This window comes from Lachnoanaerobaculum sp. ICM7 (genome assembly GCF_000287675.1).
Taxonomy (GTDB): domain Bacteria; phylum Bacillota; class Clostridia; order Lachnospirales; family Lachnospiraceae; genus Lachnoanaerobaculum.
The window spans coordinates 230,687-279,590 of the sequence record NZ_ALJL01000023.1 but is presented as its reverse complement, the minus strand read 5'-3'; the positions used below and the strand labels follow the sequence as shown (position 1 = coordinate 279,590).

39 protein-coding genes, 1 tRNA gene, 1 rRNA gene and 1 pseudogene are annotated in these 48,904 nt (G+C 37.7%); 21 read left to right on the top strand and 21 right to left on the bottom strand.

Annotated elements, in window-relative coordinates:
- Together HMPREF1140_RS13565 and HMPREF1140_RS08330 are read left to right on the top strand one after the other, a co-directional pair.
- A 23S ribosomal RNA gene (locus tag HMPREF1140_RS13565) occupies positions 1-201 on the top strand; the annotation flags it as partial.
- 89 nt (positions 202-290) lie between these two features.
- Positions 291-363, top strand: a tRNA-Gly gene (locus tag HMPREF1140_RS08330).
- A 120-nt stretch (positions 364-483) separates the two neighbouring features.
- Here the strand turns inward: HMPREF1140_RS08330 and HMPREF1140_RS08325 are convergent.
- Positions 484-1,317 carry a hypothetical protein gene (locus tag HMPREF1140_RS08325; RefSeq protein ID WP_009663247.1) on the bottom strand — a complete coding sequence of 278 codons (834 nt, stop codon included), beginning with the start codon at positions 1,315-1,317 and terminating at the stop codon, positions 484-486.
- Between the two features lie 409 nt (positions 1,318-1,726).
- On the opposite strand from HMPREF1140_RS08325, the gene HMPREF1140_RS08320 reads away from it, so the two are divergent.
- From HMPREF1140_RS08320 to HMPREF1140_RS08300, 5 genes are all read left to right on the top strand, one after another.
- The gene (locus tag HMPREF1140_RS08320; protein WP_009663331.1) at positions 1,727-2,524 is read left to right on the top strand and encodes a class I SAM-dependent methyltransferase; all 798 of its coding nucleotides are present in this window, start codon (positions 1,727-1,729) and stop codon (positions 2,522-2,524) included.
- Positions 2,525-2,624: 100 nt separating this feature from the next.
- Complete coding sequence (locus tag HMPREF1140_RS08315; RefSeq protein ID WP_009663373.1) at positions 2,625-5,021, top strand: clostripain-related cysteine peptidase; 2,397 nt, start codon at positions 2,625-2,627, stop codon at positions 5,019-5,021.
- A 138-nt stretch (positions 5,022-5,159) separates the two neighbouring features.
- Positions 5,160-5,534 (top strand): choline-binding protein A, encoded by a 375-nt coding sequence (locus tag HMPREF1140_RS13840; protein WP_007595134.1) that lies wholly within the window; start codon positions 5,160-5,162, stop codon positions 5,532-5,534.
- Positions 5,535-5,679: 145 nt separating this feature from the next.
- Positions 5,680-6,081, top strand: coding sequence for an NfeD family protein (locus tag HMPREF1140_RS08305; RefSeq protein WP_009663250.1), 402 nt, complete (start codon positions 5,680-5,682; stop codon positions 6,079-6,081).
- 23 nt (positions 6,082-6,104) lie between these two features.
- Positions 6,105-7,016 carry an SPFH domain-containing protein gene (locus HMPREF1140_RS08300; RefSeq protein ID WP_009663181.1) on the top strand — a complete coding sequence of 304 codons (912 nt, stop codon included), beginning with the start codon at positions 6,105-6,107 and terminating at the stop codon, positions 7,014-7,016.
- A gap of 52 nt (positions 7,017-7,068) precedes the next feature.
- Here HMPREF1140_RS08300 and HMPREF1140_RS08295 read toward each other — a convergent pair whose 3' ends face one another.
- From HMPREF1140_RS08295 to secA, 5 genes are all read right to left on the bottom strand, one after another.
- On the bottom strand, positions 7,069-8,469 hold the full coding sequence (locus tag HMPREF1140_RS08295; RefSeq protein WP_009663255.1) for a sensor histidine kinase: 1,401 nt from the start codon (positions 8,467-8,469) through the stop codon (positions 7,069-7,071).
- Positions 8,466-9,173, bottom strand: coding sequence for a response regulator transcription factor (locus HMPREF1140_RS08290; RefSeq protein ID WP_007595143.1), 708 nt, complete (start codon positions 9,171-9,173; stop codon positions 8,466-8,468). Before HMPREF1140_RS08290 ends, HMPREF1140_RS08295 begins: the two co-directional genes overlap by 4 nt.
- 17 nt (positions 9,174-9,190) lie before the next feature.
- Positions 9,191-11,548 (bottom strand): endonuclease MutS2, encoded by a 2,358-nt coding sequence (locus HMPREF1140_RS08285; RefSeq protein WP_009663401.1) that lies wholly within the window; start codon positions 11,546-11,548, stop codon positions 9,191-9,193.
- Positions 11,549-11,698: 150 nt separating this feature from the next.
- Entirely contained in the window at positions 11,699-12,745 is a 1,047-nt protein-coding gene (locus tag HMPREF1140_RS08280; RefSeq protein WP_009663334.1) for a hypothetical protein, read from the bottom strand.
- Positions 12,746-12,763: 18 nt separating this feature from the next.
- Positions 12,764-15,337 (bottom strand): preprotein translocase subunit SecA, encoded by a 2,574-nt coding sequence (gene secA, locus HMPREF1140_RS08275; protein WP_009663398.1) that lies wholly within the window; start codon positions 15,335-15,337, stop codon positions 12,764-12,766.
- 288 nt (positions 15,338-15,625) lie between these two features.
- Between secA and HMPREF1140_RS08270 the strand changes: the two genes are divergently transcribed.
- The 8 genes from HMPREF1140_RS08270 (at position 15,626) to HMPREF1140_RS08235 (ending at position 26,583) form a co-directional block, all read left to right on the top strand.
- A complete protein-coding gene (locus tag HMPREF1140_RS08270; protein WP_009663274.1) occupies positions 15,626-16,984 on the top strand; it encodes an MATE family efflux transporter in 1,359 nt (452 codons plus the stop codon).
- 231 nt (positions 16,985-17,215) lie between these two features.
- The gene (locus HMPREF1140_RS08265; RefSeq protein WP_009663322.1) at positions 17,216-18,745 is read left to right on the top strand and encodes a sugar ABC transporter ATP-binding protein; all 1,530 of its coding nucleotides are present in this window, start codon (positions 17,216-17,218) and stop codon (positions 18,743-18,745) included.
- A 2-nt stretch (positions 18,746-18,747) separates the two neighbouring features.
- Positions 18,748-19,743 carry an ABC transporter permease gene (locus tag HMPREF1140_RS08260; RefSeq protein WP_009663291.1) on the top strand — a complete coding sequence of 332 codons (996 nt, stop codon included), beginning with the start codon at positions 18,748-18,750 and terminating at the stop codon, positions 19,741-19,743.
- A 74-nt stretch (positions 19,744-19,817) separates the two neighbouring features.
- Entirely contained in the window at positions 19,818-20,867 is a 1,050-nt protein-coding gene (locus HMPREF1140_RS08255; RefSeq protein ID WP_009663203.1) for a substrate-binding domain-containing protein, read from the top strand.
- A gap of 158 nt (positions 20,868-21,025) precedes the next feature.
- Positions 21,026-22,750, top strand: a complete 1,725-nt coding sequence (locus HMPREF1140_RS08250; RefSeq protein ID WP_009663159.1) for a cache domain-containing sensor histidine kinase — start codon at positions 21,026-21,028, stop codon at positions 22,748-22,750.
- Between the two features lie 18 nt (positions 22,751-22,768).
- Positions 22,769-23,479 (top strand): response regulator transcription factor, encoded by a 711-nt coding sequence (locus tag HMPREF1140_RS08245; RefSeq protein ID WP_009663352.1) that lies wholly within the window; start codon positions 22,769-22,771, stop codon positions 23,477-23,479.
- Positions 23,476-24,375, top strand: a complete 900-nt coding sequence (locus HMPREF1140_RS08240; protein ID WP_009663414.1) for a sugar ABC transporter substrate-binding protein — start codon at positions 23,476-23,478, stop codon at positions 24,373-24,375. The genes HMPREF1140_RS08245 and HMPREF1140_RS08240 overlap by 4 nt, the downstream gene beginning before the upstream one ends.
- A gap of 258 nt (positions 24,376-24,633) precedes the next feature.
- Positions 24,634-26,583, top strand: a complete 1,950-nt coding sequence (locus tag HMPREF1140_RS08235) for a PTS beta-glucoside transporter subunit IIBCA (RefSeq protein ID WP_009663226.1) — start codon at positions 24,634-24,636, stop codon at positions 26,581-26,583.
- A 274-nt stretch (positions 26,584-26,857) separates the two neighbouring features.
- Here the strand turns inward: HMPREF1140_RS08235 and HMPREF1140_RS14150 are convergent.
- Positions 26,858-27,051 (bottom strand): annotated as a pseudogene (locus HMPREF1140_RS14150) (transposase); the annotation flags it as partial.
- A gap of 551 nt (positions 27,052-27,602) precedes the next feature.
- Here HMPREF1140_RS14150 and HMPREF1140_RS13555 point away from each other — a divergent pair.
- A complete protein-coding gene (locus HMPREF1140_RS13555) occupies positions 27,603-27,758 on the top strand; it encodes a hypothetical protein (protein ID WP_009663411.1) in 156 nt (51 codons plus the stop codon).
- Between the two features lie 220 nt (positions 27,759-27,978).
- Here HMPREF1140_RS13555 and HMPREF1140_RS08230 read toward each other — a convergent pair whose 3' ends face one another.
- The 3 genes from HMPREF1140_RS08230 to HMPREF1140_RS08220 form a co-directional block, all read right to left on the bottom strand.
- Positions 27,979-28,467 carry a hypothetical protein gene (locus tag HMPREF1140_RS08230; protein ID WP_009663261.1) on the bottom strand — a complete coding sequence of 163 codons (489 nt, stop codon included), beginning with the start codon at positions 28,465-28,467 and terminating at the stop codon, positions 27,979-27,981.
- Complete coding sequence (locus HMPREF1140_RS08225; RefSeq protein ID WP_009663178.1) at positions 28,460-29,314, bottom strand: PucR family transcriptional regulator; 855 nt, start codon at positions 29,312-29,314, stop codon at positions 28,460-28,462. The genes HMPREF1140_RS08230 and HMPREF1140_RS08225 overlap by 8 nt, the downstream gene beginning before the upstream one ends.
- A gap of 94 nt (positions 29,315-29,408) precedes the next feature.
- Positions 29,409-30,521: an ABC transporter ATP-binding protein gene (locus HMPREF1140_RS08220; protein ID WP_009663370.1), complete on the bottom strand. Its 1,113-nt coding sequence runs from the start codon at positions 30,519-30,521 to the stop codon at positions 29,409-29,411.
- 245 nt (positions 30,522-30,766) lie between these two features.
- On the opposite strand from HMPREF1140_RS08220, the gene HMPREF1140_RS08215 reads away from it, so the two are divergent.
- From HMPREF1140_RS08215 to malQ, 5 genes are all read left to right on the top strand, one after another.
- Positions 30,767-32,431: a glycoside hydrolase family 13 protein gene (locus HMPREF1140_RS08215; RefSeq protein ID WP_009663301.1), complete on the top strand. Its 1,665-nt coding sequence runs from the start codon at positions 30,767-30,769 to the stop codon at positions 32,429-32,431.
- A 56-nt stretch (positions 32,432-32,487) separates the two neighbouring features.
- Complete coding sequence (locus HMPREF1140_RS08210) at positions 32,488-33,840, top strand: ABC transporter substrate-binding protein (RefSeq protein ID WP_009663246.1); 1,353 nt, start codon at positions 32,488-32,490, stop codon at positions 33,838-33,840.
- A gap of 124 nt (positions 33,841-33,964) precedes the next feature.
- Positions 33,965-35,002, top strand: coding sequence for a carbohydrate ABC transporter permease (locus tag HMPREF1140_RS08205; RefSeq protein WP_009663346.1), 1,038 nt, complete (start codon positions 33,965-33,967; stop codon positions 35,000-35,002).
- Entirely contained in the window at positions 35,002-35,862 is an 861-nt protein-coding gene (locus HMPREF1140_RS08200; protein WP_009663161.1) for a carbohydrate ABC transporter permease, read from the top strand. Before HMPREF1140_RS08205 ends, HMPREF1140_RS08200 begins: the two co-directional genes overlap by 1 nt.
- A 116-nt stretch (positions 35,863-35,978) precedes the next feature.
- Complete coding sequence (malQ, locus tag HMPREF1140_RS08195; protein ID WP_009663385.1) at positions 35,979-37,472, top strand: 4-alpha-glucanotransferase; 1,494 nt, start codon at positions 35,979-35,981, stop codon at positions 37,470-37,472.
- Between the two features lie 109 nt (positions 37,473-37,581).
- Here malQ and HMPREF1140_RS08190 read toward each other — a convergent pair whose 3' ends face one another.
- From HMPREF1140_RS08190 to HMPREF1140_RS08140, 11 genes are all read right to left on the bottom strand, one after another.
- Entirely contained in the window at positions 37,582-39,258 is a 1,677-nt protein-coding gene (locus tag HMPREF1140_RS08190) for an alpha-glucosidase (protein WP_009663204.1), read from the bottom strand.
- Positions 39,259-39,366: 108 nt separating this feature from the next.
- A complete protein-coding gene (locus tag HMPREF1140_RS08185) occupies positions 39,367-40,053 on the bottom strand; it encodes a TIGR01906 family membrane protein (RefSeq protein ID WP_009663290.1) in 687 nt (228 codons plus the stop codon).
- Positions 40,053-40,670 carry a V-type ATP synthase subunit D gene (locus HMPREF1140_RS08180; RefSeq protein WP_009663347.1) on the bottom strand — a complete coding sequence of 206 codons (618 nt, stop codon included), beginning with the start codon at positions 40,668-40,670 and terminating at the stop codon, positions 40,053-40,055. The genes HMPREF1140_RS08185 and HMPREF1140_RS08180 overlap by 1 nt, the downstream gene beginning before the upstream one ends.
- 2 nt (positions 40,671-40,672) lie before the next feature.
- Complete coding sequence (locus HMPREF1140_RS08175; RefSeq protein ID WP_009663391.1) at positions 40,673-42,100, bottom strand: V-type ATP synthase subunit B; 1,428 nt, start codon at positions 42,098-42,100, stop codon at positions 40,673-40,675.
- Between the two features lie 10 nt (positions 42,101-42,110).
- Positions 42,111-43,877, bottom strand: a complete 1,767-nt coding sequence (locus HMPREF1140_RS08170) for a V-type ATP synthase subunit A (RefSeq protein ID WP_009663263.1) — start codon at positions 43,875-43,877, stop codon at positions 42,111-42,113.
- Positions 43,877-44,458, bottom strand: a complete 582-nt coding sequence (locus HMPREF1140_RS08165; protein WP_009663222.1) for a V-type ATP synthase subunit E — start codon at positions 44,456-44,458, stop codon at positions 43,877-43,879. Before HMPREF1140_RS08165 ends, HMPREF1140_RS08170 begins: the two co-directional genes overlap by 1 nt.
- Positions 44,459-44,523: 65 nt before the next feature.
- Complete coding sequence (locus HMPREF1140_RS08160) at positions 44,524-44,832, bottom strand: V-type ATP synthase subunit F (protein ID WP_007595194.1); 309 nt, start codon at positions 44,830-44,832, stop codon at positions 44,524-44,526.
- A gap of 10 nt (positions 44,833-44,842) precedes the next feature.
- Positions 44,843-45,268: an ATP synthase subunit C gene (locus HMPREF1140_RS08155; protein ID WP_007595196.1), complete on the bottom strand. Its 426-nt coding sequence runs from the start codon at positions 45,266-45,268 to the stop codon at positions 44,843-44,845.
- 34 nt (positions 45,269-45,302) lie between these two features.
- The gene (locus tag HMPREF1140_RS08150) at positions 45,303-47,228 is read right to left on the bottom strand and encodes a V-type ATP synthase subunit I (RefSeq protein WP_009663163.1); all 1,926 of its coding nucleotides are present in this window, start codon (positions 47,226-47,228) and stop codon (positions 45,303-45,305) included.
- Positions 47,225-48,292: a V-type ATPase subunit gene (locus tag HMPREF1140_RS08145; protein WP_009663375.1), complete on the bottom strand. Its 1,068-nt coding sequence runs from the start codon at positions 48,290-48,292 to the stop codon at positions 47,225-47,227. The genes HMPREF1140_RS08150 and HMPREF1140_RS08145 overlap by 4 nt, the downstream gene beginning before the upstream one ends.
- Positions 48,293-48,294: 2 nt before the next feature.
- Complete coding sequence (locus tag HMPREF1140_RS08140) at positions 48,295-48,606, bottom strand: hypothetical protein (RefSeq protein WP_009663197.1); 312 nt, start codon at positions 48,604-48,606, stop codon at positions 48,295-48,297.
- Positions 48,607-48,904: the final 298 nt, after the last annotated feature.

Below are 48,904 nucleotides of genomic sequence, written 5' to 3'. Positions count from 1 at the left end.
TGGAGAGTAACTCCATGGCAGGGTAGCTATGTCGGGACGGGATAAACGCTGAAGGCATCTAAGCGTGAAGCCCCCCTCAAGATGGGATATCTCATGTGAAAACAGTAAGACCCCTTGAATACTACGAGGTAGATAGGGCCAAGATGTAAGTACAGTAATGTATTAAGTTGATGGTTACTAATAGGTCGAGGGTTTAACCAAAAGGATAAGGAATTTATTTTTTAAGTTTGGTACGCAGTTTTGAAGGTACATCTTTACAATTTTTAATTTTAGTGATAGAATATGTGTGTGCGCGAGTGGCTCAGTTGGTGGAGTACGACCTTGCCAAGGTCGGGGTCGCGGGTTCGAGTCCCGTCTCGCGCTCTTTTTATTTTACAAGCCTTGTTTTCAGGGCTTTTTTTAATTAATGAATACATATCATAATTTAAAAAATAAAATATGTCGGCCAATTTTATAAGCCGACATCTAACTTGTAGTATCATTTTAATAACCTCTCAGTACAGTATAATCCAGATTATATTTTTGAGCTATTTTTTCCACCGCATCTTTATTTTTTTCATAATCTACAGTATTTGGGAAATAGATATAGCCTAAATTTTTAAGTGATATATAAGCATTAAGAAAACTCTCTTTGTTTTCGTAATCATCCTTGCTTTCAAGATTATCCATATATGGAATTATAACGGTGGAATAACTGTCACAATGTGAAAATTCATCAAATACCAAGTCCTTATCATAAAAACCTACCACCTTTCCGTTAAATCTTTCTCCTGAATATCTTATAGGAATGGTATCACCGATATTATAATATTCTTTAAAGCCGTAGCCAAGCACCATGGGAAACTCACCATTATATATAAAATCCTGATCTGATAAATAATCCAGTCCAAGTTTTTGCATTGTTTTTTTATTTAGAATAAATGCATCTACCGGAGTTATATACTCAAGCTTTTCATTGACAAGCATCTTTTTATCTATTAAATCCAGTTTCTCTTTATAGCCATATGTCAAATCTTCCGGCTTATTCCACTTACCTATAAAATCTACATATGTATGTTTCATATTATAAAAATCCACAGTATCTGTTGAATTCAGTTCCGCATTAAACTTTTGTAAATTATCAATAAATAAAGGGTTTTCTCTACGTTCTGCAAGTTCATCCAAAGTATATTTACCTGTAGAATAAGAAGCATCTGAAACCTGATAAAAAAACTTTTCCCCCTGCATATCTGAAGCAGTAACTTTACTTCCTGAACATCCTTGTAAGGACAGTAATAAAACCGAAAGCAGTAACGGTATCTTTTTTAGTTTATACATATCTTCCTCCCAAAATAAATATTGCAAATATATTTGTTGAATATGATTTTATCACAAATAAATAATAGGTCAATTACCAAACATAATATTGGTAAATGTAAATAAAAATATGCTCATTTAATTAAATAATATTCATGTACTAAGAAAAAAACAATTTTTATAATCTCTTGTATGTGTGAAAATAATAAAAAAATTCAAAAAATTTAACGGTTTAAAGATGTAAAGTAAAAGGCGAATCGGCAAATTATAAAGATGTAATTCTTTACAATTATTATAAATTTCTTAAAAAGATAAATTTATTGAGTTTTCCATAAAATAGAAGTATGATATAACCTAAGTTAGCAAGAACTAACATAATCAGATTATATATATTTTTATACCGCAGATATAGCGGTAAATGGAGGCTTTGATGAAGATAAAACTTGAAGGTGTTATGGAGACTATGCTTATAACTTTGGATGCAAGGGCAAGAGATTACAGATCTGAAAAATCTATATTAAAGGATAAAAAGTCGGCTGAAATGGTGGATATGATTGACTATGATTTTGGCTCTTTCAGTAATGAAAAAGTGAATCTTTTAGGTATTATTGCGAGAGCCAAGGTTATGGATGATGAGGTGAAAAAGTTTATAGACAAATACCCGGATTGTCATATAGTTTCACTGGGTTCAGGGCTGGATACAAGATTTTTCCGCGTAGATAACGGTAGAATACATTGGTATGATATAGATTTTCCGGAGATAATAAGTTTAAGAAAAAAATTCTTTGAGGAAAATGACAGAGTAAAAAATATCGAAAAATCAGCCCTTGATAAGTCATGGACAAAGGAGATAGATACAAAGGGAGAGAAGCTTTTGATTATTTCAGAGGGGATGATTATGTATTTTTATCCTAAGCAGGTGAAGGAGTTTTTAAATATACTTACAGATAATTTTGAACATTTTGTACTTCATCTGGACTGTCTTTCCAAAAGACTTGTGAATAAGGCAAAAACGAACAAGGCTGTAAAACGAACCAAGTCCGAGTATCATTTTGGAGTTACAAACGGCGAAGAGATTATAGAACTTAATCCTAAACTGAAGCAAATCGGATTTATAAACTTTACAAAACAAATAGCAAAGCAGATGAAATGGTATGGCAAAATCTTTCTTCCAATCATATATCTTATGAATAACAGGCTTGTAATATGCAAATATGATGCAAAATAATAACTGTTTGTAATGATTTATTGCGGTATGCTGAGATTATTGTTAGAATAAACTATGCTTAAAGTATTGTCGGCATAAATAACAAACAGGAGGAGAGTAGATGGGTAGACCGTTATCACATGGAAGAGAGGTTACCGGAACAGGTAGAAGTGTTTTGGGTAGAGGATCGTTTGTGGGAGGTTCCGGTGGAGGAAACAGGAATTCATCCGGAAGAGGTGGAGGCGGAGGACGTTCGCCGTTCAGCTTATTGATAGTTGTAGTTTTTGTAATAATAAGTATTGTCACAGGTAATAAAAGCAATATATTAAGTTCAATACTCGGAGGATTAAGCAGTAGTACAAATAGTACAAATAGTACAAGTACAGGAACAACACCGATGATCAGTATCCCGACTTTGCCTTCATCAATCGGAAGCACAGCGGCATCAAGTATAAGCGGCGTAGGAAGTGCATGGAGCGGAGTTACCGATAACAGAGGACAACTGGATACCTCAGTGCATGAAAGTGCCAGAGAGAAGTTTTACAGGCCTACAGGCGGTGACAGTGTAACCGTGATGGTATATATGTGCGGTACCGACTTGGAGACTAAGCACGGAATGGCTACGAAAGATCTCATTGAGATGACAAAGGCCAATATTTCAAGCAATGTTAATCTGCTTGTATATACAGGAGGAACAAATACCTGGCAAAACTCGGTAGTATCATCATCAAACAATGAAATCTATCAGATAGCGGACGGAAAAATGAATAAGCTTGCAGATGACAATTCAAATCCTTCAATGACAGATCCCAATACATTGGTTAGATTTATTGACTATTGTAAGAATAATTTTCCGGCTAACAGATATCAGCTTATTTTCTGGGATCACGGCGGCGGTTCTGTAACAGGTTATGGATATGATGAAAAAAATCCGAACTCGGGATCAATGAATCTTGCAAAAATAAAAGCTGCTGTTGCGCAAACCGGTATAAAGTATGACTTCATAGGATTTGATGCCTGTCTGATGGCTACTACAGAGACGGCACTTGCACTTTCAGAATATGCAGATTATTTGATTGCATCCGAGGAGACGGAGCCGGGAACAGGATGGTATTATACCAATTGGCTGAGCAATCTTAGTAGTAATACCGCAATTTCCACTCTTGATCTTGGAAAGAAGATAGTGGATGATTTTATAGATGAGAGTAACAGAAGTGCAAGAGGGCAGTCTACAACTCTTTCTTTGGTGGATTTGGCCGAGCTTAAGGCTACAGTTCCAAGCAGCCTTTCAAGCTTTGCAAGGGACACCGCTTCATATATAGAGAATAATGAGTACAGCAAAGTATCTTACGCGAGAACGGCAAGCAGAGAGTTTGCAAAATCTTCAAATATAGATCAGGTAGACTTGGTAAATCTTGTGTATAATCTAGAGCAGAATGAAAACGACCCTACAATACAGTCAATACTTGGTGCGGTAAAATATAACAGGACATCTTCAAATATGACAAACTCATATGGGCTTTCAATCTATTTCCCATACAAGAAATTGTCAAAGGTTGACAGAATGGTTCAGACCTATGGTGACATCGGTATGGATAGCGAATATACCAAAATGATACAGCAGTTTGCCACATTACAGGCGAGTGGACAGATTGCAGGCGGAGGAGAAACAACCCCTGCAAATACATTAACAGGAAACTATCAAGGAAACAGTTCAGGTTCATTTTCAGCTGCAGATATTGACAGTTTGATAGCAAGTCTTATATCAGGAAGCTTATCATCAGAGAGCCTTGCAAATATAGGGCTTGATACTTCAAGTATAGGCTTTTTGCAAAACAGAAATATGTCTGATGAAACAATCAGAAACTATGTTTTATCAAACAGACTAGATGCTTCAAAGCTTCAATGGACAGATCAGTATTCCACACCTAAGATTCATTTATCCGAGGATGAGTGGAATATGGTATCAAGTATAGAAGAGAATATGCTTTTGGATATGGGAAGCGGATATATTGATATGGGACTTGACAATTTCTTTGAGTTTGATGAAAACGGAGATATGCTTGCAGATACTCAAAGAGCATGGATTGCTATAGATCAGCAATATGTTGCATACTATCATCTGTCAACTACAAAAAACGGAGATGAGACGGTTACTATAGGACGTGTACCTGTTATTTTAAACGGTGAGAGAGCCAATCTGATAATTATATTTGACGGCGAGCATCCTAACGGATATCTGGCAGGAGCAAATACAGATTATAAAGATACACAAACAGAAACCATCGCAAAGAATATAACGGATATAGTTGAGGGAGACAGAATACAGTTTATATATGCTTATTACGGATATGACGGTACATATCTTGATGATTATAAACTGGATGATGAGTATGTGGTTGGAAAGACTGCTCCTAAGGTATCTTATGTTCTTGTGAAGGATGACAATCAAATCACTTACAAATTCACAGATATATACAATAACAGCTATTGGACTCCGGCTTTAAAGAGTAAATAGATATTCTTATACATAATGTATGTAATTAGCAAATATTTTGTAAACACAATGTAAGATATAAAATACAAAATTGGTTTATACTATATAAAGACAGTTAATCTGTCAGATTAACGATGGTATAGGAGAGAAGGAGGAATGATGAAAAAAGGTTTAATCAAATCAGCAGCAATTTTATTTGCAGCATTCAGTCTTGGCGGTGCGGTAGTTCCCCCGGTGACAGCGCAGGCAGCAGTTTTAGAGCGTATGCCGGCAGACAGAGGTGAGTGGCGTAGAGACGAGCACGGATGGTACTATATGTTGAATGTTAATGCAGGTACTTCATATGTAGCAGACAGCTGGATCAAGGACAACGGTAAGTGGTATTACTTTGATCACTGGGGCTATATGTACAGAAACGCTTGGATCAACTACCAGGGAAGTTCTTACTATGTAGGTGCTGACGGAGCAATGTGGTACAATGCAAGAACTCCTGACGGATACTGGGTAGACAGCAACGGCAAGTGGGTTAGATAATCTATATTATAAAATAAGAGCCTCAAGGATATCCTTGAGGTTTTTATTAGCATATAAGTATAATTTGTGCTATAATAAAGGTGATAATATAGTGTTATATTTCTAAAAGCTTTGGTAGAACTACTTATAAGCGGAAGGAGGAAATATGTTTTATTGGGGAGTTTTATTTGCTATATTTGCCATTGGAGAAATTATAATTCCCGGACTGGTTTCAGTGTGGCTGGCTATTGCGGCACTTATTATGATGCCGATATCTTTATTTGTTAAATCAATTGAGATACAGGTTATCATATTCTGTGTACTGTCATTGATCTTTATAGCTTTCTTTAGAAGTATTTTCAAATCCTTTATGAAGGGTAAGGAGAGTATGGATACTGAGAAGGTAAAGATAGTGAAGCTTACATCTGTTGAAGATAATAATTATATTTATGATGTAAGATTTAAAGGCGGTATATGGACAGCAATTGCAAATTTGGAATTGAAGCCCGGAGATATTGCCAACATTGATAAATTTGAAGGCAATAAGATAATTATCGGCAGAAATTAATTTATTTAAAGGAGACATAACAAATGGTAGGCATTGGAATTATTGTTGTTTTATTGGCTATTATATTCGTGATTACGGTAAAGGCAATAAAGATAGTACCTGAGTCAAAAGTATATGTAGTTGAGAGACTTGGAAAGTATTCACAAGGACTTCGTTCAGGATTACATTTTATCAACCCTTTCTTTGATAAAATATCAAAGGTTATTTCATTAAAAGAGCAGGTAGTGGATTTCCCACCACAGCCGGTTATTACAAAGGATAATGCTACTATGCAGATAGATACGATAGTGTATTTCCAGATAACCGATCCTAAGCTTTATACTTACGGTGTTGAGAGACCTATATCAGCTATAGAGAACCTTACAGCGACTACTCTTAGAAATATCATAGGTGATATGACTGTAGACCAGACTCTTACATCAAGAGATACCATAAATACAGCTATGAGATCTGAGCTTGATGAGGCTACAGATCCATGGGGTATCAAGGTAAATCGTGTGGAGTTAAAGAGTATTTTGCCACCTGAGGATATCAGAGTTGCAATGGAGAAGGAAATGAAGGCTGAGCGTGAGAAGAGAGCAAATATTCTTGAGGCTCAGGCTAAGAAGGAAAGTGCGATTCTTGTAGCAGAGGGTAGTAAGCAGGCTGCAATACTTAATGCGGAAGCCGAAAAGGAAACAGCTATAAAGAGAGCTGAAGGACAGGCACAGGCAATACTTGCAATCCAGAGGGCTCAGGCAGAGTCTTTAAGAGTGCTTTCAGAGGCGGATCCAAGCCAGAAGGTACTTACACTTAAGGGACTTGAGGCATTCCAGAAGGTAGCTGACGGAAAATCAACAAAGATTATTATTCCTACAGAGCTTAGCGGACTTGCTTCATTAGCTACAAGCTTTGCCGAGTTAAATCAAAAAGTTGAATTGAAAAAAGAACAGTAATACAAGAAAGGGGCTTTTGTTTATGCACAAAAGTCCCTTTTTAAAAATTATATTAAGTTTCTTTGCTTGCAGGTAAAGAGAAGATAAATTCGGTACCGACACCAACGGTACTTATAACATCTATATTCTCTCCATGAGTCTGTAATATTTCTTTTACTATTGCAAGTCCAAGCCCTGTACCCTTTTTATCCTTACCTCTGGAGAGGTCTGATTTATAGAATCTGTCAAAGACCTTGGACTGTTCATTCTTTGCAATACCTATTCCGGTGTCCTTAACTGAAATAAAAATTTTCTCCTTTTTTAAACTGGTCTGTACAATGATAGAAGAGTTTTGAGAGGAAAATTTTATAGCATTATCAATAAGATTATAAAGTACCTGCTGTATCTTTGCATAGTCACCGATAACATATTGGGAGACATTGGAAAATATCAGCTCTATTGTAATATTCTTACTGTTACACTGTACTTCAAAGCTGCCTGCGGTATCTCTGATCATCTTGTTTATATCAAAGCTTGTTTTATTAAGCTTTACACTTTCAATCGAATCCAGTGAAAGAATACTTTCCGTAAGCTTTGTAAGTCTGTTTGTCTCATCAATAACTCTTGTAAGGTATTTTTCCTGCATCTCGGGAGGAATAGTACCGTCCAAAATAGCCTCAAGATAACCCTTTATAGATGTTAAAGGTGAGCGAAAATCATGAGATACATTTGAAATAAACTTTTTTTGATAATTTTCGGTATCATCAAGTTTATCGGACATATAGTTTAGCGTTGCCGCAAGGTAACCCATCTCGTCATTTGAATGTACTTTTATTTCATATTTTAAATCCCCTTCGGCATAGGCTTTGGCACCATTTGTTATTTTCCTAAGCGGAGAGTAAACAATACGCTGAAATACTATTAAAATAATCAGTGAAAGTAAAAATACTATCAGAGAGGTCATATATACTATATTCAAAATATGGTACTGGCTCTTTGTAACATTTACCATAGGCAGGTGGATGACCACATAGCCGTAGGTACGAAAGTTACCTGTAATAGGTGCGGAAACGCTAAGATAATCCTCATCAAATGAGTTAAAGTAATTTCCGACCATATAGGACTTGTTACCGGTAGCGGTAGGGTCAAAATCCGAGATAATATCCGATACTCTTTTATTTTCGGCATCCACTATTATCTTGCCGTTTCTGTCCATTACCCATATCTTTGCATTCAGGAAAGTCGCTACGGCTTTTAACTGCGGATAGCTTTCCGCCAGCGAGATATTTTGCCCCTCATATACTGTAGAGTAGGTAGAGGCGATAAGATTAGCCTCATCATAAAGCGTCTGACTTCTGGAATCAACCAGATATGAATAGGTCAAATGGCTGGAAATAGTTGCTATTGCCACAAAACCCGCTATACCGAAAACTATATAAGCTAAAATAAATTTCAGATATAGAGAGAGTTTCATTTTTTAACCTCAAATTTATATCCGATACCCCATACGGTGGATATTGACCAGAACTTATTGTCATGTATTTTTTCACGCAATCTCTTAATATGCACATCTACAGTTCTGGTATCACCTATATACTCATATCCCCAGATATTATCAAGCAACTGTTCTCTTGTAAACACCTGATTGGGATGAGAGGAGAGGAAGTATAAAAGCTCCAGCTCCTTTGGCGGCATTTCAACATTCTTTCCAAGGTATGTTACCGCATAATTTGTCATATTCACGTTTAAGTCGGGATATTCCACATATTCTCCACCTGTATGTACCTCAGGCAATGAGATTGTACTGTTGTTGTATCGCCTTATTACAGCCTTTACTCTGGCGATAAGTTCTTTTGAGTCAAAAGGTTTGATCATATAGTCGTCGGCACCAAGTTCCAGACCGAGAACTTTATCAAATACTTCACCTTTGGCTGAGAGCATTATTATAGGGGTACCGGACTTTGCTCTTATCTCCCTGCAAACCTGATAGCCGTCAATACCCGGCAGCATAAGGTCAAGAAGAACCAAATGAGGTTTGAATTCGTCAAAATCCGAAAGGGCAGATTCGCCGTCACCCACTATTTTTGTTTCGTAACATTCCTTCATCAAATATAATGAAATAAGTTCCGCTATATTCTCATCATCATCTACAATTAAAATTCTTTGTTTTTCTGCCATTTTTCACCTATATTATATTATTTAAAACGTACGATAGTTACAGCATTACCGCCTTCATTAAAATCTGCAAGAGAATAGCTCTTGATAAAGGTCTGCCTCTTCAGATAGGCATGTATACCCTTTTGCAATGCACCTGTACCTCTTCCGTGAATAATTCTTACTCCCGGAAGATGGGCAAGCAGAGCATCATCCAAATATTTATCAAGCTCGGAGCATGCCTCATCCACATTTTTTCCTATTACATTTATCTCTGTGGATATTGTAGCGGATTTTACCATTGAAGAGCTTCTTGTTCTTGTCTTATTCTCAGGTTTAGTGCTTGGCTCTTCAACCAAAGCTACATCAGATATATTTACCTGAGATCTGAGTATACCCATCTGTACAAAGAAGTTACCGCTTTGATTTGGAAGAGAAGATACTATACCGTCAAGATTGAGACTTATAACATGTACACTGTCACCAAGTTTAAGTTCCTTCGGCTTTTTGGCCTTTACAGTATTTTGTTTTATCTCGGTAGCCTTGGTGTTTTTATTTATAGATTCTCGAAGTCTTGTTCTTTGCTCTTCAAGAGCCGAGCCGAGGCCTGCACCCGATGCTATTTTGTTGATATTTTTAATAGTGTCGTCAGCGGTTTCCTTTGCTTCCTCCAAGATTTTTCTGGCAGCCTCTTTTGCTTCTTCCAAAATCTTTTCTTTTCTTGCGGCAAGATTTTCTTCCTGCTTATTATAATGCCTTTTCAAGCTTTCAATTTCTCTTTTATATTTTTGAATGGATAATTTATCCTTCTCTATTGTCTGTCTGTCATTTTCAAGCCTTGTGAGCAGATCCTCAAAGTCCTTTGCATCCTTTTCAAGGTGAGTATCCGCCTCTGAAATTATATAATCCGGAAGTCCAAGCTTTCCGGCTATGGCAAAGGCATTTGACTTACCGGGTACGCCTATAAGGATTCTGTAAGTAGGAGAGAGTGTGGCAACATCAAATTCACATGAGGCATTTTCAACACCCGGTTCATTCAGTGCAAACACTTTAAGCTCACTGTAGTGAGTAGTAGCAATACACCTGCTTTGCATTCTGTGAAGGAATGAGAGTATTGATATGGCAAGTGCCGCACCTTCTGTAGGGTCGGTACCTGCACATAGCTCATCAAAAAGACAGAGTGAATTGGCATCCGCATGATTTAAAATATAAACAATATTTTTCATATGTCCTGAGAAGGTGGAGAGGGATTGCTCTATACTCTGCTCATCGCCTATATCAGCAAACACGTCACTAAATACTGAAAGTTCACTTCCTTCAAAAGCAGGTATATGAAGTCCCGACTGTCCCATAAGAGTGAACAGGCCCACTGTTTTTAGAGATACCGTTTTACCGCCGGTATTAGGTCCTGTGATAATCAGTAAATCATAATGCTCACCTAATGATATATTGATAGGTACCACTTTTTTTGCATCAAGCAAAGGATGTCTGCCTTCTTTTATATTTATATAATGCTTTGAGTTAAACTTGGGCTCACTTGCATTCATCTTCTTTGAAAGATTTGCCTTGGCATATACAAAGTCAAGGAAGATGAGAGTTTTTGCATTTTCTCTGAGGCTTTCAATATATTGTGCAGCCAACAGACTCAAGTTTTCAAGTATTTTTTCTATCTCTTTCTTCTCGTCCATGGCTAAAGACTTCAGCTCATTGTTCATTCGGATTACAGCTATCGGCTCAATAAACACGGTGGAACCGGTAGATGACTGGTCATGTACAACACCTGAAACCTTGTTTTTATACTCACTTTTTATAGGAAGACAGTAAGCACCGTCTCTTTGAGTAATTACGGCATCCATAAGATATTCTCTGTGCGCATTAAGAATATTGTTGAGTTCCGTATGCATTTTTGAGTTTATCTGCTTTATTTTTCTTCTGATATGACTAAGTTCGGGTGAGGCATTGTCTGCCATTATTTCTTCCGAAATTATACATCTTGAAAGTTCCTTTTTAAGATCTTTAATTTCATCAAGGGATCTGAAATATTCTTCAAGCACATCATAGTCCTCTTCTTCAGAGTGCAGTCCATAGGTAATAGCTTTTGAAGCCGCATTGAGGATGGAAAGAACTTTCATAAGCTCAGGTTGAGATAGTGATGATCCTATCTCAAGTCTTTTTAAAGAGTCCGATATATCCTTTACTTCCGATAAAGCAAGATTTCCTTTAAGTCTTATTCTGTCCACGGCAGCAGTGGTATAAGCCTGATTTCTTTGTATTTCCGATATATCTGTAGACGGCTGTAATTTATTACAAAGCCTTTTTGCAGGCTCGCTGCTTGCCATATCTACAAGCATATTTATTATTTTTTCATATTCAAGTATTTTTAAAGTTTTTTTATTCATAATATATCCTTAAATTTTCACTGTAAGTGAGAGATGACAGCTTTAAATATCTTTTATAATCTCAGAAACATTATATCAAAAAATATTATTTATGACAAAAAAACAGCCTTAAAATCACAAGAATTACTTATGATTTTAAGACCGGTTAAATTATCTGTGTGATTGTTTAAACTCTCGATAAGCCTGCTGTGTTTCCGGTGTGAATCCGATAAGTGCATTCGGATAATTCATACCTATATAGGTTATAAGAGATACAACCGCATCCTCAGCTTTTTTATTATTTGTCAACATAACTCTTTGTTCACGGCATCTTCCGTCTTCAAACATATTTATCTGAAGTGCATAGTCGATACCTACAGTTATAACGGCATACATCTTATGTCTTGTTATATTGTGATATAACCAAACGAGATTATTTAAATTGAACATATCAAATCCGAACTTTGTATTAAGTATCAAATGGTTCTTATATACATAAGCTCCAAGAGATTTATCCACATAGTCTGCGATATTGTCAAGTTCATTTATATTATCTCTAAGTTTTTCATCAAGTTCACAAAGTTTCTCATATGTATCGGCATTTTTAGACTTTCTTGTGAAAGCAACTATTATCATTCCGACACCGATTACCATTAAAACCAAAGTTACAGCCAAATGGAAAGCTATATTCTTTGTAAGAGAGGTCTGTGAAATATAGAAGTCGTCATAGAGTTTTCCCTCTTCTCTATTTCTGAAAGTGGAATCAGGATCTACTTTATCCGCTATAGTGGAGAGGATAGAGGTGCTGTCAGTGTGAGGCTCCACCATCAAATATCTTACAGGAAGCGGTTCATCATCAGGATGTTCTTCGCTTGCATATTTGTCAAAGAATTCCACCATTGCTTTTATCTTTGCATTGTTTGGATTTGCCTCCAAAAAATACAATCCGTCATCTCCAAATACGGTGTAGACTTCCGATTTACCGTCATCAGTTCCATATCCTGTATCAAGCATATCGTATATGGCCAGTGAATAGATACTTTCCGTGTCGTTAGAGGCTGCAGAAGTAAAGTAGTAACCGTCATTGTACATCTTTTCAGCCGAGTTAAAGGTCAGTAAAACCTCTTTGTTGTACATGGCATAGAAAATACCGCCAAGTATCAGTGCAATACCTATCAAGATATTGGCTATAAATGTTGATTTGCTTTTAAAATTCATAATAACTCCCAAAAAATTTTATAATGTCATTCCTTTTCTACCATGGCATTGTTTATATTTCTTTCCGCTTCCACATGGACATGGATCGTTAGGATAAACCTTTGCTTCGATACGAATCGGCTTCTTTACGGTACTGTCATCTTTGTTTGTACCGGTTACTTTAGCAACGGATTCTCTCTCTACCTTCTGTTCCACCTTGACATGGTAGAGAATACGCACTGTATCCTCAGCGATACCGACAGTCATCTCATCAAACATATCATAGGCGGCCATCTTGTATTCTACGAGAGGATCTCTTTGACCAAGTGCCTGCAATCCGATACCTTGACGAAGTTGTTCCATATCGTCAATATGATTCATCCACTTGTTATCGATAGCCTTTAATAAAACTACACGCTCAAGCTCACGAATCTTTTCGGCATCAGGGAATTCAGCTTCCTTGGCTTCATAAAGTTTAACAGCCTCTTCTTTCAGTTTATGAATAAGTTCATCCTTTTTCATATTGTCTACAGTACTGTAGTCAGCCGGAGTCAGAGGAATGATCGGCAATAAAATTTCATGTAACTCTGTAATATTCCACTCGGAAGAAGGTACTTCATCTGATATAGCCATATTTACAGAACGTTCTATTACATCATTTATCATACGAAGAATGGTATCGCGCATATTGTCGCCTTCAAGTACCTTGTTTCTTTCTTCATAGATAACTTCTCTTTGTTCGTTATTTACTTCATCATACTTTAAGAGGTTTTCTCTTATACCGTAGTTGTTGCTCTCGATCTTCATCTGAGCTTTCTCAATAGCTCTTGTAAGCATACTGTGCTGAATTTCTTCATTTTCAGGAACACCTATGGCATTAAAAATCTTTATAAGTCTTTCTGAAGCGAAGAGTCTCATAAGGTCATCTTCAAGTGAAATATAAAACTTTGATTCACCCGGGTCACCCTGACGACCTGAACGACCTCTAAGCTGGTTGTCGATACGTCTGCTCTCATGTCTTTCAGTACCTATAATCTTAAGACCGCCTGCTTTAACAGATTCAGGATCAAGTTTGATATCGGTACCACGACCTGCCATGTTTGTGGCTATGGTAACGGCACCATGCAAACCTGCCTTTGCTACAATCTCAGCCTCTTTTTCATGGAATTTAGCATTAAGTACTTCATGATGTATTCCCTCTTTTTTAAGCATCTTTGAGAGCATCTCGGAAGTCTCAATTGTAATGGTACCTACAAGTACAGGCTGTCCCTTAGCATGAGTTTCTTTGATATCTTCAACAACAGCATTGAACTTCTCTTTTTTAGATTTATAAACCGCATCCTCGTGGTCAATTCTTTTTATAGGCTTATTGGTAGGTATAGCGATAACATCCATACCGTAAGTATTTCTAAACTCCTTCTCCTCAGTAAGAGCGGTACCGGTCATACCTGCTTTCTTTTTGAACTTGTTGAAGAAGTTCTGGAATGTTATGGTAGCCAAAGTTCTTGACTCTCTTTGAACATTTACATGCTCCTTAGCCTCGATAGCCTGGTGTAAACCGTCTGAATATCTTCTACCCGGCATTATACGACCTGTGAACTCATCTACGATAAGAACTTCGTCCTCTTTTACAACATAATCCTTATCTCTGAACATAAGATTGTTGGCTCTGAGCGCAAGGATAATACAATGCTGTATTTCAAGGTTTTCAGGATCTGCAAGGTTTTCTATATTGAAGTATTTTTCGACCTTTTTGATACCTTCCTCTGTAAGGTTTACTACTTTATCTTTCTCATTTACGATAAAATCACCGGTCTCTTCGATTTCATCGCCCATAAGAGCACCCATCTTTGTAAACTCAGCACTTGCCTCACCTCTTTCAAGTTGCTTTGCAAGCATATCACAAATCTCATACAGCTTTGTGGATTTGCCTGACTGACCTGAAATAATAAGAGGTGTTCTGGCTTCATCTATAAGGATTGAGTCAACCTCATCGATGATGGCGTAATCAAGTGAACGCAAAACCTGATCCTTCTTATATATAGCCATGTTATCACGAAGATAGTCAAAACCAAGCTCATTGTTGGTTACATATGTGATATCACAGGCATACTGTTCCTGTCTTTGCTCTGAATTCATAGAGTTTAAGACACAGCCTACGCTAAGTCCCAAGAATCTGTGAATCTGTCCCATCTCATCGGCATCACGTTGTGCAAGATAGTCGTTAACTGTTACTATAAGTACACCTTTACCTACAAGGGCATTCAAATAAGCCGGACAGGTAGAAACAAGAGTTTTACCCTCACCGGTTCTCATCTCGGCAATACGACCCTGGTGAAGTACCATACCACCTATAAGCTGTACTCTAAAGTGCTCCATACCTGTAACTCTTACTGAAGCCTCTCTTACAGCTGCAAATGCTTCAGGCAAGATATCATCAAGTGTTTCTCCGTCTGCCAGTCTTTGTTTGAACTTTGGTGTAAGTTCTTTTAATTCCTCATCACTCATGGCCTGCATAGTGGGGCGTAAGCTTTCTATCTTATCAATAATAGGATCAATTATCTTAAGTTCTCTTTCACTATGTGTACCAAATATCTTTTCTATAAAATTCATTATGGTTTCTCCAAAAATAAATTAGACTACACTACAATAATACATCATATAAGAAGATACATCAAATAGAGATTATTGTAAAAGCGCCTATCAATCAAGTTATTTTAGCACTTAGCGAATACTTTAGCAACTTTTAGGTGAAATATTCATATTATGTTCACATATAGAGTGCGTAATGTAAAATAAAAGTAAAAAATAGAAGCTATAAAATAGGTAGAAAATAATTTTGCATAGAAAATTAAGAGGATACGTTGTACAATAATAAGACAAACATTCTTAGGAGACGATATGATAGAGGAAAAAGAAAATCGTATGGGAGTTATGCCGGTAGGTAAACTTCTTTTTTCTATGAGTACGCCAATGGTAATCTCATTCTTGGTGCAATCACTTTACAATATAGTAGACAGCATATTTGTGGCAAGATACAGCCCCGATGCACTGGCAGCGGTATCTTTGGCATATCCGATACAGATACTTATGATAGCTGTATCTGTAGGTACGGGAGTTGGAGTAAATGCATTGCTTTCAAGATTGCTTGGAGAGGGTAAAAAAGACAGGGCGAAAGTGACTGCCGATAATGCTGTATTGCTTGCAATAATAGCATCTATAGCATTTGCGATATTCGGAGCAATCGGTACAAAGGCATTTTTTGATGCACAGACAAACAGTGAGAGTATAAGAAGTCTCGGATACTCATATCTTTCAATTGTAACAATATTTTCATTCGGACTTATTCTGGAAGTTACATATGAGAGAATTTTACAGTCTACGGGAAAGACTATTTATAATATGATTACTCAGGGGATTGGGGCAATTATAAATATAATTCTGGATCCGATACTTATTTTTGGACTGCTTGGAGCACCGAAAATGGGAGTAGCAGGTGCGGCAATAGCTACTGTGGCAGGACAGATAGTTGCAATGATTTTATCATTTGTTTTTAACATGAAATACAATGAAGAGGTTGATATAAGTTTCGGAAAGCATATATTTAAACCTGATTTCATCATAATAAAGGATATTTATAAGGTAGGAATACCTTCAATAGCAATGCAGTCCATGTCAACTCTTATGATGCTTGGATTAAACAAAATACTTGTAAGATATTCGGATATGGCGGTAAATGTACTTGGAATATACTATAAGCTTCAAAGCTTTGTATTTATGCCTATATTTGGATTAAACAACGGAATGACACCGATTGTTGCATATAATTACGGAGCAAGAAACAAAGATCGAATCATGAAGGTGTTAAAATATTCGTTTTTATCATCCTTAGTAATAATGGTGATAGGAACCGCAATCTTTTGGGTATTCCCTAAAGAGCTTATGATACTTTTCAGTCCGAATGAGGAAATGCTGAGACTTGGAATACCGGCTCTTAGAATATGCAGCCTTTGTTTTATTTTGGCGGCATTTGATGTAATAGCTATTGCAAGCTTCCAGTCTCTTGGAAACGGTATGTATGCGCTCTACGCTTCATTCCTCAGACAATTGGTTTTAATACTTCCTCTTGCATATGTACTTTCAAATATGTTCGGACTTGAGGCTGTATGGTATTCCATTCCTCTTGCCGAACTTGGATGTGCATTTTTGGATATCTATTTGATGAAGAAGATATACGATAAGAAAATTGCAAATTTATAGTATAAGTTTAGATTGAATTTTTATATTTTGCCATCGGTTTTGCCGGTGGCTTTTTTGCGTCTGCAAATACGATTTAAAGCAAGGAAAATTATACAAATATCTTGGATTTTTGCAAATACTTTCCGATAAAATTCGGATATAGTAAATGATATCTGAAGGAATTCGTAAATAACAAATAGTAGTAAATATAAAGATATATACTATTTATAAGAACTGATAGTAGGAGGGAGAATGGAATCTTACTTATTGGAAATGAAAGAAATCAGCAAGTCATTCGGTGCCGTAAAGGCTCTAAAAAAGGCTTCTTTGAATCTAAAGAGCGGAGAAGTACTGGCTTTAATGGGAGAGAACGGAGCCGGAAAGTCTACTTTGATGAATGTACTTAGCGGTTCTTTACACCCGGATGAGGGTGAGATTTTACTTGAAGGTGTACAAAGAGAGATAAAAAACCCTATTCAGGCAAGGAGCCTTGGAATAGTAAAGATTCATCAGGAATTGCAGATTGTACCTGAACTTGATATTGCTGAAAATATTTTTCTGGGAAGATGGCAGACAGCAGGAATAGGATTTGTGCAAAAGAAAAAGATGCACGATATGGCTAAAGAATGCTTAAAGATGCTTGAGTGGGAGATAGACACAAAAACCAAGCTTAAGGATCTGCGTATCGGAGAGCAACAGCTTGTAGAGATTGCCAAGGCTATTTCATGTGATGCAAAGATAATAGTAATGGATGAGCCGACATCGGCACTTAGTGAACCTGAAGCGGAAAAGCTTTTCCATGTGATTGAAAAACTAAAGAAAAAAGGATGCGGAATTATTTATATTACACATCGTATGGAAGAAGTATTTAAAATTTCAGACAGACTAAGCGTAATGAGAGACGGTGAGTATATAGGTACCAAGGAGGCCGGGGAAACCAATAATGAAGAAATTATTGCAATGATGGTAGGTCGCTCTGTGGAGGATCAGTATCCGAAAAGAAATGTGGAAATAGGAGATGTGGTTCTTGAAGTAAAAAACTTGAGCTTCACTCCTCCAAAGGGAAGCTTTAAGCGTTCTCTAAAGGATATTTCATTTAAGGTAAGATCGGGTGAAGTTCTTGGAATTGCAGGTCTTGCAGGCGCGGGGCGTTCAGAAGTTTTTGAGAGTATTGTAGGAAAGTATGCAACTTGTACTACAGGAGAGATCCTTATGGATGGAAAGGCTTTGCAGATACGTTCGCCTAAAGATGCTATTGCGGCAGGAATTTCTTTTGCAACAGAGGACAGAAAAGGAACAGGACTGGTTCTTGGCAGAAGCATAGGAGATAATATTTCTCTGCCCTTGTATGACAGATACGCAAGCTTCGGATTTATGAGAGACGGTAAACAGAAAAAAGACTGGATCGAATATATGAAAAAACTTCGTGTTAAGGCTAAATCTCCGGCGGTAGCTGTAGGTTCGCTATCGGGAGGAAATCAGCAAAAAGTAATTCTTGCAAGATGGCTTTTGACAAAACCTAAGGTGCTTTTACTGGATGAGCCTACCAGAGGTATAGATGTAGGAGCAAAAGAGGAGATTTATCTTTTGATCAATGAGCTGGCGGCATCGGGACTTGCGGTAGTGGTAATATCTTCGGAACTTCCTGAAGTAATAGGAATTTGTGACCGTATCATTACTCTTTGTGAAGGCAGACTGACAGGGGAGATTTCAAAAGAAGAGGCTACTCAGGAAATATTACTGGCGGCAGCCACCAATAGAAAGGAAGTAGTGGAGGCTTAATCATGAATGCTGATAAATTAAAGATTCAAAAAATAGAAAGCTTTTTAAAACAATTTCAAAGTTATATTGCGCTGATAATTATAGTAGTGGTGGCTACACTTATAAATATTAAGGATGGAGAAAATGTATTCTTAAGTGTCCCAAACCTTATGAATGTACTTCGTGCAGTTTCTGAAACGGGTATTATAGCCATAGGTATGACAATGATACTTATCTTAGGAGACATCGATTTGTCTGTAGGCTCAATTGTGGGATTGGTTTCCACAGGCTGTGCATCACTGATGGTAAGAAACGGACTTGGGATGTTTCCGGCAGTACTTTTAAGTTTACTTATCGGTGGATTATACGGTTTATTTAACGGATTGTGTGTTACAAAGCTTAAACTTCAGGCTTTTATAGTTACACTTGCAAGTATGAATATTGCAAGAGGTTTGGCAAGATTTTGGTCAAACGGAGTCGGAATTCCTTTGGCATATGGCGAAGGAGAGGGATTTGCACCGCCTGCATTCGGATTATTACAGGAAAAGGCTTTCGGAGTAATACCCGCACCGGTAATTATATTTATAAGCTTACTTTTGATCTTCCAATGTGTGCTTTCAAAGACATCTTTCGGAAGAAAGGTTTATGCAATCGGTGGAAACAAAAATGCATCTTATCTTGCAGGTATACCTGTAGACAGAATAAAGATAATAGCATTTATACTTTGCAGTATGTTATCTGCGGTAGCGGCTATGATACATGCGGCACAGATAAGTCAGGGTGGACCTAATGAAGGTATAGGATATGAGCTCAATGCTGTAGCAGCTTGTGCAATAGGCGGCACTTCACTTGCAGGTGGAAAAGGAACAATGATAGGTACCTTGGTAGGTGCGGTGATTCTTGGATTATTGGACAATGTGCTTGGACTTAAAGGAGTCAATTCAAATCTACAGTTGATGGTAAAGGGACTTATTATAATTGTTGCGGTATTTATGCAATCGGAAAGAAAAGCTGATTAGAACTCTTTATACCGGAAATCGGTATTAAAAAATACAGTCTGATAAGGACAGACATAAATAGGAAGGAGAATCGTATGATGAAAAAAGGTTTTAAGAGAATGTTAGGACTTGGCTTAGCGGCAGTTTGTGCATTCGGATTGAGTGCTTGTGGAGGTGGAGGTCAGAGTGCTTCTACAACAGCAGCTCAGAGCGGGGAGGCAAAAAGTGAGGCCGGAGAGAGCAAGAGTGAGGCTGCAGGAACAGAAACGAAAAAGGAATTTGTAATCGGTATGTCACAGTGTAATCTGGGTGAGCCATGGCGTGTGGCAATGAATGACCAGATTAAGATGGCAGCTGAAAAGCATCCTGAATTCAAGGTTATCTATGCCGATGCGGCTCAGGATAACTCAAAGCAGATAGCAGATATTCAAAACTTTATACAGCAGAAAGTGGATCTTATTATTACCTCACCAAATGAGGCAACTCCACTTACAAATGTAGTTAAGGAAGCCTATGAAGCGGGAATTCCTGTAATACTTTTGGACCGTAAGATTGACGGAGACACATATACTCAGTTTATAGGTGCCGACAATGTAGATATGGGTAGAGTTGCAGGAGAATATGTAGCTAATACTTTACTTAAAGACGGTGGAAAAGTTTGTGAGATTAAGGGACTTGAGGGTACTTCAGGAGGAATCGACAGAGATAAGGGATTTAGAGAAGGTATTGCATCAAATCCAAAGGTTGAGATAGTTGCAGTAAACAATGCAGACTGGTTGAGAGAAAAAGCTATAACAGTAGCTGAAGAAATGTTACAGACAAATAAGGAAATCGATCTTTTCATAGCATTAAATGATCCGATGGCTGAGGGTGCTTACATTGCCGCAAAGCAGGCAGGAAGAGAGAAGGATATCATGTTTGTAGGTTTTGACGGTTTGCCGACTCCTGACGGTGGAATCAAGAGTGTTATCGATAAGAGAATCAGCATGACACAGGTATATCCTACAGGTGGTGCAGAGGCTATCCAAAGTGCATACGAGTTGCTGGTTGAAGGCAAGGAACTTGAAAAAAATATCACATTAAAATCAGAGGTGGTAGTTCCTGAAAATGCTGAAGAGCTTTTGACAAAATACGGCGGAAAATAAGAAATAATAAAAGTGAATAATGAATCCAAATAAAAAGGGGAGCAGATTTTGATTTGCTCCTCTTTTATTTGCAGTATGGGAATAACTGCTATGATCAGTGCCTAAAAATTGATATGAATTTATAGTTTATATGATACAATTATTAAAGAGGTGGAAGGATGAAAAGAGATCTTTTAATATTTCAGGGAGCCATGATTTTATTTGTGGCGGCAATGCTGACTTTGGCAGGAAATTATATTTACAAAAAAGAGATGCTTCGTTCACGAATGGGGTATATTACAGAATTACAAAGACAACTTGCTCATTCTTTTGAGGTGAAAATACAATCTGTAGATGATACTTTAAAGATTCTGGCGGAGACATCGGAAATAAAAGAATGTCTTTATACAGGAGATAAAGAAACCAAGATCTACCGTGAGCAGGCTGTACGTGATATTTTTGATGCTTATGAAAAGATTCATAGTGATTATTTAAATATGATCCTTGTATATGGGGACGGTGAAAACTATATTTCAAATGATATGTACAGACCTGTGCATGAAAGCTTCTATGGAGAGGATTGGTTTTTACAGGCTATAAAGGATGGCAGCTCTTATCGCTTTGACAGTGGGCTTAGAAATCTTCAAAGCTGGAAACATTATGACAGTGACAGTTATATTTCCATTGCAAGATCTGTACAGGAAGGTGATAAGACTCTGGGAGTATTGATGGTGGATGTTTCAGTTGGAGAATTTAAAGAGGCTTATCAGAATCTTGAAACCGATACTGAAAACTTTTTCTTTTTAATGGATGACGGTGGAGAAATCATCCTAAGCCCTGTAAACCGGATAGTATATAGAGTTGATCCGAAATGGTTTAGAGGAGATGAAGGAGTGGTAGTCTCTTCAATTGGAGATAAAAACTATAAATTTGTTTTTAATCGTTTTCGTGATAAAAAGCTTTTGATAGTAGGGGCATATGATGTGGAAGAGGAAAGTAAAATTCCACTTCGTATGACCAGGATTTCAATATTTATGGCAGGTGTCTGCTTTGTGGCGGCTATGATATGGTCGGTGTGTTATCTTTTGGAAATAACCAAGCCTTTAACAGAGCTTTCGGATTTGATGCAGTCGGCTTCCGAGGGAAATCTCGATGTTAGATTTACAAGAGAATCAAAAGAGGATATAAGAATTTTGGGAAATGCTTTCAATAAGATGGTGGAGAAGCTTAAAACTCTGATGGAAATGATGAAGCTTGAACAAAAGCAAAAGCGTGAAGCGGAACTTTTGGTAATGCAAGAGCAGATAAAACCTCATTTTTTATATAATACTTTGGATATGATCGCCTGGATGGCAAGGAAACATGGAGCCGGAGATATAGTACATCTGATTGAAACCATGTCCGAGTTTTTCCGTATAAGTCTTAGCAAGGGTAAGGAGATGATTCCTTTAAAAGAGGAGCTTAAAATGATACAGGCATATTTGGAGATTCAAAGCATGAGATATAAGGATCTTTTTTCTTATGAAATCTTTTGTTCACCGGATATCAGAGATGAGCTTGTACTCAGAATGTGTCTTCAGCCATTGGTTGAGAATTGCTTGTATCACGGTATTAAAGAATCAGACAATCCACATGCAAAAATAATGATATCTGCAGAATCGGTTAGAGGTGGAATTTGTATACAGATAAGAGATAACGGTTGTGAGATGGAAGAGACAATTCTTGAGCAGTTAAATTCTTGTTTAAAGGCAAATGACTGGGAAAACTGGAAGGGCGGATTCGGCGTAAAAAATGTAGGAAGAAGGCTGTGGCACAGCTTTGCAAAGGGTAGCGGATTGCATTACTCAAAAGATGAAAACGGATATACAGTGGCAACTTTACTTATCTTAAAAGAAGAAGAGTAAAAAAGCCCGGAGGTGAGAATGAAAAAAGTATTGATTGCAGATGATGAGCCTATGATCAGAGAAGGATTGGCAGAAATGCTGATGTCCTTTGATCTTGGATTAAATATTGTAGGCAAAGCAAAGAACGGAGTGGAAGCACTTAATATGGCCAAAACTTTAGTACCTGATATTATACTTGCGGATATTTGTATGCCGAGACTGTCAGGACTGGATTTTGTAAGTAAACTACGTGAAGCGGAAGAAACAAAAACAGACATTATTATTATCTCGGGATTTCATGAATTTGAGTATGCCAGACAGGCCATTTCTCTAGGTGTAAGGGAGTATCTTTTAAAGCCTATTAAAGAAGAGGAGTTAAAATCCGTACTTGAAAGATTGCAAGTACCTTTCAAGGAAATAAAAAAACAGAAGAAAGGCTTTGTGGCGGACTGTTTGGAACTTTTAAAAGAGCAATATACAAACAGGGATATGGACCTGAAATATGCGGCAGAAAAGCTTTTTGTAAGTCCCGATTATCTTTCGCATAAATTAAAGGAAGAAACCGGACTGCCTTTTACACAGTGGTTGGTAAAGCTTAGGATTCAAAGAGCTGCTGAACTTTTAGAAACCGGAGAGTATTCTGTAAATGCTGTAGCCGATATGGTGGGATTTGCGAACCAGCATTACTTCTCAACAGTATTTAAACAATATATGGGGAAATCACCGAAGCAATATGGAGGAGGAGTATGAGAAAGATCCTCAAACATCCCAAAGAAATGATCCTTTTAGCTTTTATACTTGTTTGCATTTTAGGATTATTTTTATCGGAAAAATTATACGGCGAAACTTATGAAAAGGTGGAGTCATACTCCTGCCTGATAGGACTTAGCTTGCCTGAGGTGGAGAATCCTTCACATGGAGCTTTGATGGAAGAGATACACTCTGAAATGAAGAATCGTGATCTTAATGTCATAATGAAGGAAGCAGGAGGAGATTTCCTGCAACAATGTAAAGATATTAAGCAGTTGGCCGCCTATGGTGTAGATGTGATGGTTATTTCACCGATAGATTCGGAATCGGTAAGAGAGGCTATAAAGGAACTTAATATGCCGGTGATTATCTTGGAAAATCCGAAATTTTTTGATGTAGGTAGTGTCTATATGGAGTATGACAGCCTTTGGGGAGGAAGAGCTCTAAGTCATATGATTTTGAATGAACATTCGGAGGGGATTTTACTGCTTAGAGGTCCTGAGTATGATCCTGTAAGCAGGCAAAGAGAGACCGCATTTTTAGACAGCCTTACTAAGGAGCAGAAAGAAAGCGTGACAATACTTGAAATCGGAAAAAACAGAGACGAGGCGGAAAGAGCCATGAAATATTTTCTTATTTCAAATACAGGTATAAAAGCGGTAGCAGGACTGAGTTCCCAGACATTATACGGTGCATATCTGGCGGCTGTAAAATTCAGAAATTTTGATATGGAATTTTACGGCATAGATAATGAGATGAGTATAAATAAGATAAGTGACGGAGACTTTCATTGGATAGTATATAACAGCATGGCTAAGAAAATACTTGATGTGGGAGAAGATCTGTATCTTGGAAAACAAGTTGAAAAAAGGATTGAAATAGGGGGTGTAAGCTGATAATACCTGTCAATAGTCAAGATGTAAATTTATCATAAATAACAGTTTAATTATGATTCTTTTTTTTCTGTTACAGATATAGTGAAAATAAAATTCAAATGCAAAGCGACAAAATAAATTAATAAAAACATGAAAATAATATACAAAACAGCAAGTTGTATATGTGGTCATTGTGTAAGATTGCGTTACGGATTTATTTAATTTATAATATACAAAGAAATTTAAGAAAAATGATAGTTTAGAATATGGAGGATATCTATGGATTATCGCAAATCCGCCACAGAAGTACTGGCGGCGATAGGAGGAAGTTCAAATATTGCTTCCGCTGCACACTGTGCTACAAGATTACGTCTTGTAATTGTTGATAACGGTAAGGTTGACAAAAAGACCATTGAAAACATTGATGGTGTAAAAGGCGTGTTTGAGGCTTCCGGACAGTTACAGATCATCTACGGTACAGGTACTGTAGATAAGGTTTATGATGAGTTTATACATGTGGCCGGAATATCCGGAGCTACAAAAGAAGAGGCTAAGGCGGCTGCTGCAGCCAATACAAATATATTTCAGAGATTTATAAAGACTCTTGGAGATATTTTTGTTCCGATAATACCGGCAATTGTTGCTTCAGGATTTTTGATGGGAATCATGAATGCATTGGACTTCATGGTGGCTAACGGATTTTTAAATATTGATACATCGTCATCAATATATGTGTTTGCAAATCTGTTTTCTAATATTGCCTACATATTCCTTCCTATACTTATAGGATATTCGGCAGCGGGAGTATTTGGTGGAAATCAGTACCTTGGTGCGGTTATCGGTATGATAATGATTCATCCGAATCTTACAAACGCATGGAATGTGGCAACAGCTACAGATATAGCAACTCAAAGTGTATTTTTCGGTCTTTGGAAAATCAAGATGGTAGGATACCAAGGACATGTTATTCCGATTATGATATCGGTGTGGGTAATGTGTCAGATAGAGAAGAGACTTCACAAAGTGGTACCTGCAATGTTTGATTTATTTGTTACACCTCTTGTTTCGGTATTTGCAACAGGTTATCTTGCACTCGCAGCTATCGGACCGGTATTTGTGTTTGTTGAGAACGGATTTTTAAATGCGGTACAGCTCCTTATAGCAATACCTCTTGGCATAGGTTCATTTATAATGGGTGCTTTGTATGCTCCTACAGTTGTTATGGGTATTCATCATATGTATACCATTATAGACCTCGGACAGATTGCAAAATATGGTGTAACTTACTGGTTACCTCTTGCATCTGCAGCCAATATAGCACAGGGCGGTGCTTGCCTTGCAATAGCTGTTAAGTCAAAGGATCCCAAGATAAAGAGCCTTTGTTTCCCTTCATCACTTTCAGCATTTATGGGTATAACGGAACCGGCAATATTCGGTGTTAACCTCAGATTCTTCAGACCTTTCCTTGCAGGATGCCTCGGAGGTGCTGTGGGTGCCATGTTTGTTTCCATTATTAAGCTTGGAGCAACAGGAACAGGTGTTACAGGTATATTCGGAATTTTACTTACACTTTCAAATCCGGTGGGATATATACTGATGTTTGTTATATCAATGGCGGTTGCATTTGCGGCAAGCTGGGTACTTACTCCGTCAAGCATGATAGATGCAAATCTTGCTACTGAACCTGTGGAAGAAAATAAGAATGCTAAAGCTCTCGGAAATGTAAACTCCGCAGAGGTTGATAAAGGAGTAAGGGTAGAGATTAAGAAGGATGAAAATGCACCTGTAGATGTGGGTTCACCGCTTAGCGGAAAGATAGTTTCTATGGAAGAGACCAAGGATGAGACTTTTATAGCGGGAATACTTGGAAAGGGTATATGTATTATACCTGACGGAGATACCGTATATGCTCCGGATGACGGTACTGTAATTGCGCTTATGGGACATGCCGTAGGTATGAAGCTTGACAACGGAGTGGAGCTTATAGTGCATGTGGGTGTAAATACGGTGGAACTTGGCGGAAAGCATTTTGAAGCATTGGTTGCAAACGGAGATAAGATAAAGAAGGGTCAGGCTATTATGAAGTTTGACGCCAAGGCAATTTCAGAGGCCGGATATCTTATGACAACTCCTGTACTTGTGACAAACAGTTTTGAATACAGTGATGTTACTTGCGCACCTCTTGGAGATGTGTCTGTGGGTGATAAAGTGTTGAGCGCTGTTAAATAATATTAAAAAGAAACAAGGAGTTGTCGGGAAATAAGTAAATTTACTTCCCGCAGAACTAAATAGAAATATCCTGACAAATACAAGGCTTTTTGGCTTTGTGACTTTGTCAGGATATTTTGTTTTTCTATAATACTGTCTGTTTTTGTGGCATAAAACCTCCTTGGCTGAAATTTTGCTTTTGCATTTTTTACTATGCTGTTTTCTCCTGTAGTTTTCCTTCAAATTTCTTTAGTTTGGCATAGAGAAAACGATGATATTTATTTATATTTCTTCCTATTGCAAAAAGCATAAATTCTTTATAAACCTTATCCGAACAATTGGCTAACAGTCCGGAAAAATCTAAATCCTCCATAACTTTTTTAGGGTATAGACTGGATCGTCATCGGGTAAACTCAATTCATAGAAGCTAAAGTTGATTTTCTGTTGACCTATTTCAAAAAAGTCGTTATAATAATTAATTGTGAGCATAGTTACATTATAACATGTAACGGAGAAAGATGGTTATCGTTAGCCATCTTTTTTTATGTAAAAACTTAGGAAGGAGTGACTCGTTTTGAGTTACTCCTCCCTCTTTTATGGCTGCCATTTCCCGACAGCCCCTTCTTGTGGTGCTTAAAATTAAATAACTAAATTCCGGGTACTTATAGCGCTCTTGATAATTATTCTTTAAAGAAACTACTTACCTGAACTGTAACTAACATTTCATGCGTTTGTCCTGAAGACGGGCAAAAAATATTTACATTTATCATTTTAATTGTTATACTTGTATCATAAGCAGAGAAAAGAAACAATACAATCTTTTTTAAGACATTAAAATTATATATTTATAGAATTATGTAGGGAAAGGAATATGAATAGTATAAATCCTCAAAGGTATGAAAATGGAGATTGGCTAAGTTGTGTAGTATAGAAAAGGTATAATATTATATGGAGGTGTAATTATTAGAGAGAATCTTATAAAAGCAAGTTTTATTATAGGTGTTATACTTGTTGTTTTATCACCGACATTAGGTTCAGGGATGGCAGATAATTTTGTGAGAGTATATGGATCTTTTGATGTTAACTATTATGTTATGATGGTTTATAATTTCAGTTCCATGTTAAGATGCATAGGAGGGATTTTGGTGGTTCCTGCATTGTTTGAAAAGTTTTTAAAGAAGATGGAAGATGCTTGACTTTCGCATCATAAATGCCTAAAATTTTAGCTAGGTCGTTCATATGAACACCTCCTCCAAGTGTAGTTGTTGTGAACTGGGGACTTGGAGGTTTTTTTATTTATAGTAATAAAAAATGTTGAGATTGGCAAATGCCAAACCCCAACATTAATTATAGAGCCTAAAAAAGCAACCATCTGATATTACAGACAGTTGCTTTTTTTTTGTTGTTTTATAAAATTTACATAAATGCTCTTGGAGCTACACGCTTTATCATATCCAGCATATGATCATCAGGGGTGACAAACAGCAAAATGTTCTCACCGTTATTCGGAAAGATAAGACAATAAGAAGATGCCATATCCCCTGTGGAGCAGTCTATTTTCTTGCCGTTTCTTTGGCCGTTCATCTTAGGTGATGAAGTAGGGAAAGCGGTTTCCAATGTCTTTAAATCCACAATAAGTACATTCTTTCTCTTTGTCTTATTGTATATAGCATCAATAGTAAGATCTGCATTCAATAAAGAATATTCATATTCGACAGAGATTCTCGGATAAACCATATAATAAAATACAAAACCGAGTCCTACGGCAAGAATTATTGCAAACTGTATGTAGAGTGAGAGTATAAGCAAGAACACTATTGCTACAATATTGATTGCAGACAGTATAACGGCATTCGTATCAGGTTTATTCTTTTTTATAAGTAATTCATAAAATGTATCATTCATTGTTTTTCACCTTCAAAAAATTTGTAATAAGTATGGCGGTATTAAATATATTTGCACCCTGAAAAGTCTTTATATCAATACCGTATTTTTTTTCTATTTGCTCTATTCTGTAAACAAGAGTATTTCTATGCATATGCATATATCTTGCGGTTTCGGCAATACTCAGATTGTGACGGATAAAAGTATTCACAAGCTGCATGGTATCATCATCTATTGATTCACCGATATGATTTTTTAAAAACTTTTCACATACGGATTTCGGAATATTATAAATCAGTTCACCGGATCCAAGATCACCCGGACCTATTATTTTTTTATCAGAATAAAAGATCCGGCTTATAGTCAGGGCCTGACTGAGCTCTGAATATTCCTTTGTCAAAAGAGATAAATCGGTAAATATATCGCTGTATGCAATATATGCGCCGGTCATTCCTTCCGTAGCTATAACATCTATAAGAGGGTGTGCAATATTGTCTTCTCCAAGATATAAAAAGCATATATGAGTGGAATCCGTTATACAAAGATATTCCGAGCTCTTTCCCGGATAGAGCGAGGTGATTATCTTTGTAATATTATCATCTACTTTTGTCGGCACATATATAAGATAAAGTCGCATTTTGGTCTCAGGCTTTATACCAAGTGCCTTGATTGCATTTACCTGTTCCTTGTAAGGATAAAATCCGCTAAGTATATTCAAAAGAAGATTTGCGCTTGAATATTTTTCCTTGTATGCAGTGGAAAGTTTCTTTAAATCTATAAGATCTATTTCATCTTCATTTTCAATACGAAGCTTTATTCCCGTCAATTTATATATTTTATTTAATTCATTTTTAAAATCATTATTCATGACTATATTATAGCTTTAAATAATGCCTTGGTCAAAAGTATTTTACCATAATAAAATAAAGGGGTAAAAATTACCCCCTTATCATAAAAACAAATTAGTTTGTAATTGTAAGCTCTGTTTCCTTATCAAAGATATGAACTTTTTCCATATCAAGAGCGAACTTAGCGTGATCGCCTGTTCTAAGATTTGTTCTTGGATTTACTCTTGCTGTCATCTGGAATCCTTCTACATCAAAGTATAAGAATACTTCTGCACCTAAGAGCTCATAAACCTTGATATCTGACTCGATAACGCTGTCAGGTGAGCTGTTGATAAAGAGCTCTGAATCATGCATATCCTCAGGACGAATACCAAGCACTACAGTCTTACCGTTGTAAGAACCGTCTTTGAACTTGGCAATCTTTGAGATAGGAAGCTTAAGTGTATTTGCTCCAACCTTTAAGAATACATCCTCACCCTTGTTCTCAACTACAGCATCCATGAAGTTCATCTGTGGTGAACCGATGAATCCTGCAACGAAGAGATTGCAAGGAGCATTGTAAAGATTTGCAGGAGAATCAACCTGCTGAACAATACCGTCCTTCATAACTACGATTCTTGTACCGAGTGTCATAGCCTCTGTCTGGTCATGAGTAACGTAGATGATAGTAGCGCCGAGTCTTTGATGAAGCTTTGAAATCTCGATACGCATCTGTACTCTAAGCTTTGCATCAAGGTTTGAAAGAGGCTCATCCATAAGGAATACCTTAGGGTTACGAACGATAGCACGTCCCATCGCAACTCTCTGTCTCTGACCTCCTGAAAGAGCCTTAGGCTTTCTGTCAAGGAGCTTCTCAAGGTCAAGTATTCTTGCAGCTTCACGAACAAGTCTGTCTATTTCATCTTTAGGTCTCTTACGAAGTTTAAGACCGAATGCCATATTGTCATATACAGACATATGTGGATAAAGAGCATAGTTCTGGAAAACCATGGCGATATCTCTGTCCTTAGGCTCAACATCGTTAACGACCTTGCCGTCGATCTCAAGTGTACCGCCTGAGATATCCTCAAGTCCTGCGATCATACGAAGTGTTGTAGACTTACCGCAACCTGAAGGTCCTACAAAGATGATGAACTCTTTGTCTGCGATTTCAAGGTTGAAATCCTGAACAGCCTTAAAACCGTTAGGATAAACTTTTTCAATATTCTTTAATGATAAACTAGCCATATTGCCTCCTAAAATTTATACGAATTTTATGTTTCAAGTATATAAAATAAAGTGTAGGCTTTCAATCGCATGCATGACCAAAAATACATACCTTCTTTCGTCAAAATAACGAAGTGAGAAAGTGTCATATATGATTTACATAAAATAGGCATTGTGCTATGCTAAGAAAAATATATCGAGCGTAAAAAACTTAATATGATAAAGGAAGTATACGATAGATGTAAATAATATAGCGAGGTAAGAAAATGAAGAAGGCATGGTGGAAGGAAGCGGTAGTATATCAAATATATCCCAGAAGCTTTTGTGACAGCAATGGAGACGGAATAGGTGATTTAAACGGTATTACAAGTAAACTGGACTATTTAAAAGAACTTGGAATAGATGTAATATGGCTCTCACCTGTTTATAAGTCACCAAATGATGACAACGGATATGATATCAGTGATTATGAAGATATCATGACTGAGTTCGGTACTATGGATGACTTTGATAAGATGCTTGCAGCTGCGCATGATAGAGGAATCAAGATAGTGATGGACCTTGTGGTAAATCATACATCAGATGAGCATCCCTGGTTTGTTGAGAGTCGCAGTTCAAAGGATAATGAAAAGAGAGATTATTATATCTGGAAGGAAGGTAAGGACGGTAAGGAGCCTACCAACTGGGGTTCAGCATTCTCAGGTCCGGCATGGAAGTACGATGAGAAAACGGATATGTATTATCTTCATCTTTTCTCTGTAAAACAGCCTGATCTTAACTGGGAAAATCCTAAGGTCAGAAAAGAAGTCTTTGATATGATGACAAGATGGTGTGAAAAGGGCATCGACGGTTTCAGAATGGATGTTATAAGCCTTATATCAAAGCCTGAAGGATATCCTGATGCAAAGGTAGTGGGACTTTACGGAGATATGGGAATATGTGCCAACGGACCTAAGGTGCATGATTACCTTAAAGAGATGAATGAGAAGGTACTTTCAAAGTTTGATATTATGACTGTAGGTGAGACTGCGGGAGTTACTCTTGAAGAGGCAAAAAAATATGCAAATACCGACGGTAGCGAGCTTAATATGGTATTCCAGTTTGAGCATATGGATCTTGACGGCGGTGAGAAGTTTAAATGGTCCACACAGCCTATGCCGCTTGTTCCTTTAAAGGAGAATTTGAGCAAATGGCAGAAAGGACTTGACGGTGTGGCATGGAACAGTTTGTATTTTTGCAATCATGACCAGCCAAGAATCGTATCAAGACTTGGTGATGAGAGCGATGCTTACAGAGAGCTTTCAGCAAAATGTATTGCAACCTGTTTACATATGATGCAGGGTACACCTTATGTATATCAGGGTGAAGAGCTTGGGATGACCAATACGGTATTTAATTCTGTAGACGATTTCAGAGACCTTGAGTCTATCAATGCTTACAGAGAACTTGTTGAGAGCGGACTTTATACTGATGAAGATATGTTCCCTAAGATTGCACACAAGAGTAGGGACAATGCAAGAACTCCTATGCAGTGGGATGCAAGTGAGAATGCAGGCTTTACTACAGGAAAGCCTTGGATAGCCGTTAATCCTAACTATAAAAAGATCAATGTGGCGGATCAGTTAAAGAGAGAAGATTCCGTATTCCATTACTATCAAAAGCTTATCAGACTTAGAAAAGAAAATGAGATAATAGTATACGGAAATTATGAACTTTTACTTCCGGAAGATGAAAATATTTTTGCATATAAAAGAACTTTGGACAATCAAAAGCTTTTAGTGGTATGTAACTTCAGCAAGAGCGAGCAAAAGTTTGACTTCTCAGGCTATGAAAATGCTAAGGTGCTTATATCAAATTATAACAGAGATGCTAGAAAAGACGGCATATTAAAGCCTTATGAAGCGACTGTTTTATTACTTGAAAATGCATGAAAAACGTGATAAAATGTTGACAAATATAATAAAGATACTTAATGGAGGAGAATAAAATGAAAAAAAGATTCTTGAGTGTTGCAGCAGGTGTTTTAGCCGTATCTGCTATCTTGGCAGGTTGCGGTTCAGGTGCTGCAAAGAGCGACGGTGGTGCGGATAATCAGAGCAGTGCTGCAGAGACTAAGGCAGGCGAGAGCAAGGCCGACAGTGCTGCAAGCAAAGATGCCCTCAGACTTATCAACGGTAAGATTGAGATTGATGCACAGTTAAAGAAAGCTGCTGAGAAGTTCAAAGAGAAGACCGGACAGGAAGTTGTTATCGAGTCACTTGGTGGCGGTGTTGACATCCAGGGTCAGATAAAGAGCTACAAGGCTGCCGACAATATGCCTGATTTATTCGTTATCGGTGGTGACGGAGATTACGCCAACTGGACAGATATGGTTGCGGATCTTAGTGATACAGAGTTTGCAAAGAATACAGACTTTGCTTACAAGGATAAGGCAACAGGTAAGGTTGTAGGTTTCCCATATGCGGTAGAGGGATATGGAATCACATACAATGCCGATATCTTGGAGAAGGCAGGTATCGATCCGGCAACACTTACAAATTATGATGCTTTCAAGGCTGCTTTTGAGAAGCTTGACGGCATGAAGGATGAGCTTGGTATTCAGGCTGTAGCATCAGTTGCTGCAGAGGCAGGACAGATGTATTGGTCAACAGGTAACCACTTGTTCGGTTACTATTATACAGGCGGTCTTGAGAGAGGTGATAACAAGTATTTTGATATGGCAATGAAGGGTGAACTTGATGATGAGAGACTTGGTGAGTTTGCCGATATGACAGAGCTTCTTTTCAAGTATGCAGATCCACAGGTACTTGTTTCAGGAACATATGATGATCAGCTTGCACTTTGGGCACAGGGAAAGGCAGCATTTATTACACAGGGTAACTGGATTGATCCTTCACTCCCAACATACAATGTAACATTTAAGGCAGGTCTTTTACCACTTGCTTTCACAAAGTCAGATATGACAAGAATCCTTGCAGACTGCCCATCATGGTGGTGTGTATATAAGGACGGTAAGAATGTAGAAGGTGCTAAAGCTTTCCTTGACTTCCTTGCTACAGATCCTGATGCACAGGAGATTCTTGTAAAAGAAGCAGGTATGATTTCACCATATAAGACAAGTACAATAGAGCCTGAGACTCCACTTGCGGTTAGCCTTAAGAAGTATGTAGATGCAGGTGAGACATCTTCATGGGCATGGTCAAATATGCCTGAAGGACTTGCACAGAACGCACTTGGACTTGTATTTGATTCATTTGCAAAGGGAAGCATTACAAGAGATGATTTTGTAACTTTGATGAAGTCAACAATGGCTGACTACATAGCAAACAATAAGAAATAATATTTTTAAAATGCTTCGCAAATTATAGAACAGCGAGTCTTTGAAGTTTTGATGGCGACTTTTTAAAGTCGCCATTTTTTTATAGAAAGATTTTTTAAACTAAGTTTATCGAAAGGAGTGAAAATTGAATACAGATAGAAAAATAATTCCTTTGGCAATGCTGGCTCTTGGAGCAATACTTACAATTTATGCATTGATTTTAGACTTGACCGGGGCTACAGGGGAGCTTAGAGGATATATACTTATTTTGGGTGTTGTTTTACTTATATTAGGCGTATTTAAAATGCCGCATAAGAAGCACACAAAGATAGTAAATATGGTATTCTTGTTTCCGATGGTATTTACCTTTGCGGTAACAGTTATAATTCCGTTCATTTTGGGTATTATATATTCATTTACAGATTGGAACGGAATACAGGTTACAAGATTTGTCGGATTTGAAAATTACATTACAATGTTTCAGCAGTCAGACTATGTATATTCATTTGTAATTACACTTATATATACAGTTATAAATATGGTTTTGGTCAATGTTGTCGGATTTGCACTGGCACTTGTGTGTTCATCAAAGATGAAGGGTACATCTTTCTTCCGTTCGGCTTACTTTTTACCGAACCTGATCGGTGGTCTTGTACTCGGTTATGTGTGGCAGTTTATCTTCAATAAGGTATTTACAACCATATTTGCAGGTTCATTGTCAATGCTTACAGATGCAAACCTCGCATTGCTTGCTATTTTGATAGTAAATACATGGCAGTATGCCGGATATATAATGCTTATTTATCTTACAGGTCTTCAGACTGTGCCCAAGGATGTACTTGAGGCATCGGGAGTTGACGGCGCTTCAGCATTTACAACATTGTTTAAGATAAAGATACCTATGATTGCAAATACATTTACAGTATGTATATTCCTTACATTGGTAAACTCATTTAAGCAGTTTGACTTAAACCTTGCAATAACAAACGGTGCACCAAGCCGTATTATGGGACCGAAGATTATCCAGGCTACAGAGCTTTTGGCTCTTAATATTTACAATACAGCTATAAGAAAGAACAATTATGCTCTTGGTCAGACCAAGGCTGTTGTATTCTTTATAATACTTGCAGCAGTATCTTTGACACAGGTTGCAATCAGTAAGAAGAGGGAGGTAGAGCTATAATGAAAGCACAGAAATCAAGAAATTTAATCGGCAGTATTATAGGCTTTATCATAGCATTCTTTATATTATGCCCGTTCTTCCTGGTAATTATAAACTCTGCAAAAACCAGTGCGGATATAGTAATAAGCCCTATATCTTTACCTAAGAACTGGGGACAGATGCTTACAAACTTTAAGGGTGTTATAAACAATGACAACTTCAGTTATTGGAGTTCTTTCAGAAGCTCTTTGATAATCACAGTGGTTTCACTTGTGCTTTTGACATTGTTCTCATCAATGGCCGCATGGGTACTAAGTCGTCATCATAAAGAGGGTTGGTCAAACTTTATCTTTATGATGTTTGTAGCGGCTATGGTTATTCCTTTCCAGGTAGTTATGCTTCCTATACTTACAGTTTTCAAGAATATAGGAAACTTTACAGGAATACAGATGCTTTCAAGCTATAAGGGTGTAGTATTTGCTTACCTCGGCTTTGGAGGTTCCATGTCAATATTTGTATTGCACGGATTTATAAAGGGTATTCCAAAGGAGCTTGAGGAGGCTGCATGGATTGACGGTTGCTCTCCTGAAGGCACATTCTTCAGAATAATAATGCCTCTTCTTCGTCCGGTACAGATGACGGTTCTTATACTGAACGGTTTGTGGATATGGAACGACTACTTGCTTCCGTCCATTATGCTTGGACTTAACGGTAAGATTAAAACACTGCCTATCGCAGTAAGCAGCTTCGTAGGCTCTTATGTAAAGCAGTGGGATTTGATTCTTAGCGCCGCATTCCTTGCTATGATTCCTATAGTTTTATTATTCCTGATTGCACAAAAGCAGATCATTCAGGGAATGGTAGACGGAGCTATTAAATAACAGATATCAGGTTATATATAAATGCACAGGATTAATTGTGCGATAAATATTTTGACCGTAAAATATAAGCCATGCGAATCTGATTTTGCATGGCTTAAAAAATAAGGAGGAGACTAATGAGAAAAAGCGGAATATTACTACATATAAGCAGCCTTCCGGGCAAATACGGAATAGGGAGTTTTGGAAAAGCGGCATATCACTTTGTGGATAAGTTAAAAGAGGCAAAGCAATCATTCTGGCAGATATTACCTCTCGGACCTACAAGTTATGGAGACTCACCATATCAGTCATTTTCCACATTTGCAGGAAATCCATACTTTATAGATCTTGAACAGCTTATAGAAGAAGGGCTTTTGACAAAAAAAGAATGTGACGGTATAGATTTCGGCACAGATTTAAAGAAAGTGGACTATAAAAAGCTTTATGACGGCAGATTTGACCTCTTACACAAGGCATATGAGAGAGCAAAAGTTTATGAAGATGATAAATTTGCAGATTTTGTTTATGAGAATTCCAAATGGCTTTGGGATTATGCACTCTTTATGGCGCTTAAAGACTATTTTAACGGAGAGCCTTTTAATACCTGGCCGAAGGATATAAGAGAAAGATATGATTATGCCATCAATTATTATAGGGAGAAGCTTTACTTTGATATAGAATTTTATCAGTTTCTACAATATAAGTTTGATGAACAGTGGAAGAAATTAAAAGCATATGCCAATGAAAACGGCATAGAGATTATCGGCGATATTCCTATTTATGTGGCTATGGACAGTGCGGACACCTGGGCGCATAGAGAACTGTTTCAGATGGATGAAGAGGGTAAGGCTGTAGCGGTGGCCGGTTGTCCGCCTGACGGTTTTGCTCCTGACGGACAACTTTGGGGAAATCCGCTTTATAATTGGGGATATCACAGAGATACAGGTTTTAAATGGTGGATAAAGAGACTTAGAAAGAATTTTGAAAATTATGATGTTATCAGAATAGATCATTTCAGAGGATTTGATGAATATTATTCCATCCCTGCAGAGAATGAGACTGCGGCAGGCGGTCGCTGGGAGAAGGGTCCGGGTATTGAACTCTTCAATAAGATAAAGGAAAGACTTGGTGACTGTAAGCTTATAGCGGAGGATCTTGGATATGTGACCGACAGTGTAAGAAGACTTGTAAATGACAGCGGATATCCCGGAATGAAAGTCCTTGAATTTGCTTTCGATTCCAGAGATACGGGAAGTGCAAATGACTACTTGCCTCACAATTATACAAGAAACAGCGTGGTATACACCGGTACTCATGACAATGAGACTGTGATGGGATGGCTTGATGATATTACGGAAAAAGAGTATGATATGGTACTTGCATACTTTAATTTAAAGAAGTCCGATAAGAAGACCGAAGTCTGTGATGCACTTATAAGAGCGGCTATGGGAAGTGTTTCGGATACTTGTATTATACCTATACAGGACTATCTTCACTATGACCACAGGTATAGAATGAACACACCTTCCACAATAGGTAAGAACTGGATGTTCAGACTTACCGAGAATGAGATAGATGAGAATACCTGGAAGAATATCAAGTATCTGACAGAGTTGTACGGCAGAGGGTGAGAGATTAAAGATTGAAAATAAGATAAGGCTCTTTTGGAAAAAAGATATTTTTTAGTATAAAAAAAGAACCTGTCGGAGGTGTTTGTTCCGACAGGTTCTTTTAATGTTTTTAAATCTCAATAACCAAAGCCTGGTATCCTTCAAGTTTGATCTCTGTATCTGATACAAAGTCAACATTTTCCACATTGTTTAAAACAACCTTTTTACATTTTGAAGGAAGTTTTACAGTCTGCGGCTTGGTCTGGAAGTTGCCGAGTACAAGTAAAGTCTGATTATCTGAAACTCTCTTAAATGCCATAAGTTTCTCTACCTCAGGGAGATACGGTACGGTCTTACCATATACTACAGTCTCGGAATACTCCGGATTTTTTCTGAGAGCGGTAAGTTTTTTATAGTGAGAGAGCAGTGAGTCAGGATCATTTATTTGTGATGCCGCATTGATTCTCTTATAGTCAGGGCTTACCATAAGCCATGGGTTTCCTGTGGTAAATCCTGCATTTTTGCTGTCATCCCACTGGAAAGGAGTACGGCTGTTGTCACGGCTGTAATGCTTTACGGCTGCAAATGCATCTTCGGGAGACAGTCCGGCTTCTATTGCTACTTTATACTGGTCACGGGTTGATATATCATCTATCTGGTCCATAGAGGTGAAGTTTACATTCTCCATACCTATTTCCTGGCCTTGATATATAAACGGAAGTCCACGAAGCATAAACTGCATTGTACCGAGGAATTTTTTTGCGGTTTCGCTAAGCTCGTCTTCAGGGATATAGTGGCTCACACCTCTTGGCTCATCATGGTTTTCGATAATAGTGGAAATCATTCCGATATCACCGATTTTTTCCTGAGTCTCAAAGCAGCATCTCTTATAGTCGTCGGGAGTGATAGGCTTGCAGTCATACCAACCGTTTCTACTCTTTCCGAATATTGTCTCATTGAAGTCAAACATACTTGAAAAATAGCCGTCATCGCCGATGAAAAGCGGGATATCCTCTTCACGCTCGTCAAATACTTCGCCGACTGTGAAAGCATCATGCTTGGCAAATGTCTCATTTTTAAGTTCTGTAAGGAAGTCACCTACACCTATAGCATCCTCAAGCATTCTATGTGGCTCCACAAAGCCGTCTTCTCTATCCGGTGAGTAGCAATAGTCAATTATAGGGAGAGCCTTCTTTATATTTATAATGGCATCAATTCTAAAACCTGCAAGTCCTCTCTCAAGCCACCAGTTTATCATTGTATATATTTCTTCGCGAACTTTTTTGTTTTCCCAGTTGAGGTCAGGTTGCTTTTTATGGAAGAGGTGAAGATAGTACTTGTTTGTGCCGGGGATCTTTTCCCATGCACTTCCGCCAAAGTAAGAACGCCAGTTGTTAGGCTCCTTGCCGTCCTTACCTTCTTCGATATAGAAATACTTTCCATATTCTCCGTCAGGATCTTCCACAGCTTTTTTAAACCACTCATGCTCATCCGAACAGTGATTTACTACAAGGTCCATAAGGATGTACATATCCCTTTTTTTAGCTTCCGCCAAAAGCTCATCCATATCGTCCATATTTCCGAATACGGGATCTATATTGTAATAGTCTGAAATATCATAGCCCTGATCCGCAAAAGGAGAGCAGTAACAAGGAGACAACCATATTATGTCAACTCCGAGATCTTTTAAATAGTCAAGTTTTTCTATAATACCTCTCAGATCACCTATACCGCTTCCTGTGGTATCATTAAAACTTTTTGGATATATTTGATAAGCAACTTTACCATGCCACCATTTTTTCTTCATAAATAACCTCCTAAGAAAACATTTTTCTAAAGTCATAATTTATCATAATATTAAATTATATGCAAATATAAAAATAAGGTAGCTACATACACCTTATTTTCAAAAAAATTATTTAAAAATTTTCTTTAAAACCACACCGCTACCTATCATAGACAGGATAAAAGCGGAAAATACTATCATAATTCTTTTAGACATATCCATAAAGAAGCCTTGTGGCACAATATTTATCAAATTGTCGGTAGCCGGGTCAAGCATCCACAAATCATTGTTAAAAAAGATATGGTGGAAGATTATAAAATATTTTTCAAAATCTCCGGCAATAAGAAATACCAAAACGGCAGTTATGGCCAGAGTAATTAAAGTGCCGAATGTAAGTACATTTGACAGAAAGCAAAATATTTTACCCTTTAATAATTTTACCGCTATAATGCAAAGAATACTGATTGCTATAAGTATATATCTAAGATAAACAGCTCCCACAAAAAGACCTCGTACATCCTCCATATGCGCAACTTCTCTTTCATTAAAGAAGGCCGTGTCGGGGATTCCTGCAATATTTGCCTTTATATCGGAGAGTTTTTCTCTGTCACCTTTTAGATAGCTCATCATATCCTTTGTAACATTCATAAGATCGGACATTGAAATATCCACGTAGTTTGTTACGGCATATTTCTCATATTCTTTTTCATAAAATGAAAAATCTGAATATGCCGCAATTTCAATGGATGTAACCAGCACGATAAACATCAGTGAAAAGCTTAAAATAATTCCTAAAAAGAATCTAAGTATTTTCATTATGCATCCTTCCAAGACTTTATAACCTTCAACCTGGTGAATTCCTCACGATCCTTTTCTTCCAAAGCATTCGTGATATTCTTTGTGAGATTTTCATAGGTTGGAATAGTGATATTCTTTAAGGCATTGGCTCTTTTTTGAGTCTTTTTAATATTTCTTGCCAGACGATAAGCGGAATTTTCTATCATGGAAAGTCTTACAGTAAGTCTTTTTACTTCATTGAAGCATTCTCTGGCTTTATCAAGTGACTCTCTTGTAGCGTAATAAGCATATGTAGGCTCCATGGGAGAATCATCAAATCTTACAAGAGGGATTTCAGTACCCATTACCGACCTGGTCTTTATCTGTATACTGTCTTCAACAGGTACCGAACCTGCGACATCCGATACGAAGTCTATACCCAATTCGATATTTGCATACATCAGTGCCTTGTAAGCGGCACCAAAGGTTGTATCTATTTGTTTTTGGATTTCCTTAGCCTCATCAATCAATCCCATGAGCTCGCGGATAAGAATATTTCTCTTCTTATCCATCAAGCCATAGCCCTGTCTTGCCAGTGCCAGAGAGTTTTTTGAAGCTATCAAATTACCCTTTGTCGGGAATGTATTAATATTCATAATTAATCCTCTACTGCAGCAGGAACTATATCACCGTTTGCATCAAGTACTGTCGGCTTATAATACTGATCAAGTACCTTTGTATCTATTCTGTCAAGCTCGCCTCTAGGCATAAGGCCGAGAAGTTTCCAGCCGATTTCCAAGGTATCAAATATTGTTCGGTTATCATTAACAGACTGACCGATAAACATCTGCTCAAATGCTCTACCGAATATAAGATATTGTTTATCCGTATCGGACAATTCATCCTCACCGATAACTGATGCAAGTGCTCTGGCATCACCAACCTTAGAGTAGGAAGAGAAGAGCTGATTTGCCACATCCTGATGGTCCGCTCTTGTAAAGCCTTCGCCGATACCGTCCTTCATAAGTCTTGAAAGAGAAGGAAGTACTGAGATAGGAGGATAGATTGACTGACCGTTTAAGTCTCTGTCAAGAACTATCTGGCCTTCGGTTATATATCCTGTAAGGTCGGGGATCGGGTGAGTGATATCATCATTCGGCATGGTAAGTATCGGAATCTGTGTAACGGAACCGTTCACACCGTTCACAATACCCGCTCTCTCATATATGGTGGCAAGCTCTGAATAAAGATATCCCGGGAAACCTTTTCTTGAAGGAATCTCACCCTTTGAAGATGAAACCTCACGCATTGCCTCCGCAAAAGAAGTCATATCCGTAAGTATTACAAGTATATGCATGCCCTTTTCAAAAGCAAGATACTCGGCAACGGTAAGAGCCACCTTCGGAGTAATAAGTCTTTCTACAACAGGATCGTTTGCGAGATTGATGAATGTGATAACATGGTCACTAACACCGCTCTCTGCAAATGTTCTCTGGAAGAAATCAGCCACATCATGCTTTACACCCATGGCTGCAAATACAACCGCAAACTTCTCATCATCATTGTTGCTGTCACCCAAAGAAGATTGACGAACAAGCTGTGCCGCAAGCTCATCATGTGGAAGTCCGTTTCCTGAGAATATAGGTAACTTCTGACCTCTGATAAGAGTCATAAGTCCATCGATAGCGGAAATACCGGTTCTGATATAGTTTCTCGGATATTCCCTTGTGACAGGATTTAAAGGTTTTCCGTTTACATCGAGGGTCTTTTCCGCCTCTACACTTCCAAGTCCGTCGATAGGTTCTCCGATACCGTTGAAAGTTCTTCCGAACATTGCCTCGGAAACGCCTATTTCCATAGGCTTTCCTGTAAGCTTGGTATGTGTATTTCTAAGTGCCATACCGTCAGTTCCTTCAAAAACCTGTATTACCGCTTTGTCACCGTTTATTTCAATGATTTTGCCAAGACGTCTTTCTTTACCGTTTACGGTCATTTCTACAATCTCATCATAGGCAGCACCCTTGACACCCTCAAGAACTACCAGTGGTCCGTTTATGGAACTAAGTCCAAGGTATTCTATTGACATGTTTTACCTCCTATGCATTCTTTTCAAGTACTTTTTCGTAGAATGTGTCAATATCTTTTTTGTATTGATCCAACATCTCGAGCTTATCGTTAGGGACATCATACTTTATAGAAGAAACTCTGTCCCAGATACTGTCCTGATGCAAAACGCTCATAGGCATGCCCTGATGAACAAGAGCTTTTGACTTCTGATAGAGATAGAGTATTACATCCATCATTTTGTACTGTTTTATCAGCGGAACACAAGTATCATCCTTGTGGAAGGCGTTTTGCTGAAGGAAACCTACTCTTATAACCTTCGCTATATCAAGTACAAGTTTCTGATCGTCAGGCAAAACATCCGCACCGATAAGTTTTACTATTTCCATCAGAGATGCTTCCTGATTGAGTATATATACAAGCCTGTTTCTATATTCTACAAAGTTCTTATCTACATGCTCAGCATACCAAGGCGCAAGATCTGTCAGGTATTCCGAATAGCTGTCAAGCCACTGTATAGCAGGGAAATGTCTTGCATATGCAAGTCTCTTATCAAGTCCCCAGAAACAGCGTACAAATCTCTTGGTATTTTGTGTTACAGGCTCGGAGAAATCACCACCCTGTGGAGATACCGCACCGATAATTGATACCGATCCTTCACTTCCGTTTAAGTTTTGCATCATGCCGGCTCTCTCATAGAATGCTGAAAGTCTTGATGCCAGATATGCCGGGAAACCTTCCTCGGCAGGCATTTCCTCAAGTCGACCTGAGATCTCACGAAGAGCCTCCGCCCATCTTGACGTTGAGTCCGCCATGATTGCAACATCATAACCCATATCACGGTAATATTCTGCAAGTGTCAGCCCTGAATAAAGAGATGCCTCTCTGGCGGCAACCGGCATATTTGAAGTGTTTGCGATAAGGGTTGTTCTATCCATCAAAGGATTTCCGGTCTTAGGATCTATAAGCTCTGAGAACTCCTCAAGAACCTGAGTCATCTCATTTCCACGCTCACCACAACCGATATAAATAATAATATTTGCATCGGACCATTTTGCAATCTGGTGCTGTGTCATAGTCTTACCTGTACCGAATCCTCCCGGAACAGCTGCAGTACCTCCCTTTGCAAGAGGGAAGAGAGTATCAAGAATTCTCTGACCGGTAATAAGCGGAACGCTTGCCGGGAATCTCTTCTTTATAGGTCTCGGAACACGAATGGGCCAGTGCTGTGTCATTGTGATCGGAATCTCACTTCCGTCTTCAAGCTGCAATGTGAGAATCTTGTCATTTATCGTATACTCACCGTCTTCAACCACATCCAAAACATAACCCTTAAGGTTTGGAGAGAGCATTACTCTATGTAATATTGCCGGTGTTTCAGGCACCTCGGCAATTATGGTTCCTCCGTCTATAGCCTGTCCCGGTTTTACGGTTATATGTGTTTTCCAAAGTTTCTTTGTATCAAGTGAATCCACACTTACACCTCTGGAAATATAGGTTCCGTCAACCTTTGCTATCTCACTTAAAGGTCTTTCTATACCGTCAAATATATTGTTAAGGATACCCGGCGCAAGAGTTACGGAAACGGGAGCACCTGTACCTGTTACAATTTCACCCGGCTTAATGCCTCCGGTTTCCTCATAAACTTCTATGACGGTTGCATCGGAAGTAAGTCCGATTACCTCACCTACAAGATTTTCTTCTCCTACATATACCATCTCATGCATTTCAAAACCGGAATCATTTGATGTCTTTACTATAGGTCCGTTTATTGCAAATATAATACCTGTAGTTGCCATTATAGTACCTCCATATCTACATCAAATTTTTCTTTTGCTTCTGAAATCTTTTTTTCAAAAGAATTGTCAATCAGAATATTTTTTGCCGGTATAACGGCTCTCATACCGCCATGAAAAGGATATTTACTGATGGCTATATCAATATCATGTCTTACGGAAAGATCATGTGCGAGAGATTCATCATTAGGGTCTATATATATTTTCACCTCATCATTTCCCGCAAATTTCAACGCTCTTTCAATTTGTGAATCTATCAAAGCTACATATTCGGGAGTTTCCTGATACTCTGCGAGTCTTTCCTCAAGCTGTGCAAAAATCTTTTCCTTGAGCTCGGCAGCCTTTTTTCCAAGCTCCATTCGTAGTTTTATCTGTTCAAGAGCGAGCTCTTTGTTCATCTCTTTGTCAATCCTTGTGGTTTCAGTTTTGACTTCCATATCAGCAAGTCTCGTCTCACTGTTTTGGTAGTCTAAAAAGTCCTTCTCTAAAGCATTTTTATAATCTGAAAGTATTTTTTCAGCGGCGGCAATGGCATCAGCAGTGCAAGCCTCTTTAAAATGCTGTAGTTTTTCTTCTATTGTCAAGATAATACCTACCTTTTTAATCTTAATCTAAAGTTCATTTTGCAAGATTATAATCATGCAAACTGTTACAGTTTCAAGCCGATAGCTTCATTTACATAGTCTGTAATGAAGTTTTCGGATCTTCCGGTACCATGTCGATCCGGTATATCAATAAAGAGTGGTATATGTGATTCCATCTTATATTTATTTACAAGCTCGGGATAATCCTTTGAAAACTTTTCCGTGAGAAGCACAATGCCGATATCTTTGCTCTTTATAACAAAGTCAAGGGCATTTGCAAGTTCATGTTTTTCATGAACCACCACTCCTTCCACCCCTGCAAGTCTCATACCTGTAAGAGTATCCACATTATCACTTATAAGATACATTTTCATAAAATCGCCTTTATAAACGACCAAGAATCATGAATGCAACTACAAGTCCGTAAAGGCAAACACCTTCTGCAAGACCTACGAAGATAAGTGACTTACCAAGGATTGAACCGTCCTCACTGATAGCTCCAAGTGCTGCTGAAGCTGCCGCAGATACGGCGATACCGCCACCGATACATGCAAGACCTACTGAAAGAGCTGCTGAGAGGTATCCTAAGCCTGTAGCTGATGAAGCTGCTGTTTCAGAAGCTGCGTAAGCATTTCCTGATAAGAAAAATACGCATGTAATCGCCATAACACCGAAGAACATAACAACATTTCCTGCAAGGGCTTTTTTATAACGACCCTTTGTCTTTTCGCCTATCATAAATGCGATATAAGGAACTGCGATACTTAAAATAAGGGCTGCTGCAAGTGTTACTTTTACTAATGTATTCATTTTTTTCTCCTAACTAAAACATAAAAATTATTTACTATGAATAAGGTTTAAATTCTCTACCGTCACCTGTATAAAATCTTGAGAACAACTCATAATACTCAAGACGTAATACCTGTATACCTACAATTAAACCTTCCATACCCATTACAAAAATATTTCCGAGGACAACAACTATCCAGTTGATATTGCCGCTTTCAGCACCTGAAAGCATAAGCACTACTTCCATCATTGCCGCATGGCTGACTGCAAACGCACCCACCCTGACAAAGGAAAGAGAGTTTGAAAAGTAGCTTAAAAGCACTTCAAAAAGCTCAAAGAATCCCTGCAGAATAAACATGCCTACACCTCCCTCGAGATGTATCTTTTTCTTTTCCAATACAGCCGATAAAGGCTCTTTTAAGAAAATTAAAATCAAAGGAAGTACAAACATTATAAACAGAATAATTGCCGCCGGCATATGATTACCTGTCATAAAAAGGATTATGGTAATAAGTGCCGATGCATAAAATACAAGTCCTGCCACACCGTTTGCATCAAACAATGCTTCACCCGGCTCATTAAACCTAAGTTTTGTCAAAATACTTAAGATCATCATAAGTATTATTATAAACATACCCAGAGTTATAGTTACCACAAATACCGTATTTAAATTTCCGATAACGGGAAGTGCTGTCATTGCTTTTGCAGGTCTTACCCAAAGTGGCTGTATTATATCTTCAAATCCGAATATAGAACCGAATAAAAATCCGAATATTGTAGAGAAGAATCCGCATCTGGCGATAATTGCCGCAAGCCTTGATTTCTTCTTATAGGCTATAATACTTCCGAGTATTAAAAGCACAAGACCCTGTCCGACATCTCCAAACATAAAACCGAACAAAACGGAATATGTCAGAGCTATAAGTATTGTAGGATCAAATTCCTTATAATTCGGCAAGCCGTACATTTCAACAAACATTTCATAAGGTTTGAAAAGGGCATTGTTCTTTAACTTTATAGGCGGAGTGCTGCTTATTTTTGATAAATTTCTTTCCGCAAGACAGAAAGTGCTCGGCTCATTTTCAAGTTCTTTTGCCAGTTTTTCGGCATCATCTTTTGTAAGCCATCCGCATATGATATAGAAGACCTTTTTATCTTTTCTGTTATCTCTGGTGGCTGCCGCATACTTTCTGACTTCAAAGACCTTGTTGAATCTGTAAAGTACCTGATTTGCCAAAAGAAAATCTTCACGGCTGTTTTCAAGTACACTTATTATCTTATTGTCGATATTAAGTATATTGTCCTGTAACTCTTTAATTTTTTCCTGAAGCTTGGCACTTGAATATTCAGGTGTTCCATGGTACTCATCAGGCAGGAAAAATCTTTCAAAATGCATTGAAGAATATATAGCATCTATTTGCTCCGAAATGGCATCCGGTACAAAATATACACCCCAGACCTTATCATCTATTTCTCTTGCCTTGTAAAAAATAGTGTCAATACCTTCATACACAAAGGTCATAAACTTTTCATAATATTCCGTAGGCATGGAACCGAATCTGAAGTTTACATACTTAAAGTGCAGAATCTTTTCAGTGTCATAATCCAGTCCTATAAAATAGTGGACATTTTTAAGTTTTTCCTCGTATCCCGCAAGTTCCGATTCGAGTTCACTCTTTTTTTGTGATAAAGAATAGACCTTGTCTGAAATATTCCGGGTTATTTTGTCGGCCTCCTCGATACTCATGTGACGATTCGTGTGTAAACCGGTATCTTTAAAGTATTCTTTCAGTTCCTGCGATCTTGCCAAGATGTCTTTATAAGGATTGCTTTCATTGAAGGCATGCAATTCTTTGACATTTTTCAGTTCTGAAAGAGCATTTTCCAACTGAAAATCATACTTACTGATATAGGTTTCTATGATTCTGTCAATATCGTCTTTCGGGCCTGTGATATTCAAGAATTCCATTCTCTCAATCATGCGAAAGACCTCCTTGTTTCAAGTTTTAAAATATTAGAGACAATATCTTCCGGAGGAAGCGAATATCTTATGGACTCTATTATCTCTATAACTCTGCTTATCTCAAGTTCCCTGGAATACAGATAGTAGCTGAGGCTTGCCAAAGAATACGGATTATCCTTCTTATGTTTGCTATACAGATATTCCAATGTCCTCATAGAAAATTCTTCTATGCCGGGTTTGTACTTAAAAAGCTTTGCAGACAACTTTCCATAGTATGAATTATCAAATATTACAAAAAACTCATCAAGATTTTCGGCCTCAACCATTTGCTTTATTTCATCTGCGCTTATCTTGTAATAATGCGGGATGAGGGTGGCATACACCTTTGTATTACTTACTTTATAATACTTCTTGGTTCTGTATATCCATTGCATATTAAGGAAATCACATCTTGTTCCAAGGATTGAGAGTACTTCTTTGCTTTCATCACCTTTAAGCTCTTTTTGCGCAAATTTGAAACAAATCTCAAAATAATAAGAGTCAAGAGCAAGCGCATAGTCAAATATATTGGTACTTCCGGTAGACAATACATGATTTGTACAATCATAATATTCTGTATTTTTCAGAGAATCAACGAATTGTGATACGTCCTGTGCAGACATAAGTTCATCGATGCTCAGATTTGTTTTTGTACCCATATACTTGGAATATGATTTTAAATCCAAAGATGTCGGTCTATGACTGAGAATGTCTCGCAGTATACGCTTTAAGACATAAATTGTATTGTACATAGACACTAAATTCAGATATTTTCTTGGAGTACCCGAGTTAAACTTGTAGAGTCTTGAAAACTCTTCCAGATTACTTAACAATAATATTTGCTCGATATCCTCACGATGCAATGTATTGATGTCGACTTTTTTAAATGCATCACGGTAGTATTTATAATGCATAAGCTCATTCATTGCATCAGTGATGGTTTCGCATTCACATAGTGATTTGAAACCGTCAATACTTATTAAATCACTTGACATCGAACGAATTTTAGTGGTAAGGGAAGAGTATTTAAATAAATTTCCCATGGCTACTCCTTAATCATATTTGAGAATAGCATATCCACATATTTATCATGGTGAGTGTCATACATGTCTTGCAGATTCATAAAGGCCTTCTCAGACTGTTGCTTGAGTTCGGAAATCTTTTTTTCTTTAGACAAATTCATAGATTCCTGCAACTCGGCAATTCTTGCCTTTGTCTTAGCATCAAGATCCTGCTTCCAAAGCTCTTTCCTGGCGTTAATCTCAGCAGCGATTTCCTTTTTCTTTTGAACGGCATCATCAACGTAACTTTGAGATGAGTCTTCTATTTCAGAAAGCCTGCTTATTATATCATCCATAAAACCTCCTTAGTAAATAGTATTATGTGATATACCATGTAAGGCAAACCACTCAAATATATTTCAGGCTACTTATGTGGTACATTTAATAGGAAGAAACACATTTGTCAAAAATATCATATACCTTTTTTAAAAAAAGTAAAGGGATATATTGCATAAAGAAGATAAAGAAAATATAAAGAAATATAAAACTGAAATTGCAAAAAAAATCATGTATTTTATTGACAAACATAAGTGCACGCTATACGAACAGAGTCTTGAAAAAGATAATAGAATAGTGTATAATTGTGTAGGAAGT

Coding starts and splice junctions, on each gene's coding strand:
- HMPREF1140_RS08325 (WP_009663247.1), bottom strand. CDS start 1,317: ATGTATAAACTAAAAAAGATACCGTTACTGCTTTCGGTTTTATTACTG.
- HMPREF1140_RS08320 (WP_009663331.1), top strand. CDS start 1,727: ATGAAGATAAAACTTGAAGGTGTTATGGAGACTATGCTTATAACTTTG.
- HMPREF1140_RS08315 (WP_009663373.1), top strand. CDS start 2,625: ATGGGTAGACCGTTATCACATGGAAGAGAGGTTACCGGAACAGGTAGA.
- HMPREF1140_RS13840 (WP_007595134.1), top strand. CDS start 5,160: ATGAAAAAAGGTTTAATCAAATCAGCAGCAATTTTATTTGCAGCATTC.
- HMPREF1140_RS08305 (WP_009663250.1), top strand. CDS start 5,680: ATGTTTTATTGGGGAGTTTTATTTGCTATATTTGCCATTGGAGAAATT.
- HMPREF1140_RS08300 (WP_009663181.1), top strand. CDS start 6,105: ATGGTAGGCATTGGAATTATTGTTGTTTTATTGGCTATTATATTCGTG.
- HMPREF1140_RS08295 (WP_009663255.1), bottom strand. CDS start 8,469: ATGAAACTCTCTCTATATCTGAAATTTATTTTAGCTTATATAGTTTTC.
- HMPREF1140_RS08290 (WP_007595143.1), bottom strand. CDS start 9,173: ATGGCAGAAAAACAAAGAATTTTAATTGTAGATGATGATGAGAATATA.
- HMPREF1140_RS08285 (WP_009663401.1), bottom strand. CDS start 11,548: ATGAATAAAAAAACTTTAAAAATACTTGAATATGAAAAAATAATAAAT.
- HMPREF1140_RS08280 (WP_009663334.1), bottom strand. CDS start 12,745: ATGAATTTTAAAAGCAAATCAACATTTATAGCCAATATCTTGATAGGT.
- secA (WP_009663398.1), bottom strand. CDS start 15,337: ATGAATTTTATAGAAAAGATATTTGGTACACATAGTGAAAGAGAACTT.
- HMPREF1140_RS08270 (WP_009663274.1), top strand. CDS start 15,626: ATGATAGAGGAAAAAGAAAATCGTATGGGAGTTATGCCGGTAGGTAAA.
- HMPREF1140_RS08265 (WP_009663322.1), top strand. CDS start 17,216: ATGGAATCTTACTTATTGGAAATGAAAGAAATCAGCAAGTCATTCGGT.
- HMPREF1140_RS08260 (WP_009663291.1), top strand. CDS start 18,748: ATGAATGCTGATAAATTAAAGATTCAAAAAATAGAAAGCTTTTTAAAA.
- HMPREF1140_RS08255 (WP_009663203.1), top strand. CDS start 19,818: ATGATGAAAAAAGGTTTTAAGAGAATGTTAGGACTTGGCTTAGCGGCA.
- HMPREF1140_RS08250 (WP_009663159.1), top strand. CDS start 21,026: ATGAAAAGAGATCTTTTAATATTTCAGGGAGCCATGATTTTATTTGTG.
- HMPREF1140_RS08245 (WP_009663352.1), top strand. CDS start 22,769: ATGAAAAAAGTATTGATTGCAGATGATGAGCCTATGATCAGAGAAGGA.
- HMPREF1140_RS08240 (WP_009663414.1), top strand. CDS start 23,476: ATGAGAAAGATCCTCAAACATCCCAAAGAAATGATCCTTTTAGCTTTT.
- HMPREF1140_RS08235 (WP_009663226.1), top strand. CDS start 24,634: ATGGATTATCGCAAATCCGCCACAGAAGTACTGGCGGCGATAGGAGGA.
- HMPREF1140_RS13555 (WP_009663411.1), top strand. CDS start 27,603: ATGGCAGATAATTTTGTGAGAGTATATGGATCTTTTGATGTTAACTAT.
- HMPREF1140_RS08230 (WP_009663261.1), bottom strand. CDS start 28,467: ATGAATGATACATTTTATGAATTACTTATAAAAAAGAATAAACCTGAT.
- HMPREF1140_RS08225 (WP_009663178.1), bottom strand. CDS start 29,314: ATGAATAATGATTTTAAAAATGAATTAAATAAAATATATAAATTGACG.
- HMPREF1140_RS08220 (WP_009663370.1), bottom strand. CDS start 30,521: ATGGCTAGTTTATCATTAAAGAATATTGAAAAAGTTTATCCTAACGGT.
- HMPREF1140_RS08215 (WP_009663301.1), top strand. CDS start 30,767: ATGAAGAAGGCATGGTGGAAGGAAGCGGTAGTATATCAAATATATCCC.
- HMPREF1140_RS08210 (WP_009663246.1), top strand. CDS start 32,488: ATGAAAAAAAGATTCTTGAGTGTTGCAGCAGGTGTTTTAGCCGTATCT.
- HMPREF1140_RS08200 (WP_009663161.1), top strand. CDS start 35,002: ATGAAAGCACAGAAATCAAGAAATTTAATCGGCAGTATTATAGGCTTT.
- malQ (WP_009663385.1), top strand. CDS start 35,979: ATGAGAAAAAGCGGAATATTACTACATATAAGCAGCCTTCCGGGCAAA.
- HMPREF1140_RS08190 (WP_009663204.1), bottom strand. CDS start 39,258: ATGAAGAAAAAATGGTGGCATGGTAAAGTTGCTTATCAAATATATCCA.
- HMPREF1140_RS08185 (WP_009663290.1), bottom strand. CDS start 40,053: ATGAAAATACTTAGATTCTTTTTAGGAATTATTTTAAGCTTTTCACTG.
- HMPREF1140_RS08180 (WP_009663347.1), bottom strand. CDS start 40,670: ATGAATATTAATACATTCCCGACAAAGGGTAATTTGATAGCTTCAAAA.
- HMPREF1140_RS08175 (WP_009663391.1), bottom strand. CDS start 42,100: ATGTCAATAGAATACCTTGGACTTAGTTCCATAAACGGACCACTGGTA.
- HMPREF1140_RS08170 (WP_009663263.1), bottom strand. CDS start 43,877: ATGGCAACTACAGGTATTATATTTGCAATAAACGGACCTATAGTAAAG.
- HMPREF1140_RS08160 (WP_007595194.1), bottom strand. CDS start 44,832: ATGAAAATGTATCTTATAAGTGATAATGTGGATACTCTTACAGGTATG.
- HMPREF1140_RS08155 (WP_007595196.1), bottom strand. CDS start 45,268: ATGAATACATTAGTAAAAGTAACACTTGCAGCAGCCCTTATTTTAAGT.
- HMPREF1140_RS08150 (WP_009663163.1), bottom strand. CDS start 47,228: ATGATTGAGAGAATGGAATTCTTGAATATCACAGGCCCGAAAGACGAT.
- HMPREF1140_RS08145 (WP_009663375.1), bottom strand. CDS start 48,292: ATGGGAAATTTATTTAAATACTCTTCCCTTACCACTAAAATTCGTTCG.
- HMPREF1140_RS08140 (WP_009663197.1), bottom strand. CDS start 48,606: ATGGATGATATAATAAGCAGGCTTTCTGAAATAGAAGACTCATCTCAA.